This window comes from Kribbella sp. NPDC002412, assembly GCF_053592935.1.
The window spans coordinates 55,285-109,315 of record NZ_JBSFBL010000026.1; the positions used below are offsets into that span (position 1 = coordinate 55,285).

At 69.1% G+C, this 54,031-nt stretch carries 56 protein-coding genes (1 of these 56 cut by a window edge); 25 read left to right on the forward strand and 31 right to left on the reverse strand.

All coding sequences use genetic code 11. From position 1 onward, the window contains the following. From ACWCOV_RS21620 to ACWCOV_RS21635, 4 genes are all read left to right on the forward strand, one after another. A protein-coding gene (locus ACWCOV_RS21620; protein WP_449831081.1) for an alpha/beta fold hydrolase crosses the window boundary here: on the forward strand, positions 1-256 show its 3' end. Its footprint begins 608 nt before the window's first position; the window shows 256 of its 864 coding nt (coding positions 609-864); its start codon lies beyond the left edge, outside the window; the stop codon is at positions 254-256. Between the two features lie 233 nt (positions 257-489). Beyond that, positions 490-1,287, forward strand: a complete 798-nt coding sequence (locus ACWCOV_RS21625) for an ABC transporter permease (protein WP_449831082.1) — start codon at positions 490-492, stop codon at positions 1,285-1,287. Next, on the forward strand, positions 1,280-2,095 hold the full coding sequence (locus ACWCOV_RS21630; RefSeq protein WP_449831083.1) for an ABC transporter permease: 816 nt from the start codon (positions 1,280-1,282) through the stop codon (positions 2,093-2,095). Before ACWCOV_RS21625 ends, ACWCOV_RS21630 begins: the two co-directional genes overlap by 8 nt. A gap of 3 nt (positions 2,096-2,098) precedes the next feature. Next, positions 2,099-3,055 carry an ABC transporter ATP-binding protein gene (locus tag ACWCOV_RS21635; RefSeq protein WP_449831084.1) on the forward strand — a complete coding sequence of 319 codons (957 nt, stop codon included), beginning with the start codon at positions 2,099-2,101 and terminating at the stop codon, positions 3,053-3,055. Here ACWCOV_RS21635 and ACWCOV_RS21640 read toward each other — a convergent pair. The 5 genes from ACWCOV_RS21640 to ACWCOV_RS21660 all read right to left on the reverse strand — a co-directional run bounded on the left by ACWCOV_RS21640 (position 3,045) and on the right by ACWCOV_RS21660 (position 5,703). Further along, complete coding sequence (locus tag ACWCOV_RS21640; RefSeq protein WP_449831085.1) at positions 3,045-3,356, reverse strand: hypothetical protein; 312 nt, start codon at positions 3,354-3,356, stop codon at positions 3,045-3,047. The genes ACWCOV_RS21635 and ACWCOV_RS21640 overlap by 11 nt on opposite strands. After that, positions 3,353-4,102 (reverse strand): hypothetical protein, encoded by a 750-nt coding sequence (locus tag ACWCOV_RS21645; RefSeq protein ID WP_449831086.1) that lies wholly within the window; start codon positions 4,100-4,102, stop codon positions 3,353-3,355. The genes ACWCOV_RS21640 and ACWCOV_RS21645 overlap by 4 nt, the downstream gene beginning before the upstream one ends. Before the next feature lie 163 nt (positions 4,103-4,265). Continuing rightward, the gene (locus ACWCOV_RS21650) at positions 4,266-4,577 is read right to left on the reverse strand and encodes a hypothetical protein (RefSeq protein ID WP_449831087.1); all 312 of its coding nucleotides are present in this window, start codon (positions 4,575-4,577) and stop codon (positions 4,266-4,268) included. Next, positions 4,574-4,885, reverse strand: a complete 312-nt coding sequence (locus tag ACWCOV_RS21655; RefSeq protein WP_449831088.1) for a hypothetical protein — start codon at positions 4,883-4,885, stop codon at positions 4,574-4,576. Before ACWCOV_RS21655 ends, ACWCOV_RS21650 begins: the two co-directional genes overlap by 4 nt. Next, complete coding sequence (locus tag ACWCOV_RS21660; protein ID WP_449831089.1) at positions 4,882-5,703, reverse strand: hypothetical protein; 822 nt, start codon at positions 5,701-5,703, stop codon at positions 4,882-4,884. The genes ACWCOV_RS21655 and ACWCOV_RS21660 overlap by 4 nt, the downstream gene beginning before the upstream one ends. 197 nt (positions 5,704-5,900) lie before the next feature. Here ACWCOV_RS21660 and ACWCOV_RS21665 point away from each other — a divergent pair, with 197 nt between their 5' ends. Together ACWCOV_RS21665 and ACWCOV_RS21670 are read left to right on the forward strand one after the other, a co-directional pair. Then, a complete protein-coding gene (locus ACWCOV_RS21665; protein WP_449831090.1) occupies positions 5,901-6,407 on the forward strand; it encodes an RNA polymerase sigma factor in 507 nt (168 codons plus the stop codon). Then, complete coding sequence (locus tag ACWCOV_RS21670; RefSeq protein ID WP_449831091.1) at positions 6,404-7,453, forward strand: hypothetical protein; 1,050 nt, start codon at positions 6,404-6,406, stop codon at positions 7,451-7,453. The genes ACWCOV_RS21665 and ACWCOV_RS21670 overlap by 4 nt, the downstream gene beginning before the upstream one ends. Here the strand turns inward: ACWCOV_RS21670 and ACWCOV_RS21675 are convergent. Together ACWCOV_RS21675 and ACWCOV_RS21680 are read right to left on the reverse strand one after the other, a co-directional pair. Next, on the reverse strand, positions 7,437-8,315 hold the full coding sequence (locus tag ACWCOV_RS21675) for an alpha/beta fold hydrolase (RefSeq protein WP_449831092.1): 879 nt from the start codon (positions 8,313-8,315) through the stop codon (positions 7,437-7,439). The two genes, ACWCOV_RS21670 and ACWCOV_RS21675, sit on opposite strands and share 17 nt — an antisense overlap. 19 nt (positions 8,316-8,334) lie before the next feature. Beyond that, the gene (locus ACWCOV_RS21680; protein WP_449831093.1) at positions 8,335-9,807 is read right to left on the reverse strand and encodes an MFS transporter; all 1,473 of its coding nucleotides are present in this window, start codon (positions 9,805-9,807) and stop codon (positions 8,335-8,337) included. Between the two features lie 94 nt (positions 9,808-9,901). Here ACWCOV_RS21680 and ACWCOV_RS21685 point away from each other — a divergent pair, with 94 nt between their 5' ends. Further along, a complete protein-coding gene (locus ACWCOV_RS21685; protein WP_449831094.1) occupies positions 9,902-10,651 on the forward strand; it encodes a ParA family protein in 750 nt (249 codons plus the stop codon). Between the two features lie 33 nt (positions 10,652-10,684). Here ACWCOV_RS21685 and ACWCOV_RS21690 read toward each other — a convergent pair whose 3' ends face one another. Then, positions 10,685-11,593 carry a DUF4349 domain-containing protein gene (locus ACWCOV_RS21690; RefSeq protein ID WP_449831095.1) on the reverse strand — a complete coding sequence of 303 codons (909 nt, stop codon included), beginning with the start codon at positions 11,591-11,593 and terminating at the stop codon, positions 10,685-10,687. Between the two features lie 101 nt (positions 11,594-11,694). Beyond that, a complete protein-coding gene (locus ACWCOV_RS21695; protein WP_449831096.1) occupies positions 11,695-13,293 on the reverse strand; it encodes a DEAD/DEAH box helicase in 1,599 nt (532 codons plus the stop codon). Between the two features lie 418 nt (positions 13,294-13,711). On the opposite strand from ACWCOV_RS21695, the gene ACWCOV_RS21700 reads away from it, so the two are divergent. Then, positions 13,712-14,392 (forward strand): ferritin-like fold-containing protein, encoded by a 681-nt coding sequence (locus ACWCOV_RS21700; protein ID WP_449831097.1) that lies wholly within the window; start codon positions 13,712-13,714, stop codon positions 14,390-14,392. Between the two features lie 59 nt (positions 14,393-14,451). Here ACWCOV_RS21700 and ACWCOV_RS21705 read toward each other — a convergent pair whose 3' ends face one another. The 5 genes from ACWCOV_RS21705 to ligD all read right to left on the reverse strand — a co-directional run bounded on the left by ACWCOV_RS21705 (position 14,452) and on the right by ligD (position 17,172). Further along, positions 14,452-14,721, reverse strand: coding sequence for a GlsB/YeaQ/YmgE family stress response membrane protein (locus ACWCOV_RS21705; RefSeq protein WP_449831098.1), 270 nt, complete (start codon positions 14,719-14,721; stop codon positions 14,452-14,454). A 145-nt stretch (positions 14,722-14,866) separates the two neighbouring features. Then, the gene (locus ACWCOV_RS21710; protein ID WP_132326680.1) at positions 14,867-15,094 is read right to left on the reverse strand and encodes a DUF3107 domain-containing protein; all 228 of its coding nucleotides are present in this window, start codon (positions 15,092-15,094) and stop codon (positions 14,867-14,869) included. Between the two features lie 120 nt (positions 15,095-15,214). After that, positions 15,215-15,844 (reverse strand): TetR/AcrR family transcriptional regulator, encoded by a 630-nt coding sequence (locus tag ACWCOV_RS21715; RefSeq protein ID WP_449831099.1) that lies wholly within the window; start codon positions 15,842-15,844, stop codon positions 15,215-15,217. Between the two features lie 153 nt (positions 15,845-15,997). Further along, positions 15,998-16,204, reverse strand: a complete 207-nt coding sequence (locus ACWCOV_RS21720) for a hypothetical protein (RefSeq protein ID WP_449831100.1) — start codon at positions 16,202-16,204, stop codon at positions 15,998-16,000. A 41-nt stretch (positions 16,205-16,245) separates the two neighbouring features. Then, a complete protein-coding gene (gene ligD, locus ACWCOV_RS21725) occupies positions 16,246-17,172 on the reverse strand; it encodes a non-homologous end-joining DNA ligase (protein WP_449831101.1) in 927 nt (308 codons plus the stop codon). A 146-nt stretch (positions 17,173-17,318) separates the two neighbouring features. On the opposite strand from ligD, the gene ACWCOV_RS21730 reads away from it, so the two are divergent. From ACWCOV_RS21730 to moeZ, 3 genes are all read left to right on the forward strand, one after another. After that, complete coding sequence (locus ACWCOV_RS21730; protein WP_449831102.1) at positions 17,319-18,236, forward strand: alpha/beta fold hydrolase; 918 nt, start codon at positions 17,319-17,321, stop codon at positions 18,234-18,236. Between the two features lie 233 nt (positions 18,237-18,469). Further along, a complete protein-coding gene (locus ACWCOV_RS21735) occupies positions 18,470-21,100 on the forward strand; it encodes a Calx-beta domain-containing protein (protein WP_449831103.1) in 2,631 nt (876 codons plus the stop codon). Between the two features lie 235 nt (positions 21,101-21,335). After that, positions 21,336-22,526 (forward strand): adenylyltransferase/sulfurtransferase MoeZ, encoded by a 1,191-nt coding sequence (gene moeZ / locus ACWCOV_RS21740; protein ID WP_449831104.1) that lies wholly within the window; start codon positions 21,336-21,338, stop codon positions 22,524-22,526. A gap of 1 nt (position 22,527) precedes the next feature. Here moeZ and ACWCOV_RS21745 read toward each other — a convergent pair whose 3' ends face one another. Together ACWCOV_RS21745 and ACWCOV_RS21750 are read right to left on the reverse strand one after the other, a co-directional pair. Then, positions 22,528-23,307, reverse strand: a complete 780-nt coding sequence (locus ACWCOV_RS21745) for a maleylpyruvate isomerase family mycothiol-dependent enzyme (protein WP_449831105.1) — start codon at positions 23,305-23,307, stop codon at positions 22,528-22,530. Between the two features lie 2 nt (positions 23,308-23,309). Then, positions 23,310-23,948, reverse strand: coding sequence for a TetR/AcrR family transcriptional regulator (locus ACWCOV_RS21750; RefSeq protein WP_449831106.1), 639 nt, complete (start codon positions 23,946-23,948; stop codon positions 23,310-23,312). Positions 23,949-24,032: 84 nt separating this feature from the next. On the opposite strand from ACWCOV_RS21750, the gene ACWCOV_RS21755 reads away from it, so the two are divergent. From ACWCOV_RS21755 to ACWCOV_RS21780, 6 genes are all read left to right on the forward strand, one after another. After that, positions 24,033-24,299, forward strand: a complete 267-nt coding sequence (locus ACWCOV_RS21755; RefSeq protein WP_360523065.1) for a DUF2277 domain-containing protein — start codon at positions 24,033-24,035, stop codon at positions 24,297-24,299. 21 nt (positions 24,300-24,320) lie between these two features. Then, the gene (locus ACWCOV_RS21760; RefSeq protein ID WP_449831107.1) at positions 24,321-24,677 is read left to right on the forward strand and encodes a hypothetical protein; all 357 of its coding nucleotides are present in this window, start codon (positions 24,321-24,323) and stop codon (positions 24,675-24,677) included. A 173-nt stretch (positions 24,678-24,850) separates the two neighbouring features. Then, a complete protein-coding gene (locus ACWCOV_RS21765) occupies positions 24,851-25,690 on the forward strand; it encodes a TIGR03560 family F420-dependent LLM class oxidoreductase (protein ID WP_449831108.1) in 840 nt (279 codons plus the stop codon). A gap of 30 nt (positions 25,691-25,720) precedes the next feature. Next, positions 25,721-26,017, forward strand: a complete 297-nt coding sequence (locus tag ACWCOV_RS21770) for an MGMT family protein (RefSeq protein WP_449831109.1) — start codon at positions 25,721-25,723, stop codon at positions 26,015-26,017. 296 nt (positions 26,018-26,313) lie between these two features. Further along, a complete protein-coding gene (locus ACWCOV_RS21775) occupies positions 26,314-29,436 on the forward strand; it encodes an ATP-dependent helicase (protein WP_449831110.1) in 3,123 nt (1,040 codons plus the stop codon). Further along, the gene (locus ACWCOV_RS21780) at positions 29,436-32,660 is read left to right on the forward strand and encodes a UvrD-helicase domain-containing protein (RefSeq protein ID WP_449831111.1); all 3,225 of its coding nucleotides are present in this window, start codon (positions 29,436-29,438) and stop codon (positions 32,658-32,660) included. Before ACWCOV_RS21775 ends, ACWCOV_RS21780 begins: the two co-directional genes overlap by 1 nt. 15 nt (positions 32,661-32,675) lie before the next feature. Here ACWCOV_RS21780 and ACWCOV_RS21785 read toward each other — a convergent pair whose 3' ends face one another. The 4 genes from ACWCOV_RS21785 to ACWCOV_RS21800 form a co-directional block, all read right to left on the reverse strand. Beyond that, on the reverse strand, positions 32,676-33,245 hold the full coding sequence (locus tag ACWCOV_RS21785; RefSeq protein ID WP_449831112.1) for a Uma2 family endonuclease: 570 nt from the start codon (positions 33,243-33,245) through the stop codon (positions 32,676-32,678). Between the two features lie 101 nt (positions 33,246-33,346). Beyond that, positions 33,347-33,859 (reverse strand): Uma2 family endonuclease, encoded by a 513-nt coding sequence (locus tag ACWCOV_RS21790; protein ID WP_449831113.1) that lies wholly within the window; start codon positions 33,857-33,859, stop codon positions 33,347-33,349. Positions 33,860-33,991: 132 nt separating this feature from the next. Further along, a complete protein-coding gene (locus ACWCOV_RS21795; protein WP_449831114.1) occupies positions 33,992-34,825 on the reverse strand; it encodes an SAM-dependent methyltransferase in 834 nt (277 codons plus the stop codon). A gap of 112 nt (positions 34,826-34,937) precedes the next feature. Then, entirely contained in the window at positions 34,938-35,570 is a 633-nt protein-coding gene (locus ACWCOV_RS21800) for a DsbA family protein (protein ID WP_449831115.1), read from the reverse strand. 60 nt (positions 35,571-35,630) lie between these two features. On the opposite strand from ACWCOV_RS21800, the gene ACWCOV_RS21805 reads away from it, so the two are divergent. Then, positions 35,631-36,218, forward strand: coding sequence for a TetR/AcrR family transcriptional regulator (locus ACWCOV_RS21805; protein WP_449831116.1), 588 nt, complete (start codon positions 35,631-35,633; stop codon positions 36,216-36,218). Here the strand turns inward: ACWCOV_RS21805 and ACWCOV_RS21810 are convergent. Both ACWCOV_RS21810 and ACWCOV_RS21815 read right to left on the reverse strand, forming a co-directional pair. Beyond that, positions 36,199-37,950: an IucA/IucC family protein gene (locus ACWCOV_RS21810; protein ID WP_449831117.1), complete on the reverse strand. Its 1,752-nt coding sequence runs from the start codon at positions 37,948-37,950 to the stop codon at positions 36,199-36,201. The two genes, ACWCOV_RS21805 and ACWCOV_RS21810, sit on opposite strands and share 20 nt — an antisense overlap. A gap of 2 nt (positions 37,951-37,952) precedes the next feature. Beyond that, positions 37,953-38,540, reverse strand: coding sequence for a GNAT family N-acetyltransferase (locus tag ACWCOV_RS21815; protein WP_449831118.1), 588 nt, complete (start codon positions 38,538-38,540; stop codon positions 37,953-37,955). Between the two features lie 174 nt (positions 38,541-38,714). On the opposite strand from ACWCOV_RS21815, the gene ACWCOV_RS21820 reads away from it, so the two are divergent. Further along, on the forward strand, positions 38,715-39,260 hold the full coding sequence (locus ACWCOV_RS21820) for a GOLPH3/VPS74 family protein (RefSeq protein WP_449831119.1): 546 nt from the start codon (positions 38,715-38,717) through the stop codon (positions 39,258-39,260). On the opposite strand, the gene ACWCOV_RS21825 is transcribed toward ACWCOV_RS21820, so the two are convergent. From ACWCOV_RS21825 to ACWCOV_RS21835, 3 genes are read right to left on the reverse strand one after another with little or no spacing between them, the layout of a single operon-like run. Further along, positions 39,257-40,810 carry an AMP-binding protein gene (locus ACWCOV_RS21825; RefSeq protein ID WP_449831120.1) on the reverse strand — a complete coding sequence of 518 codons (1,554 nt, stop codon included), beginning with the start codon at positions 40,808-40,810 and terminating at the stop codon, positions 39,257-39,259. The two genes, ACWCOV_RS21820 and ACWCOV_RS21825, sit on opposite strands and share 4 nt — an antisense overlap. A 10-nt stretch (positions 40,811-40,820) precedes the next feature. After that, the gene (locus ACWCOV_RS21830) at positions 40,821-41,945 is read right to left on the reverse strand and encodes a DUF5938 domain-containing protein (protein ID WP_449831121.1); all 1,125 of its coding nucleotides are present in this window, start codon (positions 41,943-41,945) and stop codon (positions 40,821-40,823) included. Positions 41,946-41,951: 6 nt separating this feature from the next. Continuing rightward, positions 41,952-42,758, reverse strand: coding sequence for an SDR family NAD(P)-dependent oxidoreductase (locus ACWCOV_RS21835; protein ID WP_449831122.1), 807 nt, complete (start codon positions 42,756-42,758; stop codon positions 41,952-41,954). 167 nt (positions 42,759-42,925) lie between these two features. Here ACWCOV_RS21835 and ACWCOV_RS21840 point away from each other — a divergent pair, with 167 nt between their 5' ends. Beyond that, on the forward strand, positions 42,926-43,567 hold the full coding sequence (locus tag ACWCOV_RS21840) for a TetR/AcrR family transcriptional regulator (protein WP_449831123.1): 642 nt from the start codon (positions 42,926-42,928) through the stop codon (positions 43,565-43,567). 10 nt (positions 43,568-43,577) lie between these two features. Here ACWCOV_RS21840 and ACWCOV_RS21845 read toward each other — a convergent pair whose 3' ends face one another. Together ACWCOV_RS21845 and deoD are read right to left on the reverse strand one after the other, a co-directional pair. Further along, positions 43,578-43,982 carry a hypothetical protein gene (locus ACWCOV_RS21845; protein ID WP_449831124.1) on the reverse strand — a complete coding sequence of 135 codons (405 nt, stop codon included), beginning with the start codon at positions 43,980-43,982 and terminating at the stop codon, positions 43,578-43,580. A 104-nt stretch (positions 43,983-44,086) separates the two neighbouring features. Next, on the reverse strand, positions 44,087-44,800 hold the full coding sequence (deoD, locus tag ACWCOV_RS21850; protein ID WP_449831125.1) for a purine-nucleoside phosphorylase: 714 nt from the start codon (positions 44,798-44,800) through the stop codon (positions 44,087-44,089). A gap of 27 nt (positions 44,801-44,827) precedes the next feature. On the opposite strand from deoD, the gene nudC reads away from it, so the two are divergent. Continuing rightward, complete coding sequence (gene nudC / locus ACWCOV_RS21855; protein WP_449831126.1) at positions 44,828-45,763, forward strand: NAD(+) diphosphatase; 936 nt, start codon at positions 44,828-44,830, stop codon at positions 45,761-45,763. Between the two features lie 29 nt (positions 45,764-45,792). Here the strand turns inward: nudC and ACWCOV_RS21860 are convergent, their stop codons facing one another. Together ACWCOV_RS21860 and ACWCOV_RS21865 are read right to left on the reverse strand one after the other, a co-directional pair. After that, entirely contained in the window at positions 45,793-48,165 is a 2,373-nt protein-coding gene (locus ACWCOV_RS21860; RefSeq protein WP_449831127.1) for a hypothetical protein, read from the reverse strand. Positions 48,166-48,305: 140 nt separating this feature from the next. Then, positions 48,306-48,545: a mycoredoxin gene (locus ACWCOV_RS21865; RefSeq protein WP_449831128.1), complete on the reverse strand. Its 240-nt coding sequence runs from the start codon at positions 48,543-48,545 to the stop codon at positions 48,306-48,308. 100 nt (positions 48,546-48,645) lie between these two features. Between ACWCOV_RS21865 and ACWCOV_RS21870 the strand changes: the two genes are divergently transcribed. Next, positions 48,646-50,748 (forward strand): ATP-dependent DNA helicase UvrD2, encoded by a 2,103-nt coding sequence (locus tag ACWCOV_RS21870; RefSeq protein ID WP_449831129.1) that lies wholly within the window; start codon positions 48,646-48,648, stop codon positions 50,746-50,748. A gap of 1 nt (position 50,749) precedes the next feature. Here ACWCOV_RS21870 and ACWCOV_RS21875 read toward each other — a convergent pair whose 3' ends face one another. Together ACWCOV_RS21875 and ACWCOV_RS21880 are read right to left on the reverse strand one after the other, a co-directional pair. Beyond that, positions 50,750-51,634: an AraC family transcriptional regulator gene (locus ACWCOV_RS21875; protein ID WP_449831130.1), complete on the reverse strand. Its 885-nt coding sequence runs from the start codon at positions 51,632-51,634 to the stop codon at positions 50,750-50,752. A gap of 9 nt (positions 51,635-51,643) precedes the next feature. Beyond that, positions 51,644-52,594, reverse strand: coding sequence for a YihY/virulence factor BrkB family protein (locus tag ACWCOV_RS21880; RefSeq protein ID WP_449831131.1), 951 nt, complete (start codon positions 52,592-52,594; stop codon positions 51,644-51,646). A 430-nt stretch (positions 52,595-53,024) separates the two neighbouring features. Here ACWCOV_RS21880 and ACWCOV_RS21885 point away from each other — a divergent pair, with 430 nt between their 5' ends. From ACWCOV_RS21885 to ACWCOV_RS21895, 3 genes are all read left to right on the forward strand, one after another. After that, positions 53,025-53,222, forward strand: coding sequence for a hypothetical protein (locus tag ACWCOV_RS21885; protein WP_449831132.1), 198 nt, complete (start codon positions 53,025-53,027; stop codon positions 53,220-53,222). A gap of 162 nt (positions 53,223-53,384) precedes the next feature. Further along, on the forward strand, positions 53,385-53,672 hold the full coding sequence (locus ACWCOV_RS21890; RefSeq protein WP_132151798.1) for a WhiB family transcriptional regulator: 288 nt from the start codon (positions 53,385-53,387) through the stop codon (positions 53,670-53,672). A gap of 112 nt (positions 53,673-53,784) precedes the next feature. After that, on the forward strand, positions 53,785-53,922 hold the full coding sequence (locus tag ACWCOV_RS21895) for a hypothetical protein (RefSeq protein ID WP_449831133.1): 138 nt from the start codon (positions 53,785-53,787) through the stop codon (positions 53,920-53,922). Positions 53,923-54,031: the final 109 nt, after the last annotated feature.

Genomic DNA, 54,031 nt, shown 5'->3' on the forward strand with positions numbered 1-54,031 from the left:
CTTCTACGAGCACCAACTGCTCCCGTTCACGCGCTACCAGCCCGACCTGGACGCTCTCAAGCAGGTGACCCACAAGATCGTCCCCGCCGCCGGCCACGACTCCGCCGAGTACCTCCCCGGCCGCCCCATCCAAACCATCGCCGACCACCTCGGCTGGCCCGTAGTGACCTTCCCCGGCCCCCACACCGGCTACACCACCCACCCAGCCCCCTTCGCCACCCTCCTCTCCCGAGTCCTGGAAGCCGAACTCACCTGAACCCCGGCCGGGCGAGGTCTGAGGGGCCCTCGCCCGGCCGGTGCCCGGGACGGAAATCCAGTTGACTCCCAGCGACCAACCGGCGTAGCGTCACGAGCCTTTCCTTGACAACGGTGTGGATTGCCATGCCGTCACAGTGGTGTCCGAACCCCCCGGGTCTTTCCAGATTCGGGGCAGTTCTGCGTGCCGCTGGATCGATCGGACACCACCTCGAGTACTGAGAGGAGGTTGCCGTGGGCGTCTACTGGGCGATCGGCGTCCGGTCGTTCCGCCGGTTCTCGACGTACCGGATCGCCACCGCGTCCGGCGCGTTCACGAACACCGTGTTCGGGTTCATCCTGTGCGGTGTCTACCTGACCCTGTGGCACGAGCGGCCCGGCCTCGGCGGGTACGACGTCTCCGACGCGCTGACGTTCGTGTGGTTGCAGCAGGGGTTGCTGATGCCGATCGGGATCTTCGGCGCGACCACCACGGTCGAGCTCGGCGCGCGGGTGCGCAGCGGGGAGATCGCGGTCGACCTGTACCGGCCGACGCACCTGATGATGTGGTGGCTGTCGGTGGATCTCGGCCGGGCGATGTTCCAGTTGATCGTCCGCGGTGGTGCGCCGCTGCTGGTCGGCGCGCTGGTGTTCGACCTCAAGTTCCCGTCCGGTGCGCTCTCCTGGCTGGCGGTCGCGCTCGGCCTGGTGCTCGGCATCCTGGTGAGCTTCGGCATCCGGTACCTGGTCGCACTGTCCGGGTTCTGGATCACTGACTCGCGCGGTATGGAGGCGCTGGCGCTGGTCCTGTCACTGTTCTTCTCCGGCACGATCCTGCCGCTGGTGGTGTTCCCCGGCTGGATCGGCGAGTTCGCCCGGGCGACGCCGTGGGCCGCGACCCTGCAGGTGCCGATCGACATCTGGCTCGGCCGCAACCCCGGCGGGACCGGGTCCGCGCTGCTGTTCCAGTGCGGCTGGTTCCTGGTGCTGCTGCTGGCCGGTCAGCTCGTCACCTTGTTCGCGACCCGGAAGGTGGTGATCCAGGGTGGTTGAGCGGCTCCGCCGGGCGCCGGCGCAGTACTGGATGCTCGTGCTGATGTGGATCCGGTCCGCGCTGGCCTATCCGGCGTCGTTCGTGCTGATGCTGGTCAGCACGATGCTGATCACGGCGACGGACTTCGCGGCGGTCGTGCTGATGTTCAGCCACATCGACGCGTTCGGCGGGTTCAGTCTCGGGGAGATGGCGTTGCTCTACGCAACGGCCTCGATGACGCTCGGGCTGGCCGACCTGGTCACCGGTTCGATCGAACGGGTCGGCCAGCGGATCCGCTCCGGCTCGCTGGACGTGTACCTGATCCGGCCGGTGCCGGCGTTCATCCAGACCGCCGCGGACGAGTTCGCCCTCCGCCGGATCGGCCGGCCGCTGCAGGCCACCGTCGTCCTGGTCTTCGCGCTGAACAACCTCGACGTCGACTGGACCGTTGCCAAGGGCATCATGCTGCCGTTGTCGATGATCTTCGGATCGGTCATCTTCGCCGCGATCTTCGTCCTCGGCGCGGCGTTCCAGTTCCTGGCGATCGACTCCGCCGAGGTCGCGAGCGCGTTCACGTACGGCGGCCAGACGCTGACGCAGTACCCGTTGAGCGCGTTCGGCAAGGACATCGTCCGGGCTGTCACGTTCGTCGTACCGCTTGCCTTCGTCAACTACTACCCGGTGCTCTTCGTGCTGGGCAAGCCGGCCCCGTTGGGCCTGCCGTCCTGGATCGGCCTGCTGTCGCCGATGGTCGCCGTCGTGATGGTCGCGCTGGCGTCGTTGGCGTGGCGGGGCGGTCTCCGTCGTTACCGCAGTACAGGGAGTTGAGCAGTGGCAGTCATCGAGTTGGAGAACGTGTCCCGCGCCTTCACCGTGACGTCGCGGGCCGGGTTCCGCCGTACCCGCCGGGTCGTGAACGCCGTGGACGACCTGTCGTTCACCGTCGAGCCGGGGGAGGTGGTCGGCTACATCGGGCCGAACGGCGCGGGGAAGTCGACCACGATCAAGATGCTCACCGGCATCCTGGTCCCGAGCGGCGGCACGATCCGGGTCGCGGGCGTCGACCCGTCGCGCCACCGGCTCAAGCTGGCGAAGCGGATCGGCGTCGTCTTCGGCCAGCGCACGACCTTGTGGTGGGACCTACCGTTGAAGGACTCGTTCGCCGTACTGCAGAAGATGTACGGCGTCCCGCTCGCCCGGCACCGGGAGAACCTGGCGACCTTCGTCGAACTGCTCGACCTCGAGGACCTGCTCGACGTACCGGTCCGCCAACTGTCGCTGGGCCAGCGCATGCGGGGCGACATCGCAGCCGCGCTGCTGCACGACCCGGAGATCGTCTACCTGGACGAGCCGACGATCGGCCTGGACGTGATCAGCAAGGCCCGGTTGCGCGAGTTCCTGGCCCAGGTGAACGCGGAACGCCGTACCACCGTCATCCTCACCACCCACGACCTCGACGACATCGAGGCCCTCTGCTCCCGCGTCATGGTCATCGACCACGGCCGCCAGATCTTCGACGGCACCCTGCCCCACCTCAAAGCCAGCCAGACAGCCCCCCGAACCCTGGTCGTGGACCTGGCCACCTCCCTCCCGCCCATCACCGTCCCCGGCGCCACCGTCGTCAAGGTCGACGGCCCCCGCCAGCACCTGACCTTCCCCACCACCACCAAAGCGGCCCCCCTCCTGGCCGAGATCGCCGCCAACTACCCCCTCGTCGACCTGACCATCGCCGAACCCACCATCGAGTCCGTCATAACCCAGCTCTACACCCAACCCCTCAGGGGTTGACCCCAGCCGCAATAGACAACACATCCGCAGCCTCAAGCGGCTTGGGATCGGCCCGCCACCGGGCAAGGGCGTCCGGATGGTCGTCATCGTTGAGGGTGCCGACGCCGTCGTCGATCAGCCGCCGAGCCTCGGCACAACCGATCTCCTCGTACGTGAACCAACGCTCCATGTAGTAGTCGTTGCGCAGGGCATTGTTGTCATGAAACTTCCCCGTGTTGGCGACATACGAGTACATCCGCTCATGCGCCAACGCCGCAACCCAGACCAGCCGCTCGTCCTCTTTCACCAGGTAGAGCCTCATCGCGCGATCCCACCGTTCTTGTCGCAAGCTGTCGTAGGTTGTTCGTACGGCGTCGCCGTACCGGATCGGACTCGTTCCGAAGCCTTCATCCCGTGCCTGGAGTCACTGTAGTTCTTGACCGCGACGGTCCTTCCTCCCAGAGTCGTCAGCTCGCTGATGCCCGGTGGTGGGCTCAAACGCGCCGACGCCTCCATGCATCGCTGCCGGGCTACCTCACGGTCGGCGTCGGTTGCGGTGGCGCTGCGCTCGATCTCGTACCACGGAGTCGTGAGCTCCTTGACCTTCATCGACGCCACGGAGTGGAACTGGACCTCGATCCGTTCGACGCCGGGCGCTCTGAAGTAGGCGTGAATGCCTTTGTAGCGTGATCCTTCCGAGTACGAGTGCACCGCGTACTTCACTCGCCACCTGTGTCCTGTGAGCTGGTCGGCGGTATGCCGTGCGGCGGCGACGAGGTCCTCGGGTGTTTCGGTGAGCATCGTGTACCGGAGCAGGTCATCGACCGGACGGCGTACGTCGGAGCCCTGCCAGTTCCTGAGCTTGCGGGCGAGCGACTCTGGAGACTTCACCCGGCGGTCGAGATGGTACGGCGACGCCGTGGGCGGGAGCGAGGCCAGGAACTCGGCAGTCCGGTCGGGCTCCACCGCGAGAGCCGCGCCGAGGAGGTGAAGACTCTTCAACGTCGCCTTCGAGCCGTGCAACTCGGTGATAGCGGCGCCTGAGAGCAAACTCTCGCCCCAGTCCACCCGACCGCTGACCGAAAAGCCTGCGTGCAGCGCGGATGGCTCGGGTGGACGGGCGGGTGGCATCTGATCTCCCCAGGTCGATTGATACTTCGACCGTAGTAACTCGGAGACCACCCATGGGCCAACTTCCCAAATCTGTGGATAACTGCCCCGTCCCCTGGGCTCAGCGGTGGTAGCCGGCGGCTATGGAGAGGACGTCGGTGGCGTCGAGGGGTTTGGGGTCGGACTGCCAGACGGCGAGGTCTTCGGCTTCCTCGACTTCGTCGAGGCGTCCGAGGCCGGCGTCGATCAGGCGCCTGGCCTCAGCCGGCCCGATCTCCTCGTAGCTGAAGTCGCGTTCCATGTAGTAGTCGTTGCGCAAGGCATTGTTGTCGTGGAACTTCCCCGTGTTCGCCACATACGCATACATCGTCTCGTGCGCCAAAGCCGCCACCCACAACGGCTCGCCCGCTTCCTTCACCAGATAGAGCTTCATCGGAGGTCCGCGACGACGGTGGCGAACATCTGCTCGGGGACGAAGGCCTTGGGGTCGGCCTGCCATTCGGTCAGGTGGTCTGCCATCACTTCGGGGTCGAGTGGGTCGAGGCCGGCGTCGATCAGCGCCTTGGCCCTCGACACCGTGATCTGCTCGTACTGGAGCTCCTGCTCCACGAAGAAGTCATCCCGCAGCCCCTCGTTGCGGTGAAACTTCCCCGTGTCCGGCACAAAGCCAAAGACGTCCTCGCCCACCACGGCCGCCACCCACAGAAGACGCTCCCCGTCCCTCACGACGTACAGACTCACAGTTCCAGTTCCTTCCTGACGTCGGGTGCTGCATCGAATGCGCGGCGACCGTCCGTCGCGGGCGCCGCTCCGTTGCGCGGTGGTCTCCGGGCGTCTCGGCCAAGACCATAGCCGCGAACCGTCACCGGGCAACCGCCGAGCTCGGTCAGGTCGTCGAGGCCGCGTGGCATCGGCAGGCCGGCCGACAGCCGGATGCACTCGGCTCGGGCCAGTTCGGGTTCTGCCCTCGGCCGGTTGGCGTCCCGCTCGATCACGTACGGCGCGGTGGTCGCCTCCTTCACCCAGATCGAGGCGGACGAGTGCAATTGCACCTCGATCCGTCGCCCGCGTCGATCGACGGTGTCCAGATGGACGCCCTTGTAGCGGCTTCCCTCGACGTAGGAGTTACGTACGGCGGCAAGTTGCCAACCGAGATCCTGAAGGCCGGCCGCCGCCCGCCGCGCCAGCTCGGCCAGCCGGTCATGTACCGGCGTCATCACGGTGTAGCGCTGGACGTCCTCGATCGCCGGCGACCGCTGTCTCTTCCCAGTGTGCTTCTTGATCTTCCGAGCAAGCGACTGCGGCGACTTCACCCGCTTGTCCAACTGGTACAACTCGACTCCCGGCCGGGTCAGAGCGAGCAAGTCCCCGGTCGCGGCTTCGTCTTCCCAACTGATCGCCTGGAGCCGGGTCAGCGCCTCCCGGGTCGCGAGCACGCCGGACTCCGCCGCGATCTCGGCCTTGCTCGGCAGCGGCTCTCCCCAGCTCAGGCGATGGTTACGGCTGAACCGGGCATGCAGGTCGGTGGGTTCGGGGAGGTGGTGGAGGGGTGTTGGCATGGTGTCCCCAGGTCGATTTGTTTTCTCGACGGTAGGCAGTGGGGAGGGGGTTGTGGGGGTGGAAATCGGGATCTGTGGATAAGTCGGGGTGGTTACGGATGGGGGTGGGGGTGTGACTTGGGGTGGGTGGGGTCGTTGGAAATCGGGTAGGGACCCAACCGGAAGTGGGATTCGGGGGTAGACGAGGTATGCCGACGATGACGGAAGAGCCGGCTGTGGTGGTGGGGCCGCCTTCGGACGGGGCCGGGTTTGCGGAGTGGGTGCGGCCGCACCTGCCGGCCATGGCCCGGTTGGCGGCTCGGCTTGCCGTGGGCGCGGACCGGGACGACATCGTGCAGGAGGCGCTCGCGCGCGCCTGGGCGAAGCGAGGGCAGTACGACGCGAGTCGTGGGACCGCCTCGGCCTGGCTGCTCGCGATCACCGCGGACCAGGCCCGGAAGGCGGCCCGGCGGCTGCGGCCGGCCGGGGAGCTGGACGAGAACGACGGGCCGGTGTCGCGGCCCGACCTGGACGCCCGGATGGACGTGGACCACGCGCTCACGTCGCTGTCGGCACGGCAACGCCTCGCGGTGGACTGTTACTACTTCGCGGACCTGTCGATCGCCGACACGGCCGCGGTGATGGGCTGCTCCGAAGGCACCGTCAAGTCCACCTTGTCCGATGCGCGGGCCCGCCTGCGCACCCTGCTGGAGGTCAGCGAATGAACCCGACCGACGAGGTCGACGACCTGCTGACGCGGGCCGGCGCGCGGTGGCGCGCGGACCAGCCGTCAGCTCCCGAACCCGACCTGGACCGGATCATGGGCGGTCGCCGCCGCCCCCGCGCCTGGGTCCCGGCCCTGGCGGCCGCCAGCGTCGCCGCGATCGCCGCCGCCGCACTCACCGTCCTGCCGGGAGGCGAGCAGGGCCCGGCCACCACCGGCGAGACCCCGCAGTCCGTTGCTAAAGGCAACCAAGCACCGAACGACGACCTGCTGGTCCGCGACGGTGGCCGGGTCCGGGCCGGCGGCCAGGTGATCGCCGTACCCGGGAAGGAGCCGGTGTTCTGCCCGCCGCTGCCGCAGCCCGCGATCGGCTGGGCGAAGGGCAACGAGCCGGCGCCGTCCTGCCCGGCGCAGTACGCCGTGACGCTGAAGAACTTCGACCTCGCCAAGTTGGCGCAGGCCGAGACGATCAAGGGCGTGCGGACCGGTCACGCCATCGTGACCGGTGTGTGGGCCGGCCGGACGATCGACGTCCAGGACCAGGAAGTGCCGGAGACGCGGTCGACCACCGCGGAGCTGCAGCTCCCGCCGGACGAGGTGCCGTGCCCGGCGCCCGCGGGCGGCTGGAAGACCGTTCCGAACACCATCGACAAGGTCGCCGTCGCCGACTTCCTCGCCGCCCGCGAGAACCAGGCCACGGATCCCCGCCTGCTGTACCCGAAGGGCCATGTGCCCGGCGCGCCGGAGGTGTACACGATCGGCGTCGCGCATGTCGATCCCGCCGCCTTCCGGACCGCGTTCGAGAAGGTGTACGACGGCAACCTCTGCGTCCACCAGGTGAAGTACAGCAAGGCCGACCTGGCCAGGATCGGCGCGTCGGTCGGCGAGCTGATCGGTAAAGGGCTCGGCGTCTACGCGTACGGTGCCGGCAGCGTCGACAAGTTCGGGATCTCAGCTCTCGTGTACGACGAGAAGCTGAAGGCCGCGCTCACCCCGGCCGGCCTGGAGAACTTCGAGCTCGAGGTGTCCGTCAAGCCGGTGCGGTGAACCGGTCCCGGTCGTGGAAGAACCGCACCAGCAGCTTGGCGGTCGCGGCCGGCTGCTCGATGGCGGGGGAGTGCAGGGCGTCCGGGATGACCTCGGCCTCGACGCCCAGTCCCTCGGCCATCGCGCGCTGGACCGGGAGCGGCCAGCCGTCGTCGCCCTCGCCGTACAGGACCTGCGCGCGTACGCCGGACTTCGCGAGCTGATCGGTCTTGTCCTGCGCGTCCATCAGCCGCCGGGTGATCTCGGCGAGGCTGACCGGGACGTTGCCGGTGAACCGCTTCCGCAGGAAAGCTGCGATCTCCTCGGGCGGCGCGATGTAGCCCGCGGCCAGGCTGTCGTGCTGCAGCTTCAGGTCGTACACCTGCTCGATCGGAAGGTTGTCCAGCCCGTACGCCAGCATCTGCAGGCCCTGCAGCTTCGCCTCGTCGGTGAACGCCGCCGGGCCGGAGCACAGCAGGCTGATGGTCGAGAACACCGACGGATCGGTGAGCACGGCCTCACGCGCGACCAGCCCGCCGAACGAGTGCCCGACGAGCTGGCTGTAGCCGCCGAGCGCCTTGCTCATCGCGACCACGTCCGCGCCGAGCTCGGCCAGCGAGTACGCCGAGGGGTCGGCCGGGCCGGGCGTCTCGTACTGACCGCGCTGGTCGACCGCGACCGTGCGCCAGCCGTAGCGGCACAGGTGATCCACCAGCGGGGTGAAGTCCTCCTTGCTGCCCGTCCACCCCGGCACGAGCAACACTGTGCCCAGCGGCGTGCCGATGTCCGGCACCGCCATCAAGGTCGCGAAGGACCCACGGTCGGTCTCGAGGGTCGCGGGATGAACCCCGTCGGGCAACGTCAGCGAACGCGGCGTACTCACAAGTAAAGAGGGTATCCGCTCAGTCCGTCCGAACCAGCGTGGCCGTGGCCACGCCGAGCAGAATCACGATGACGGCGCTGACGACGACCGCCAGCTGTACGCCGTCCGTGTAGGCCTCACGGGCGAGCGACAGCAGCTGCTCGGCAACCGGACCAGGTAGGCGGTCGGCAGCCGCAATCGCACCACTCAGCGTGTCGCGTGCAGCCTCCGGGGCGTCGGCGGGGACTCCAGCCCGGTAGACGGCCGTGACCAGGCTGCCTGCGATGGCGATCCCGAGCGCCATGCCGAGCTCAGTGCCCGTCTCACCCATGCCAGATGCGACACCGGCCCGCTCAGGCGGCGCACTGCTCACGATGACGTCGTACGTGAGGGCCAGCACCACCTGGATGCCCAGGCTGGCCACCGCGAGGCCGATCACCACCGGCAAGCGGTCCGCCAGAGCCATCAGAGCCAGTCCTGGTACGGCGGCCGCGAAGCCGAGCGTCATCGCCGTACCGGCCCGCAGGTGACGCACGACCCACGGCGCGCCGAGCGTGCCGACGATTCCGGTCACCATCATCGGCAACATCCACAGCCCGGCCTCGAGCGGCGACATGCCGAGCACCAGCTGGAAGTACTGAACCGTCAGGAACTGCATCGCCGCAAGCACGTACAGCCCGAACGTCTGCGCCCCTAGCGATGCACTGAACGCTGCCCGGCGGAACAGCCGCAGGTCGATCAGCGGCTCCGCGAGCCTCAGCTGCCGTCGCGCGAACACCCATCCGAGGAGTACGCCGGCCGCGGCGATCCCGAGGCTGCTCAGGTGGAACCCGTCCTTCGCGGTCTCCTTGATCGCGTACACGACCGGGAGGATCGCGCCCGTCAGCAGCGCGACGCTGGCCAGGTCGATCCGCCCGGCGTGCACGTGGCGGAACTCCGGCAGCAGGATCGGCGCGGCCACCAGCAGCACGATCAGCGGCGGCACGCCGATCAGGAACACCGACCCCCACCAGAAGTGGTCGAGCAGGACGCCGCCGACCAGCGGACCGGCCATGCCGCCGATCATGAAGTTGGTCATCCAGATCGCGATCGCCAGCCGCCGCTCACCGGGGTCGCGGAACATGTTGCTGAGCAGCGACAACGTCGACGGCATCAGCGTCGCGCCGGCCAGGCCGAGCAGCGCCCGGGCCGCGATCAGCAGCTCGGCGCTGGTGGCGAACGCGGCCAGGATCGAGGCGGCCAGGAACCCGGCGGCGCCGATCATCAGCAGCCGGCGGCGGCCGATCCGGTCGCCGACCGTCCCCATGGTGACGAGCAGACCGGCCACCACGAAGCCGTACACGTCGATGATCCAGAGCAGCTGGGAGGAGCTGGGCGCCAGGTCGGAGCTGAGTGCCGGCGCCGCGAGGTGCAGCACCGTGCCGTCCATGCCGATCAGGATGGTGGGCAGCGCGAGTACGGCGAGCCCCAGCCACTCCCGCCGCCCCGCCTTGACCTCCGTGGTCACTGTCATCTGGTCCATGCCAACCGATGGTGGGAGTTAAAGCAGGGTTGAGGTCAACCCCCGGGGTGCGATCCGGCGTTCCGGGGTGCGGCACAATGGCCGGGTGCCTCGCACCATGGCGGTAGCCAACCAGAAAGGCGGCGTGGCCAAAACGACCACTGTCGCGACGCTCGGCGCTGCCTTGGCCGAGCGTGGTCAACGGGTGTTGCTGGTCGACCTGGACCCGCAGGCCTGCCTGACGTTCTCGATAGGTATCGATCCCGAGGACCTGGACAAGTCGATCCACCACGTGCTGCTCGGCGGCGTGAAGGCGCGCGACGTGCTGGTCGAGTTCGAGGACGGGCCGGACCTGCTGCCGGCGACGATCGAGCTCGCGACCGCCGAGGTACGGCTTGCCCGCGAGAGCGGCCCGGAACAGGTGCTGCGGACCGCGTTGCGTCCACTGCGAGCGTCGTACGACTGGATCATCGTGGACTGCCCGCCGACGCTCGGGCTGCTGACGGTGAACGGGCTGTCGGCGGCGTCCGACGTACTGATCCCCTTGCAGTGCGAGACGCTGGCGCATCGTGGCGTCGGGCAACTACTTGACACGATCCACGACGTGCAGCGACTGACAAACCCCGGTCTGAACGTGCTCGGCGTGCTGCCGACCCTGTACGACGGCCGGACGACGCACGCCCGTGCCGTGCTCGAGACGATCGCCGACACCTACTCGCTGGACGTGCTGGAACCGGCGATCCCGAAGTCGATCCGGTTCGCGGAGGCGCCGGCGATCGGTGAGACCGTGCTGAGCACGTCGCCGGCCTCGCCCGGTGCGAAGGCCTACCGGGCGCTGGCCGGCGCGTTGCTCTGACCTACGGCCCGCTGACCTTACGCCCCGCTGACCTTACGGCCCGCTGACCGACGGCCCGCTGTCCGGAGCCGGCTGCCGCCGGACCCGGTGCCGGAACTTCCACAGCGGTACGGCGATCAGCGCGATCAGCACCAGGAACGGCAGCAGCGCGCCGAGTGCCGTCGCCAGGAAGGCGAACGTCGCGGCGAACGCGTCCCAACCGCCCTGCAGCCCGGCCACGAAGCCACGGTCCGGGTCGGTCGGCACCGGCGGCTCGCCCTTGGCGGTGAGCGTGAGCGCGAGCGTGGCGAGCTCGGTCTGCAGCGCGAGGTTCTTCTGCTTGGCCAGCAGGGACTCGAGGTCGGCCTCACGCCGGGTCAATTCGGTCTCCACCGAGACGATCTCGCCGATCGTGTTCGCCTTGGTGAGCAGGGTGCGCATCCGCTCCAGGCTGGCGCGCTGGGAGGCGATCCGGCTCTCCACGTCGACCACCTGCTCGGTGACGTCGCTGGACTCCTGGTGGATCTGCATCCGCTTGCCGAGCTCGGACAGCCGCTGGATCGCGGTCTCGTACGACGCGGTCGGCACCTTCAGGACCAGGTTCGCCCGGGTGATCTTGCCGTCGTCGTCGCTGCCGGTGTCCTCGGAGGCGACCTGGCCTTTGAGCCCGGAGATCACCGTGATCGCCTTCTGCCGCTGGGCGTCGACGTCCTCGGCCTCGATGGTCAGCGACCCGGTCTTGATGATCGCCCGGGTCAGCGTCGGCTGAGCGGCCGCCTTGTCCTGCCCCTGCGGCGCGCTCCCGGACGCGTTGCCGTTGGCCGACTCGTTGGAGTCGGTGCCCTGCCGGTCAGCGGGTGCAGCCGTTCCGGCCTCGCTGTTACCGCTCTCGCCGGAGCACCCTGCCAGCAGCACCATCCCCAGCAACGCCACCCCGGCCGCGGCAGTCTTGATCCGCCTCATCACCCATGCCCCTCTCTCGTGGTTACCGCTAGGACGGCCACCGAGGGGCAGGGTGTTGCAGGCTCAGATCACCGTTCAGCCACGGTCGGGCGACGGGCAGGTCACTCCGGAGCGGTGAAGGTCGGCAGGGTCGGGCTGGTCCCCGGAGCCGGCGGCTCAGCAGCCGGCGCTTCCGCGGTTGGGGCCTCGGCCTTGGGTTCCGCCGTCTTGCGCGTGCGGGTCCGGGCGCGCTTGACCGGCTTCTCGGCCGGCTCGTCCGCAACCACCTCGGCCGCGACCTCAGCAGCCGGAGCAGCCTCGGTGGAGGCCTCGGCCGGAGCCTCCGCGGACTTCCGGGTCCGGGTGCGCTTGCGGGCCTTGCGCTCGCGCGGCGCCTCCGCGGCCTCGGTCGACGACTCCTCCGTCGGCGGCACCTGGGTCTTGCTGGTGACGTCGGTCTCGGACTTCTCGTCGCCCTCGACCGGCTGCCCCGACCGGGTGCGCTTGCGAGTCCGGGACCGCTTCCGCGCCTCCCGCTCGCCACTCTCCTCGGTACGGCGCCGCGGCTTGTCCTCCCGCACCTCGCGCGTCTCGCGAGCCTGCCGGATCCGGCCCTTCGCCTCGTGCGGGATGCCCAGGTCGTGGTAGAGCTCCGGCGACGTCGAGTAGATCTCCTGCGGCTCGTCGTACGGCAGGTCGAGCGCCTTGTTGATCGTCTTCCACCGGGTCACGTCGGGCCAGTCGACGAAGGTCACCGCGATCCCGCTCGCACCCGCCCGCCCGGTCCGGCCGATCCGGTGGATGTAGGCCTTCTCGTCCTCGGGGCAGGTGTTGTTGATGACGTGCGTGACGCCCTCGACGTCGATGCCACGGGCCGCGACGTCGGTGCAGATCAGTACGTCGATCTTGTCGCCGCGGAACCGCATCAGCGCCCGCTCCCGGGCCTGCTGGTTCAGGTCGCCGTGGATCGCGGCGGCCTTGAAGCCGCGGTCCTGCAGGTCGTCGGTCAGCCGGGACGCCTCGCGTTTGGTCTTGCAGAAGATCATCACCCGGCCGCGGTCCTCGGCCTGCAGGATCCGGGCCACCACCTCGGGCTTGTCCAGGTCGTGCGCGCGGTAGACGAACTGGGCCGTGGTCGGCACCATCTGGGTGTCCTCGTGCGACTCCGCCCGGATGTTCAGCGGGTGCCGCATGTGGGTGCGCGCCAGGCCGATCACGGCCGACGGCATCGTTGCCGAGAACAACATCGTCTGGCGCAGCTCGGGAGTCTTGCGCAGAATGCGTTCCACGTCGGGCAGGAAGCCGAGGTCGAGCATCTCGTCGGCCTCGTCCAGCACCAGCACCTTGATGTGGCTCAGGTCGAGCACACCACGGTTCGCCAGGTCCAGCAGCCGGCCCGGGGTGCCGACGACGACGTCGACGCCCGTCTTCAGCGCGTCCAGCTGCGGTTCGTAGGCCACCCCGCCGTACACGGTCAGCACCCGGACGGTGCGGACGGTCGACGCGGTGGTCAGGTCCTTGGCGACCTGGATGGTCAGCTCGCGGGTCGGGGTGACGACCAGCGCCTGCGGCTTGCCGGGCGCGGCGAGCTCCTCGTAGTCGGGTTCGCCGGGGGAGATGGTGCGCTGCAGCAGCGGGATGCCGAAGCCGAGCGTCTTGCCGGTCCCGGTCCGGGCCTGGCCGATCAGGTCGGTGCCCATCAGGGCGACAGGGAGCGTCATTTCCTGGATCGGAAACGGCTCCACGATGTTGACGCGGTCGAGCGCGTCGCAGATCTCGGGCAGCACCCCGAGCTCTCGGAAGGTGGTCAGGCTGATCGCCTCTCACATGCTTGTGCGGACAGTTGCATCAGTGGCCGGGCGCCTGGGGCTCTGCAGCCCCTACGTGAGGCGCGGGGACACTGTGCAAGCACCTCGCACCAGCTTGCCCATCTGGGCGCGTCACCGGCGAATCGCCCACCAGTGTAGCCGCTGGAGCTGTCAACGCCGCTTCGTGTGGTTTCCGCCACTCCCGCCCACGCCCTCCGGGCGGAGAACAGATGGAGGGAGGGACGGGTTTCCGCCACTCCTGCCGACGCCCCTCGGAGCGCGGGAGTGTGGTTTGCGCCACTCGTGCCGGTGGGCAGATAAGGTGCCGGGCATGGAGCAGACGGCCTTTGATGATCCCGCCTACCGGGCCGCGGCGGTGGATCTGCTGGGAGTGCTCGCGTACGGCGAGCTGACCGCTTTCGAACGGATGGCCGAGGACGCCAAACTGGCCCCGACGCTGAACGACAAGGCGGAGCTCGCCGCGCTGGCGACGACCGAGTTCCAGCACTTCCAGCAACTGCGGGACAGGCTGGTCGCGCTCGGAGTGGACCCGATGGAGGCGATGCAGCCGTTCGTCACCCCGCTGACCGCGTTCCACGACCACACCGCCCCGTCGGACTGGCTCGAGGGCCTGGTCAAGGCGTACGTCGGGGACGGCCTGGCGAACGACTTCTACCGCGAGATCGCGTCGTTCGTGGACGCGGAGACCCGGTCCCTGGTGCTCGAGGTGTTCGCCGACTCCGGGCAGGCCGAGTTCGTGGTGGACCGGGTCCGCGCCGCGATCGAGGAGGACCCGAAGCTCGGTGGCCGGCTGGCGCTGTGGGGACGCCGGCTGGTGGGCGAGGCGCTGAGCCAGGCGCAGCGGATCGCCGCCGACCGCGACTCGCTGGCCGCGCTGCTGGCCGGCAGCGTCGACCGCCCGGGGCTGGACCTGGCCGCGATCGGCCGGATGTTCACCCGCCTCACCGAGGCCCACACGGCCCGCATGACCGCCCTGGGCCTGCAGGCTTAGGCCCAGAAACGACAGTCGGCCGCCACCAGAGGTGACGGCCGACTCGGGGGAAGCGTCGGTCAGGTGCTGACCTTGCCTCGTCCGGTGACTGCGGCGGCGATGACGACGAGTACCGCGGCGACGCCGATGCTGACGAGCCAGCGGATCCAGTCGATCCCGCTGGTGGCTTCGACGCCGAGCGCGGCGGCCACGTAGTAACCGATCAGGACGCCACCGATGCCGCACAGCACGGTGAGCCACAACGGGATGTTGTCCCTGTCGCCGGGGGCGACGAACTTGCCGAGCAGACCGATGATGATGCCGGCCACGATCACACCGATGATTTCCATGACGCTGGCTCCTCCTTGTGACGACCGCGTCGACACGGCGTGACGATTGTCTCGCCGCACTGAGACGGTTGCCGGTCGACGGCACGCCCAAACGTGGCTGCGGTCAGCGTCGCCGGATTGCAACTTCAGCGTCAGGAGACTTCGATCAGATCGCGCCGAACCCGACCTTGCGGATCGACACCTCACCGATCTCGACGTACGCGAGCCGGTCGGCGGGCACGATCACCCGGCGGCCCTTGTCGTCGGTCAGCTGCAACAGACCGGACTTGCCGCTGAGCGCGTCGGCGACGGCCTGCTGCACCTCGTCCGGGCTCTGCTCGCTCTCCAGCACCAATTCACGATTGGCGTGCTGCACGCCGATCTTGACCTCCACGAAACCCTCCGGGCACGTTCCGACCGGCGGCTCTCGCCGGTGACTGTTCGAGCCTATCCGCTGCGCGCCGTCCGCTCTCACCCGTCCGCCAAGAGCAGAACAGGTACGGCGGACGCGCGGTCAGCTCTCGGTGCGCGGGAAACCGCCGATACCGCGCCAGGCCAGGGATGCGACCAGGTCGGCGGCGTTGTCCTGGGTCAGCGACGGGGTGTCCGCCGCCAGCCAGTAGCGGGCGCTCACCTGGGCCATGCCGACCAGGCTGACGGCCAGCACCATCGACTGCTCCCGGTTCAGGCCGGCGTCCGCGCTGATCACCTCGGACACCGCCTCGGCGCAGGTGTGGGTGACCCGGTCGACCCGCTCCCGCACGGCCGGCTCGTTGGTCAGGTCCGACTCGAACACCAGCCGGAAGGCGCCCTGCGCGTTCGCCACGTACTCGTAGAACGCGTGCATGGTGGCCGCGACCCGCTGCTTGTTGTCGTCGGTCGACTTCAGCGCGTCCCGGACCGAGGCGACGATCGCGTCACAGGACGTGTCCAGCAGCGCCAGGTACAGCTCCAGCTTGCCGGGGAAGTGCTGGTAGAGCACCGGCTTGGAGACGCCGGCGCGGTCTGCGATGTCGTCCATCGCGGCGGCGTGGTAGCCGTTGGCGACGAAGACTTCCTGGGCGGCCTCGAGCAGCTGCGCACGGCGGGCCAGCCGCGGCAGGCGGCTACCGCGCTTCGGCGCGGTCTCGGGTGTCGTCGACACGTCGGCTCCTTCGGTGGTGCGGCACCGGCAGCTCGGGCTCGACCGCCGGGTCGTTCCCCGAATCCTACCCAGCGGTCCTTCCGGCCAGTAGCTTCCCCGCCGCTGGGTGTTCCATCGTGGTACTGCGCGTCGTTCCGGCGTACTGATCCACGCTCAGCGGTAGTCGTCCTCGTCCACGTCGCCGATCTCCCGGCGCTGCTCGTCCACATCGGCCGGATCGGCCTCGATCGGCGTCCCGGATTCCCCGGAGTGGTCGTCCACCACGGTCGAGCTCTGCTGTTGCTCCAGCACGTCGGCCTCGGGCGCGTCGTCGGGGACGCTGTCGAAGCCGGGACCCTCGTAGTCGGTCTCGCTGGTCATGCGACTCACTCTCCTCTCGGTGGAACGGCGGTCACGAACAGTTACTGCGGGAGTGGCTTCGGGTCGTCGTACATGCCGTCCAGGACGTCGCCGTACTCCTCGATCCGGGCCAGCACCTCGTGCGGCAGGAACCTGAGCTCCTCCGGGCTGGTCGCCGAGGCCACCTCGTCCCAGTCGATCGGGGTGGACACCCGCGGCTCGTCGGAGCCGCGCAGCGAGTACGGCGCCAGGGTGGTCTTGGCGCTGGCGTTCTGGCTCCAGTCGATGAACACCTTGCCGGGGCGGAGCGCCTTGGTCATGTTGGCGGTCACGCTCTCCGGCAACGCCTCGGCCAGCTGCTCCGCGAGCTGCTTGGCGAACGCGCTGGTCCGCTTCGACGACGCCGGCTCGATCGGCACGTACAGGTGCATGCCCTTGTTGCCCGACGTCTTCGGCCAGCCCTCCAGCCCGAAGTGGCTGAGCAGCTCCCGCAGGGCGAGCGCCACGTCGCAGCACTCGACAATGGTGGCTCCCGGCCCCGGGTCGAGGTCGAACACGATCAGGTCGGCCTGCGGGTCCTTGCCGTGGTCCGACAGGCCGATCCGCCACTGCGGCACGTGCAGCTCGAGTGCCGCGAGGTTGGCCAGCCACACCACCGTCTGCACGTCGTCCGCCACCACGAAGTCGGCGTCGTCGCGTCCGGTCGAGCTGCCGGGCGTCGGCAGCGTCACGGTGCGCACCCAGGACGGCGTGCCGCGGGGAGCGTTCTTCTCGAAGAAGTACGCCGCCTCGGTGCCGTCAGGCCACCGCTTGCGGGTCAGTGGACGGTCCGACAGGTGTGGCAGCAGCAGCGTGGCGACCTGGTGGTAGTAGTCGATCACCTCGGCCTTGGTGAAGCCGGTCTGCGGGTACAGCACCTTTCCGAGGTTGGTGAGCTTCATCGTCTGCCCATCGACCTCGGTCGTGAGTTGCTGCGGTGCGGCTGCCATGCCTCCCAGTCTCCACCCGCCACCCGTCCTAACGTGTGACCTCGGCTCAGGGGATGTGTGAGCAGCGCGCCATGAAGCCGGTCGCCCTTCCCTCGGAGTCGAGCTGGCCTGGAGTGTCCCAGGCTCAGGGGTCTTACCATGGACTCGTGGAGAGTTACGCGTCGGTAACCGGCGGCAGCGTGCCGCTCGGTGCGCAGGAATGGCCGGCCCGGCAGGTGCCGGTCGCAGGGGTGGATCTCCTGGTCAGAGAGGTCCCGGGCGTCGCGGCGGATCTCCCGCCCGCGCTGTTCGTGCACGGCCTCGGCGGGTCGTCGCTGAACTGGACCGAGCTGGGTCTGCGGCTCAGAGACACCGTGCGCGGTATCGCGCCGGACCTTCCCGGGTTCGGCCGTACGCCGCTCGCCGGTGCGGCCGGGATCCACGAGCAGGTCGAAGTACTGATCGAGCTGATCGAGCGTGAGTGCGGCCAACCGGTGCACCTGTTCGGCAACTCGATGGGTGGAGCCTCGTCGGTGGCGCTGGCCGCGCGTCGGCCCGACCTGGTCTCCTCACTCACCCTGATCTCGCCCGCGCTGCCGCACCCGCGGGTCTCCGCCAGTGCGCTGTGGTTCACCGCGGTCGCGACACCACGGCTCGGCCGGGTCGTGCTGGAGCGGACCCGACGGCTGCCGTTCGATCGGCGGTTCCGGGCGTCTCTGGCTATGGTGTTCGGCGAGCCGCGGCTGCTGCCGGCCGAAGTGCGGGCGGCGTACGAGGCGGAGTTGCGCCGCCGCGACAGCGACCCGTGGGGGATGCAGGCGACGGTCGACGGCGCCCGGAGCATCCTGCGGTCCTCGGTCGCCCTGCCGCACCGGTCGCTGTGGGCCGTCGCGGCCCGGGTCGAGTGCCCGGTGCTGCTGGTGTACGGCGGCAAGGACCGGCTGGTCGACCCGCGGATCCGGATGAAGGCCCAGCGCACCTTCCGGAACGCGCGATCGCTCTACATCCCGCAGTCCGGGCACGTCGCCCAGATGGAGCATGCCCCTCAGGTCGAGCGAGCCTTCCGCCAGTTGATCGAGTCCTAGCTGTGGTCGTACTGAGACACGGTTGAGCGCCCGGTCGGATCAACTTTCCTCTCGCCCATGAAGTCGGACGAACATCGAGTTCGTCGAACGAGAGGACCACTGTGCGGGTAACGGGCAGACTCATCAGAAGCCTGTCGCTGGGGATGGTCGCACTACTGGGTGTGGGGACGCTGCAGGCGAACGCCACACCGCAACTTCCGCCATCATCAGTTGCTAATGGCAATAATTGGGACGTGCGGCCGGCGGCCGGGGGCTACCAGCTGACCTTGCGCCTCGAAGCGCCGGCGCCGATGCGCGCATCGCTGCCGCTGCTGGCTGTGAACGGCACACCGATCGGGGTGGCGAGGCAGTCGCCGGACCAGCGGACGCTGACCCTGGTCACCACCGATCCGGCTGTGCTCAGGGCGCGCGACGTACGCCTGGTCTGGTCGGGCGACCTCGGCAAGAGCGCCGGCCGGAACCGGGGCCAGGCCGCCGGGCCGACCGACGCCGACTGGCTGAAAGCGAGGCAGGGACCACTGCTGAAGGACGATCCCGGTGCTTCGGGCAAGTATCAGGTGGACACGGCCGAGTACGACCTCGGCGACGAGGCCGTCTACCTGCCGGGGATCAAGCAGCGGGCCGAGGTGCGCGGGAAGGTGTACTCGCCGCGCGGTGCGGTCGGGCCGCGGCCGCTGGTGATCTTTCTGCACGGCAGGCACCAGTACTGCTACGGCGAGGACGTCGAGCAGCCGGAGAAGCCGTGGCCGTGCCCGGCCGGCCTGAAGCCGGTGCCGAGCTTCCGCGGGTACGACGCTCCGGCCGAGGCGCTCGCGAGCAACGGCTACCAGGTCGTGTCGATCAGCGCGAACGCCGTGAACGCGTACGACGGAGACGTCTACGACTCGGGTGCGCAGGCGCGGGCCGAGCTGATCCTGGATCACCTGGCCTTGTGGAAGAAGTGGTCGACGACCGGCGGTGGGCCGTTCGGGCGCCAGTTCGCCGGGAAGGTGAACCTGCAGAACGTCGGTCTGATGGGCCACTCGCGCGGTGGCGAGGGCGTTGCCCGGGCCGCCGTACTCAATGCTGATCGGGGTGGGCAGTACGGCATTCGTGCTGTGTTGCCGCTCGCGCCGACCGACTTCGCGCGTGCCACCGTGCCGGGTGTCGCGATGAGTGTGCTGCTGCCGTACTGCGACGGTGATGTCGCCGATCTGCAGGGGCAGAAGTTCTACGACGACACCCGCTACTCCGTCAGCGGTGACACGGCACCCCGGTCGACCGTGACCGTGCTGGGCGCCAACCACAACTTCTTCAACACGGAGTGGACTCCGGGGCAGTCCGAGGCGCCGTCGGGAGACGACTGGTTCGGCGAGGAGAAGGAGTCGCCGTGCGGAGCGAAGTACGCGGGCCGGTTGACGGCCAAGGAGCAGCAGGCCGTCGGTACGGCGTACATCGCGGGCTTCTTCCGGTTGCAGCTCGGCCACGAGAAGCAGTTCCTGCCGCAGTTCGACGGGTCTGACTCGCGGGCTGCGTCGGCAGGGCGGGCCGTCGTACGGGTGGTGTCGCAGGCGCCGCTGGTGTCGCGGCGGGACGTGAATGCGCTGGACAAGGCGCTGCCGGCTGGTGCGGTCACTGGTAAGGCGTCGGCTGAGGTGTGTGCGGGGCTGAGCGAGCCGTCCGGTCGGGCGGCTGCGACGGCGACGTGCATGACGACCGACGACTGGGCCAACGCGCCGCACTGGGTCACTTCCTGGTACGCCGCCCGCACACCGACCACTGCGGTGACCAGGCTGAAGTGGACCGGGAAGGACGGGGTCCTGCGACTCAGCCTGCCTGCTTGGCAGCGCGACGTACGGCGCTTTGCCGCACTGTCGTTCCGTGCGGCGCCGGACCCGGTTGGCGCGCCCCGGACCGATCTCAGTGTGCGTGTGGTCGACGGGAAGGGACGGGCGGCCGTCGTACCGGTGTCCAGTGTGAGTGATGCGCTGGTGCGGATGCCGGGGAGTGCCGGCAGCGGGCTGCCGAAGAACCTGCTGCGAACCGTGCGGATCCCGGTGGGGTTGCTGAAGGGCGTGGACCTGCGGGACGTGCGTGCGGTCGAGCTGCGGACCGATCGGGTGGCCAGCGGGTCGGCGTACGTGTCTGATGTCGCGTTCTCGTCGCCTGGGATCGGGCTGTCGGGTCCGGCGCGGTTGCTGCCGCAGCTGTCCGCGTCGAACGTGACGGTGAAGGAGGGCGACAAGGGCACGAAGTCGATGGACTTCTGGGTGACGATGTCGCGGCCGAGCATCCGTCCGGTCAGCGTGTACGTCGAGACGAACGGGGACCTGGGGACGACTGTCGGGGATGTCGCCCGGCAGTTGGTGTTCAAGCCGGGGCAGGTGCGGCAGAAGGTCAGCGTGCCGGTCGCCGGGAACACGCGGGACAGCTACGACCTGCCGTTCAGCCTGGTGCTGTCGGCGCCTCGGGAAGGGTTGCTGAACCAGTCGTTCGGTCACGGGCTGGTGCTCGACGACGACGCCACGCCGACCCTGACGATCGGCAACGGGACGGCGTCGGAGAAGGCGGGCGCCGTGCGGTTCCCGGTCAAGCTGTCCGCGCCGAGTGACAAGATCGTCAACGTCATGGGGCAGCTGAAGGACGGCACGGCGGTGATCCGGAAGGACTACATCGGCGAGTACGACCACGGCGAAAACCCACCCGACCGTGGCGTCGACGGCTACGTAGAACCCGGCCGAACCACCGGCGAACTCCTCGTCCGCCTGGTAGACGACAAGCTGAAGGAACCCACGGAGACCTTCGGCGTCGGCATCACCGCGGTAGACGGGGCCGAGATCGAGCTGCCGCTGACCGTCAAGGGGACTGTCACCGACGACGACTGAGGGCGCTGCGGACCTCCAGGCCACATCAATCGGACCCGCGAGTGCCCGCCGAGCGTGGCGCCGCTCACTCCGGGCGCGTTGTGATGGCCTGGCGGTCCGCACTCCCACATTGAGACACCGATCCCGCGATACGGACTCAGCAGAGGCCGCTTGGGCATGTGCGGGAACATGGAGGTGGGAAGGATGGTTGAAAACCGGAGAGCCTGACTCACACCGTTCACGAGGAGCCGACAACGTGTCATTGCCACCGCTGGTCGAACCGGCTGACGAGCTGACCATCGACGAGGTTCGCCGGTACTCGCGGCACCTGATCATCCCCGAGGTGGGGATGGCCGGGCAGAAGCGGCTGAAGAACGCCAAGGTGCTGGTGATCGGCGCCGGCGGCCTGGGCAGCCCGGCGCTGCTCTACCTGGCCGCGGCCGGGGTCGGCACGCTGGGCATCGTCGAGTTCGACACCGTCGACGAGTCGAACCTGCAGCGCCAGATCATCCACGGCCAGTCCGACGTCGGGAAGTCCAAGGCCCAGTCGGCCAAGGAGTCGATTCTCGAGGCCAACCCGTACACGAACGTCGTCCTGCACGAGGAGCGCCTGGACAACGACAACGTGTTCGGGATCTTCGAGCAGTACGACCTGATCGTCGACGGCACCGACAACTTCGCCACCCGGTACCTGGTGAACGACGCCGCGGTGCTGCTCGGCAAGCCGTACGTCTGGGGCTCGATCTTCCGCTTCGACGGCCAGGTCAGCGTCTTCTGGGCCGAGCACGGCCCGTGCTACCGCTGCCTCTACCCCGAGCCGCCGCCACCGGGCATGGTCCCGTCCTGCGCCGAGGGCGGCGTGCTGGGCGTGCTGTGCGCGTCCGTCGGCGCCGCGCAGGTGACCGAGGCGATCAAGCTGCTCACCGGCATCGGCGACCCGTCGCTGGGCCGGCTGAACATCTACGAGGCGCTCGACCTGAACTGGCGCGCCCTGAAGGTCCGCAAGGACCCGAACTGCGCCATCTGCGGTGAGAACCCGACCGTCACCGAGCTGATCGACTACGAGAGCTTCTGCGGCGCGCTGACCGAGGAGGCGGCCGACGCGGCCGTCGGCTCGACCATCTCCGTCAAGCAGCTGAGCGAGTGGATCAAGCTGAAGGACAACGGCGAGAAGGACTTCGTCCTGATCGACGTCCGGGAGCCGAACGAGTACGAGATCAACAAGATCCCGGGCTCGGTGCTGATCCCGAAGGCGGAGTTCCAGACCGGTGTCGCGCTGGAGAAGCTGCCGCAGGACAAGCAGCTGGTCTTCCACTGCAAGTCCGGCGTCCGCTCTGCCGAGGTCCTCGCCATCGCGAAGGGCGCCGGCTTCGCCGACGCCGTCCACGTCGGTGGCGGTGTGGTCGCGTGGGTCGACCAGATCGACCCAAGCCAGCCCGCCTACTGATCTAGAACGGCATGCGGCAGGTCGCGACGGCTTCGACGGCCAGTGGGTCGCCGGAGACGACCGGGTCGTCGTCGCGGCCTGACAGCGTTCGCATGTAGCTCACCGCGTCCACGGCGGCGCGACCGACCGGCTCGTCCCTCCCCAGCCGGTAGGTCCCGCCGCCCTGGCCGGTGAGCTCCAGCACGACACTCGGCCGCTCACCCCAGAACGGCAGCGTGTCCACGTCGTACACGACCTGCGCGATCACCTCGTCGGCGTACGGCCCGGCGTCGAACGGCCGCCCGAGTGCCTGGCACATGTCGTCGCGGTGCATCCACAGGTCCCGCGCCAGCAGGATGTCCTGGATGTACCCGAGGGCCATCGGCAGGCCCTCCACGTTCATGGTGATCCGCCGGAACAGCTCCGGACTGCGGGAGATCCGCCGGGTCGCCTTCGCCCACACCTTGTCGAACAACGCCCGCAGTTCGGCCGGCGGCGTACCCCGGTGCTCGTCGGCCTGCACCATCATGTGCGCGTCGAACCGCGGCTTGTCCGGGTACACCCGCTTCGCCTTGCGGAACCGGCGCGGGAACGACCACGGCGTGTTCACGTCCTCCGCCTGGCCGATCAGGTGACCGGCGATGTCCGCGACGTCCCACTCGTCACACACCGTACGGCGGTGCCAGTCGGAACCCTCGATCGACGCCAGCAGCTCGTGCCACGCCTCGAGCTCGGCGTCCCGGTGCACTCGGCACCGCTCCCGGCCGGCGCGGCCGATCTCCCCCGCGAGTACTGCAGTCATGACTACCCCCTGGTCGGTGCATACCGCTGATAGAACATCTCTAGTACGACGGGCAGCAGCCGGATGAACCGTCCGTCCTCGAAGGACGCGTCCGGCTGGTTCGCGATCTGCTGCGAGAGCAGGCCGGCCAGCATCGAGGTGTAGAGCGCGACCCCCTCCTCACTCGCCACCTCGGGCCGGAGCAGGCCGGCGTCCACCATCAGCTGCAAGTAGTCCCGCAGGTCCTGGATCGACTCCTGGGCCGGCGCGAACGCCTCCGGGCTCGGCTCGAAGCCGGGGATCGTGCGCCAGAACAGCAGCTGGGCGTACACCTGGTGGTCCAGGCACCAGCGGCAGAACGCGGTGGCGGTGACCAGTCCGACCTCGAGCGGGTCGTCGGTGCGCGCGGACGCGTAGGCCGCCCGGTAGGCGTCCCGCAGCAGCTCGTTGCCGCGCTGGAAGAGCGCGTCGTAGATCGCCATCTTGGACGGGAAGTACTGGTACAGCGACGGCGGCTGCATGCCGAGCTGCCGGGCCACCGCGGACAGGCTGAGCGCCGCGACGCCCTCGGTCTCCATCAGCGTGATGGCGACCGCCAGGATCTCCTCGATGGTCTCCTGGCGGCGGCGGGTCCGGCGGTCCAGTCCGGAAGTGGTGCTCATGCATTGAGGAAAACCTAAAGGTATTAGGGAAGTCAATAGCCTGTAGGACACCGTTTGGTCCGCGCGGCCACGTACTGTCGTGACATGTGCAGAAACATCACCGTTCTCCGGGGACTCGAGCCGGCCGCGACCTCTGAGGAGATCTACGCGGCCGCGTTGCAGTACGTGCGCAAGGTGACCGGCGTCGGCTCGCTGAGCGGGGCCACCCGGGAGCCGATCGAGCGCGCCGCGACCGAGGTCGCGCGGATCACCGAGCAACTGCTGGCCGAGATGCCACAGCGCCGGAACCCGCCGCAGACCGTGCCGCCGTTGCGCCGGCCCGAGGTGCGGGCCCGGCTCGGGCTCGACTGAGCCCGACCGGGGGGCGGACTCATGGGGGAGGCGCCGCCGGCCGGTAGGCACCGGCAGGCGGTGGTGTTCGGGTTGCTGGTCGCCGGCGTGCTGCTGTCGACGATCAACACCAACGCGCAGGCCGAGCTGATCCGGCGGCGGCAGGACAGCTGCGACGGCACGATCCCGTTGCCGACGTCGGCGTACGTCCTGGGCTTTGCCGGCCTGGTCGTCGGCGCGGTCGCGCTCTTCCTCCTCGTGCGCTGGTTCCGGCACAACCGCCAGTTGCTTGTGCTCATCCTGTTCGGCACTGCGACCGCCGCCGTGATCTTCGAGGCGTTCGCCGTCGTCACCGCCTTCCAGGAAGGCCGCCCGGTCGTGCCGATGTGCGGTGGCTAGCCGGCCAGCTGCGGCAGGAACGCGGCTAGCGCAGACCTGTTCCGAGTCTTCCGGTCAGCGGCTCACCACGCCGGGTGATCCCGGCGTGCCCTGTCTTTTCGGGTAGCTCGTGCCGGTTCGGCCGACGGGGTAAGGTCGGTCGCGGCGTGCAAACGGTTACCTAGGAGGCTGGCATGCGGTTCGCGATCAAGACGAGGCCGGAGCACACCACCTGGCAGCAGCTGCGGGACGTGTGGATCGCCGCGGACGACTTCGAGATCTTCGAGTCCGCGTGGCACTGGGACCACTTCTACCCGCTCAGCGGCGACATGGCCGGCCCGAACCTGGAGGCGTGGACCATGCTGGCCGCGCTCGCCCAGGCGACCCACCGGATCCGGATCGGGTGCCAGGTGAACGGCATGATCTACCGCCATCCCGCTGTCACGGCGAACATGGCCGCGACCACCGACATCATCTCCGGTGGCCGGCTCGAGCTCGGCCTCGGCGCCGGCTGGAACGAGATGGAGACCGCGGCGTACGGCATCGACCTGTACGGGCTGAAGGAGCGCTTCGACCGGTTCGACGAGGGCGTGCAGGCGATCATCGCGCTGCTCACCGAGAAGGTCGCGAACTTCGACGGCCAGTACATCAAGCTCACGGACGCGTACTGCGAGCCGAAGGGCGTGCAAACCCCGCACCCGCCGATCGCCATCGGCGGCAAGGGCCCGAAGCGCACGCTGCGCGCGGTCGCCCGCTGGGCCCAGCACTGGAACGTCATCGTGCCGAACCCGGAGGAGTGGAAGCCGCTCAAGGACATCCTCGTCCAGCACTGCGCCGATGTCGGCCGCGACGTCAATGAGATCACCTGCTCGGTCAACGTCCGGATCGAACCCGACCAGCCCCTCGACACCGCGGTCGCGCAGGCGGCGGCGTACGGCGAGGCAGGTGTCGACCTGGTCGTGATGAACCTCCCGCTCGACGCGCCGCCGTCGGTCGTGGAGCCGCTCGCGAAGGCGCTCGCGCCACTGGCCTGAGCTGTCCGCCGTTGCCGCTAAGTTGGGGCCGTGGACAGGGAGGAGTACGTCGAGGCGGTGCTGCGTGCCGTGGAGTCGATCCCGCCGGGCAGCGTCGCGACGTACGGCGACATCGCCGAGTACGTCGGCCAGGGCGGACCACGTCAGGTCGGCGCGATCATGCGCGAGTACGGCGGCAGCGTGCCGTGGTGGCGGGTGATCCGGGCCAGCGGCGTACCGGCCGACGAGGTCGGTGACGAGCAACTGCACCGGCTGCGCTCGGACGGCGTCCGCGTCACGAACGGCCGGGTGAACCTGCGCCAGGTGCGCTGGGACCCCAAGGAATAACGGCACCGGCGCTGCGGCGGCCCCGCCCCGGACCTCCGCACCGCCGATGCCCGAACCGGCCGTTGAGGGTGCCGGTCTTTCGAACCACTTGATGCCGCGAACGGGCCAGAAGTTGTCCGCAGTCCGGCGAGGTTCGTCGTGCGCGGTGTGTGCCGGCGCGGATTGTCGGTGGGCTCTGATGGGATGTGGCGGTGGTCAGCAGACAGGCGTCCCGGAATCCAACGCGGTACCGGTTGGTCCGGGCGGAGGGGCGCAGCGCGGATGCTCCTGTCCTGGACGCCGATCAGCAGGCGGTGGTGGATCATCCGGGCGGGCCGTTGCTGGTGCTGGCCGGGCCGGGGACCGGGAAGACGACGACACTGGTCGAGGGAGTCGTCGACCGGGTGTGCAATCGCGGGCTGAGTCCCGACCAGGTGCTGGTGCTGACGTTCGGGCGTAAGGCCGCGACCGAGTTGCGCGACCGCATCACCGGCCGGCTCGGGCGGACCACGCGAGTGATGCCGTCGATGACGTTCCATTCCTTTTGCTACGCGTTGTTGCGCCGGTTCACGCCGGCTGACGCGTTCGACGTACCGCTGCGACTTCCGTCGGGGCCGGAGCAGTCGCTGCGGTTGAGTGAGGCTTTGTCGGGCAGTCGTGAGGTCGGTGCGGTGCGCTGGCCGAGCAGCCTGCATCCGGCATTGAAGACGCGTGGCTTCACCGACGAGGTGCAGGCGGTGATCGGCAAGGCCCGGCAGCTCGGGCTCGACCCCGAGGACCTGTCCGCGATCGGACGGTCCGCCGAACGCGCCGAGTGGGTCGCGGTCGGCGACTTTTTCGAGGAGTACCTGCAGATCCTCGATCACGAGCAGGTGCTCGACTACTCCGAGCTGATCCATCGAGCGGTGATCCTGGCGCAGCAGCCGCAGGTGAAGGCCAAGCTGCGCAGCGAGTTCAAGGCCGTCTTCGTCGACGAGTACCAGGACACCGATCCCGGTCAGACCCAGCTGCTGCAGGCGATTGCGGGCGACGGCGGCGACCTGGTCGTGGTCGGCGACCCGGACCAGTCCATCTACACCTTCCGCGGCGCCGACGTCCGCGGTCTGCTCCGCTTCACCGACGAGTTCCGTACGGCGGCCGGCGCGGAAGCGGGCCAGATCGCGCTCGGCACGACTCGACGCTTCGGGACGACGCTGCAGCGAGTGTCGCGCAACGTCGTCAGCCGGCTGGGTGTCCCCGGGTCGCTGGACCGCGACACGTTCGAGCGGTTCCGGAACCCGGATGCGAGCGGTTGTGTCTACGGCTCCGGCAAGGTCGAGGCCAACCTGTACTCGACCAGCGGGGCCGAGCTCGAGCACATCGCGGACCTGCTGCGGCGTGCGCATGTACAGGACGGTGTCGGCTGGCACGAGATGGCGGTGCTGGTGCGGTCCGGCAGTCGTTCGATCCCGCCGTTGCGCCGCGCGCTGGCGGCCGCCGGGATCCCGGTCGACGTGGCCGGTGACGAGCTGCCGCTGTCGCGCGAGCCCGCCGTACGTCCGATGTTGCTGGCGTTGCGGGCCGTTGCGGATCCGTCGACGCTGACGGTGGACGTCGTGCGGGCGCTGGCGTTGTCGCCGTTGGGGGCGATGGACGCGGGGCAGCTGCGGCGGTTGGCCCGGGTGCTGCGGCGGCGGGATCGGGAGGCCGCGGGCGGTCAGCGGTTGCCGCGGTCGTCGGACGAGCTGTTGCGGGACGCGTTGCTGAACCCGTTGCTGCTCGACGAGCAGGCGTCGCCGGCCGAGGCGCGGTTCGTGGCCCTCGGCGAACGGTTGCTCAAGGCAAGGAACATCGTGACCGCGGGCGCCGCGCCGGACGAGGTGATGTGGTCGCTGTGGTCGGAGTCGCCGTGGTTGCGGCGGCTGCGCGGGCAGGCGAACTCAGGCGGTGAGCAGGCCCGGACGGCGAACCGGGACCTCGACTCGTTGTGCGCGTTGTTCGACGCGGCCGGCCGGGCCGAGGAGCAGGTCGGGTTCAAGGGTGTGTCCGCGTTCCTCTCGGAGCTCGAGTCGCTGGACATCGCCGCGGACCACCGGTTCGACGCGACGTACCGCGAGGCCGGCGTCCAGCTGATGACTGCGCACCGCTCGAAGGGGTTGCAGTGGCGGCTCGTCGTGGTGGCGAGTGTGCAGGAAGGGCAGTGGCCGGATCTGCGCCGGCGCGGTTCGCTCCTGGAGCCGGACCGGCTCGGACCGGACGGTCTGGTGGACCGGCTGTCGGCGGGCGCGATGCTGGCGGAGGAGCGGCGGCTGTTCTACGTCGCGATCACGCGGGCGCGGGAGCGGCTGATCGTGACGGCGGTGCAGGCGCCGGAGGCGGACGGCGATCAACCGTCGCGATTCCTGGCCGAGCTGGACATTCCTTTGAAGCTGGTCGCCGGGCGGCCACGGCGGCCGCTGTCGTTGCACGGTCTGGTCGCGGATCTGCGGTGTGTGCTGGCGGATCCGTCCTCGTCGCCTGCGCTGCGTCGTGTCGCGGCCGACCGGTTGGCGCAGCTGGCGGATGCGGTGGACGAGCGCGAGCAACCCCTGGTGCCGACGGCGGATCCGGCGCGCTGGTGGGGTGTGCGCGAGCGGACTCGCTCCGAGCAGCCGATCGCCGACCCCGACCAGCCGGTGCCGTTGTCTGGGAGTGCGCTGACGACGATCGTGGACTGTCCGCTGCGGTGGTTCCTGCAGCGACGGGCCGGCGGAGAGACGCCCAGTACGTCGGCCATCGGCTTCGGCATGGTGTTGCACACGCTGGCGGACGCCGTCGCGACGGGGACGCTGCCGCCGGACGTGGACGAGCTGAACGGCTGGCTCGACAAGGTGTGGACGCAGCTCGAGTTCGAGTCGACGTGGATCTCCGACCGCGAGCGGGTCGAGGCCGAGGACGCTTTGCGGCGGTTCGTCGCCTGGCACAAGGGCCGCCCGGACCGGCGGCTGGTGGGGACCGAGGTCGACTTCGACGTCCTGCTGCCGGACACGGACAAGCCGGCCGTCCGGGTGAAGGGCCGGATGGACCGGATCGAGGAGGACTCCGAGGGCACGATCCGGGTGGTCGACCTGAAGACCGGTCGCACGATCCCGACCAAGCCGGCGCTGGCGCGGCACGTACAGCTGGCGATCTACCAGCGCGCGATCGCCTCCCGGCAGCTGCAGAAGCTCGGCGAGAATCCGGTCGCGGGCGGCGCCGAGCTCGTTCAGCTGCGCCACGACGACAGCGGCTTCCCCAAGGTGCAGCACCAAGGGCCGCTGGAGTCCGACGAGGACGGCCGCACCTGGCTCGACGAGGCCGTCGACGACGCCGAGGCGATGGTCCGGTCCGAGGAGTTCGTCGCCAAACGCAACGACGGCTGCAGCCGTTGCGAAGCCCGCCCGCTCTGCCCGATCCAACCCGAAGGTCGAGAGATCGTCTGATGCGCGCTCACCTGAACACCACGGCTGAGTTGTGCGACCTGTTGGGAATTCCGTTCAGCGATCAGCAGTTGGCGGCGATCACGGCTCCGCTGGCGCCGGGGGTGATCGTGGCGGGCGCCGGGTCCGGGAAGACGACGGCGATGGCGGCTCGGGTGGTGTGGCTGATCTGCACCGGGCAGGTGAAGCCGGAGGAAGTGCTCGGGCTGACGTTCACGAAGAAGGCCGCCAACGAGCTGGACGTGCGTATCCGCGACGACCTGACGAAGGCCGGCGTGCTCGGGTCGACCCTGCCGAAGGACCAGCACCCGATCCTCGCCGCGCACCTGCGCAGCAACGTCCCGAACTGGGAGCCGGAGGAGCCCGGTGAGCCGGTCGTGTCGACGTACCACGCGTTCGCCGGCACGTTGATCGCCGAGCACGGGCTGCGGCTCGGGCTCGAGCCGGACGCCCGCGTGCTGGCCGACGCGACCAGGTTCCAGCTTGCGGGTCGCGTCGTACGGCGGTCCGCTGGGCCGATCCGGCACGCGTCACATCACGTGCCGACGCTGGTCAACAGCCTGCTCGCGCTGGACGGTGAGCTCGCGGACCACCTGCTGCGCGCGGACGACGTACGCGAGCACGACGAGGCGGTGCGGCGGGAGGTCGCGGCCGCGCGGAAGCAGACCGTCGAGGTGCGCAAGCTCGCGGAGACCGCGTTGAAGCGGGGCGAGATCCTGCAGTTGGTCGAGGAGTACCAGGCGTACAAGGCCGAGCGTGGGGTCGTGGACTTCGCGGACCAGATGGCGCTCGGTGCGCGGCTTGCGGAGGAGTGCCCGGAGGTCGCGGTCGCCGAGCGGTCGCGGTACAAGGTCGTGCTGCTCGACGAGTACCAGGACACCTCGGTGTCGCAGCGCCGGATGCTGACCGCGCTGTTCGCCGGCCCGGAGGGTCGCGGTCACCCGGTGACGGCGGTCGGTGACCCGTGCCAGGCGATCTATGGTTGGCGCGGAGCGTCGGTTGCCAATCTGGACGAGTTCCCCGAGCACTTCCCGCAGGCTGATGGCGCTCCAGCTCAGCGCTACGTGTTGAGTGTCAACCGGCGGTGCGGCAGCCGGATCCTCGCCGCCGCCAACCAGCACGCGGCCGAGCTCTACGAGCAGCACCCGGGCGTGATCCCGCTCGAGGCGCCCGAGAACGCGCCCGAGGGTGCGATCACGGTCGGCCTGTTCGAGACCCGCTCGCAGGAGATCGAGTGGGTCGCGGACGCGATCGTCGCCGCGCACCGGACGCCGAACCGCCGGTGGAAGGACATCGGCATCCTGATGCGGACGAACGTCGACCTCAGCGCAGTCCACGAAGCCCTGATCGCCCGCAAGGTCCCGGTCGAGGTGGTCGGCCTCGGCGGACTCCTCGCGCTACCCGAGGTCGTCGACGTCGTCGCCACCCTGCAAGCCGTGAACGATCTGACCGCCAACGCCGCGATGCTCCGGATCCTCACCGGTCCGCGGTACCGGATCGGCCACCGCGATCTCGCCTTGCTCGCGAACCGGGCCCGCGCGCTCGCCGACTCCGGCGACCGGCCGGACGCGGACGACCTCGTCGCCGCGCTCGATGCCGCGGTCGCCGGGATGGACTCGACCGAGGTGATCTCGCTGGCCGAGGCGGTCGACGACCCCGGTCCGCTGCCGTATGCACCGGAGGCGCTGGTCCGGTTCAAGGAGCTGTCCACCGAGCTCCGCGAGCTGCGTGCGCACGCGGCGGAGCCGCTGCTCGACCTGGTCCGCCGGGTGATCAGCACGATCGGCCTGGACGTCGAGCTCACCGCGACACCCGACCACGTCGACTCCGGCCGCCGCGACCACCTGGCCGCGTTCTTGGATGCCGTCGGCAACTTCGTGTCGACGGAGTCGGACGGGTCCCTCGACGGCCTGCTGGCGTACCTGGCGGCCGAGGAGGAGTACGCCGCCGGTCTCGACCTCGCCGTACCGAGTGAAGCCGACTCGGTGAAGTTGCTGACCACGCACCGGTCGAAGGGCCTGGAGTGGCCGATCGTGTTCGTGCCGACGCTGGTGCAGAAGGTGTTCCCGTCCGATCGCGGCCGGGACAAGTGGACGACGAACGCGAAGGTGCTGCCGTGGCCGTTGCGCGGTGACGCGGACACGTTGCCCGACTTCCACGACCTGTCCAACGCCGGGCTGAAGGCGTTCGCGGACGAGTGCAAGGACGTCAACGCGCTGGAGGAACGCCGGCTCGGGTACGTCGCTTTCACCCGCGCCAAGGAGATCCTGGTCGCGACCGGGCACTGGTGGGGGCCGACGCAGAAGCGGCCGCGCGGCCCGTCGTCGTACCTCGAACTGCTGAAGAAGCATGCGGGGGAGCGGGTCGTCGCGTGGGCCGAGCAGCCGGAGCTGACCGAGGAGAACCCGGAGCTCGCCGAGCAGACGCAGGCGCCGTGGCCGGCGCCGTACGACACCGAGGGGTACCAGCGCAGGCTGGACGCGGTGGCCCTGGTGCAGCAGGCGCGCTCGGAGGGGCCGTCGCTGGAGGCCGAGGAGTCGTTGTTGCTGGACGAGCAGGCGACGGTCGCGCGCTGGGACTCCGAGATCGAGCGATTGTTGTCTGAGGCAAGGGAAAGCCGGAGCCGGAAGGCGTACGACGTGGAGCTGCCGGCCGCGCTGTCCGCGACCCAGGTGATGCGGCTGGCGAAGGACCCGGACGGGCTCGCCTCCGAGCTGGCCCGGCCGATGCCGCGCAAACCCAACCGGGCGGCGCGGTTCGGAACCCGCTTCCACGCGTGGGTGGAGAGCTACTTCGGCCAGCAGCTGCTACTCGATCCCGACGACCTGCCGGGCGCCGCGGACGAGGACATCGTCGACGACACCGACCTCACCGACCTGATGGACGCCTTCCGCACCGGCCCGTTCGGCGAGACCACGCCGTACGAGATCGAGGCCCCGTTCGCCCTCGCCATCGCCGGCCGCGTCGTCCGCGGCCGCATCGACGCCGTCTACCAGGTCGTCCGCCCCGACGGCTCCCGCGGCTACGAAGTCATCGACTGGAAAACCACCCGCACCGAAACCGCCGACCCCCTCCAGCTGGCCATCTACCGAGTCGCCTGGTCCGAACTCCACAACATCCCCCTCCACCACGTAACCGCCGCCTTCTACTACGTCCGAACCGGCGACATCATCCGCCCCGAAACCCTCCCCGACAAACAAGCCTTGGCAACCCTCCTCAACGGCTAGCTCGCCGTTCCGGAGTCAGTGGGAGCGCAACAGCTCGGCGGGAACGATCTGCACGGGGAACGGAAGCGTCGCGTCGAAGACCTTCTCGCCGCTGACCACATCGCGCTCGACGTACGCCCCGTCCACCAGCTCCAGCACGGTCAGCGTTTCCTTCTCCGGGTCCAGGATCCAGTAGGAACGCACGCCGGCCTGCTCATACCCCCCGCGCTTCAGGAGCAGGTCGAGCATCTTGGTGCTGGGCGAAATGATCTCGACCGCAAGAAGCAGGGGCTTCACCGCATGCTTCGCATCGTGATCGTCGGGGTGGCAGACGAGTACATCGGGTTGAAGCAGCCGCTCCGGTGTTGGCCGGTAGTCGACTGGTGCCACCAGGACCTCGATCCCCGAGGGACAGGCCGAGTCCAGCTTCGCGATCAGGCGGACGACGGCCCGCTGGTGACTCCGCGAGGGCGCCGGCGACACGCACAGGGCACCGTCGACGATCTCGCACCGCCTCCCGGCGTACGGTGCCGCGTCGGGAAAGTCCATCGCCGCCGGCCCCGGCGCATCGGATTCAACGGAGAACTCGGCTCTTTTCTCAGTCACTCGACCAGCATGGTGGGGCGCGGTGGGTGGTTGCTGCCGAATCGGCGATCTGCCCTGGGTTGCCCGGGTATCTGCCCCGGGATTCCCGGGGATGGCCTGAGTCAGCGGGTGAGTTCGGCTGGGGTGAGGGTGAGGGGGAAGGGGGTTGTGGTGTGGAAGGGTTCGTCGGCTTGGACGACTGTTTGGCAGGTGTAGCCGGTGGGGGTGAGGTGGAGGGCTGTCAGTTCTTGGTGGGTGGGGTCTAGGAGCCAGTAGGTGGGGACGGCGTGGTGTTCGTAGAGGGCGCGTTTGAGGACCACGTCGGTGGTTCGGGTGGAGGGGGAGAGGACCTCGACGGTGAGGAGGGGTGGGGCGGTCAGCAGGTGGGAGCCTGCGTCGGTTCGGTGGCAGACGAGGAGGTCGGGGCGGAGGGAGAGGCCGCGGGTGGGGCGGAAGTCGAGGGAGCCTACGGAGACGAGCAGGTGGGGTGGGCAGGCTTGTTTCAGGCGGATCATCAGGGCGATGACGGCTGCGTGGTGGGCCGGTGGTTGGACGCCGGTGACCAGCAGCCGGCCGTCCACGATCTCGTAGCGGCGGCCGTCCCTGGGTACGTCGATCGTCTGTTCGCTGCTCACCGCACCAGCTTGACCGAGATCGCCGGAGCGCGGCCGAAGTTATCCACAGCCACCCGCGACCAACGCCGTGGCCGCACGACAAAGAGCCGGTGACTCGCCAAGGAGTCACCGGCTCTCAGTCGAAGCGCTGTGTCAGGGCTTGCGGGCCACGCCTACCCAGAGGCTGCACATGACGTCGGTGAACTCGCCCTTCTCGACCAGCTGGTTCGTCTCGGCGTCGGGGTGCCAGCGGAACGGCGCGGAGACGCCGGGCTCGATCAGCTCGAGGCCGTCGAAGAAGCGGGCGACCTCTTCCTTGCTGCGGACCTGGGCGTCGCCGCCGTCGGCCTTGTAGACCTGGATCGCCCGCTCCCACAGCTCCGGCGCGAAGTCCGGCGTGCAGTGCGAGAAGATCAGGTACGACCCCGACGCCAGCGGCTCGAGCAGCTGCTTCACCAGGTCGTACGGCTTGAGCGCGTCGGGCAGGTAGTGGAAGACCCCGACGAGGCTGAGCGCGACCGGCTTGCTCAGGTCCAGCGTGTCCTTGACCTCCTGCGAGCCGATGATCGACCCCGGGTCGGTCACGTCCGCCTCGAGGTACGCCGTCCTGCCCTCGGGCCGGCTGGTCAGCAGCGCGCGCGAGTGCGCGAGCACGATCGGGTCGTTGTCGACGTAGACGACCCGGGCCTCGGGCACGACCTCCTGCACCACCTCGTGCAGGTTCGGGCTGGTCGGGATGCCGGTGCCGACGTCGAGGAACTGGGTGACGCCCTGCTCGGCGACGTACCGGGCCGAGCGGTGCATCCACATCCGGTTCGACAACGCGGCGGTGCGGAACCCGGGGAACGCCTGCAGCAGGTGCTCGGCCGCCTGCCGGTCGATCTCGAAGTTGTCCTTGCCGCCGAGGAAGTAGTCGTAGACCCGCGCGCCGTGCGGCCGGTCCAGCTTGAGTCGCTCGTACATGGCAGGTACTTCGTTGTCGGCCATCGGTGGCTGCTCCCTACTCCGTGCTGTCGGACGCGGCAGGGTGATCGTAGCTGATCTGCGACAGTACGTGACCAGCCCGGGACAACCTTTGCCTGAATCGAAGGTGCGCCGATCACTGAGCGAAACGAGGCATCGGCAGACCCGTAGCCGAAAGGCCCACGAACGACGGCTCCGACGTGAGAATCTCCAGCGCGTCCCACACCTCCAGCCCATGCGCCGCCGACACCGGAGCGGACAGTACGGCGCCGGCGAACAGCACCCGTGAACCGTCGACCAGCGTCGGCACCACCGGCGCGCCGGAAGTCAACGCAGACAGCGCAGCGTTGGAACTCTCGAGAGCGGCATCCCACCGTGGCTCGTCGGCGGCATCCGCCCAGGACGCATCCAACCCGGCCGCGGCAAGAGCTTCGAGCAGTACGGCGGGCGCCGGCGCCTGAGGTGGACCGGGAACGAACACCCGCGAACCCCACTCCAGGTAGAGCCGCTCGACCGCAGCCGCACGGCCGGCGTCACGCAAGGCTTCGAAGACGCGCTGCACCCGCACAGATTCCTTGCTCGCGGCAACAGCCACCGCGCGGACGAACTCGGGCACGCCTGGTGCCTGATCCGAGCCGTCGCGCATCCAGAGGCTGAACGAGCGGAACGTCAACTGCAGGTCCCGCTCCGGCGCCACCGCCGTGAGCCAGCGGACCGCCAGCCAGCTCCACGGGCAGGCCGGATCGGCGTAGAGCTCCAGTGTCTTCATCAGATCCCCCATCTGTTCATCAGAGTAAGACTATGATGAACAGAGTGATAGATTCATGACGTGGCTGTCAAGCAGGAATCCCACCGCGCCCGGCAGGCGCAGGCGACCAAGGAGCAGGTGGCGCGGGCGGCCCGCGAGCTGTTCGCGGATCAGGGGTACGTCGCCACGACGATCGCGGCGATCTCCGAGGCGGCCCGGATCCCGGCGCAGACCATCTACTCGGCGTTCGGCAACAAGGCCGCGATCCTCAAGGAGATCTCCCGGATCTGGATCGTCGAGGCGGAGACCCGGCGGCTGGCGCAGGAGTCGCTCGCCATCGCGGACGCCGGAGCGCGGTTGCGCGCCGCCGCGCACTGGCAGACCCGGCAGTTCGAGACCGGCGTCGACGTGATCCGGATCTACCAGGAAGCGGCCCGCGTCGACCAGCAGATCGCCGAGCAGTTCCAGCGCATGCTGAAGGCCCGCGAGCAAGAGCTCGAGATCTTCCTGAACTCCTTCAATGGCCGGCTCAAGCCCAAGGCGCTGGACCTCTTCATCGCCTGCACGGCGGCGGAGATCTACCGCACGCTGGTCCTCGACCGGCACTGGCCGGTCGAGGACTACGAGCGCTGGCTGGCCGACACGCTGGTCAGTCAGTTACTTCGGTGACCAGCGGGTTGTCGAGCGTCCCGACGAATTGCAGCGATCCGGCGATGTCCGTCAGGTCCACCATCTGCTGGTTGTTCTTCAGCTGCAGCCGGTTCAGGCACGACAACGCGAACGACGGCGCGAAGACGTCGTACTTGGCGAACGCGTCGGCGAGCTCCGGCGTCGCCGCCTGGTAGTCCCGCACCGCGGCCGCGACGACCGACCAGAACTCGGACGGCGTCAGCAGCCCCTCCCGGTCCAGCATCGGTGAGAGGAACCGGAAGATGCAGTCGAAGATGTCGGTGAAGACGCACAGCAGCTTCTCGTCGTCCGGTACGTCGGCCCGCACCCGCTCGGCGTCGGCCGGCAGCGGCGTGTCCGGGCTCATCACCGCGATCTCCTCGGCGATGTCCTTCATGATCACCCGGATCGGCACGGCGTCCCGCAGTACCAGGATCAGGTTCTCGCCGTGCGGCATGTACACGAGCTCGTAGGCGTAGAAGCAGTGCAGCAGCGGGATCAGGTACGCATCGATGTACGACCGCAGCCAGTCCGCCGGCGCCAGCCCGGACGCGCGGATCAGCTCGGCGGCGAGTGACGTCCCGTCCCGGTCGACGTGCAGCAGGCTCGCCATCGTCGCAAGCCGCTCACCCGGCTCGAGCGTCGGCACCGGGCTCTCCCGCCACAGCGCCGACAGCATCTTCCGGTACGGCGACGTCTTCTCGGTGGCGGCCTCGTAGTACCGGTTGTGGTACCCGGCAGCTGCGATCTCCCGCAGCACCGAGAAGCCGTACCGCTTCAGCACCAGGTCGTTCGAGACCAGGCCGAACACCCAGTCGTTGATCGCCGGCGTCGCGGACATGTACGTCGGCGACAGTCCACGCATGAACCCCATGTTCAGCACCGACAGCGCCGTCTTGACGTAGTGCCGCGACGGCTCCGACCGGTTGAAGAACGTCCGGATCGACTGCTGCGGCTGGTAGTCGTCGTCACTGGACCCGAGGTGGATGATGTGCCGCTGCGCGATGTCGGCCGCGAACGTGATCGACGTCTTGTTCTCCCACTGCCACGGGTGCACCGGCAGGTACACGTACTCCGCCGGATCGGCGCCCACGGCAACGATCCGCTGGCCGAACCGGCGCAGTACGTCGTCGCCCAGCTCGGAGCGCAGCAGGTCGTCGTACGTGATCGTCGTGCTGTGGGAGATCGTCGCGCGGTCCTTGCGGGCGGCGATCCAGGTCAACCGGACCGGCTGCCCGGTCTCCGGCGCGAAGGCGCGGTAGTCGGTGACGCCGAAGCCGAGCCGCCCGTTGTTCGCGACGAAGCACGGGTGTCCCTCGGTCATCGCGGACTCGATCACCTGGAAGTCCGCGCCGACCAGGTCGCCGGCGGTCAGCGCGGGCTTGGACAGCTTGTACGCCGTACTCGCGAGCGTGCTGCTGATCTCCTCGAGGTACACCGGCAGCATCGTGGCGCCGATGCCGAGCTGCTCGTGGAACTCGGTGATGAAGTCGAGTGCGTCGACCGGCCGGTCCCCGTCCCGCTGGATGGACTCGGCGTCCACCTCCCAGTGGTTCAACGGGTACAACCGGGCCGCGAAGGTGTACCGGCTGCGCGCGCTCGCCACTTCGTACAAGTTGCCGATGGCAACCGGCTCGAGGATCCGCTCGTGGCTGAACTCGGCCAGCGCCTTGCGGACCAGCGCGCGGTTCGCGACGGCCCACGCTTCCGGGGTGAGATGTTCGGTGGTCATGGTCAGCCGGCCTCGTTCATCCTGGTCGCCTCGGCGTACTGGTCGCGGGTGCAGAAGCTCAGCCAGGCCTGCTTGTCCGGGAGGTCCACGATGCTGTGCTTGCGGAATCCCATCCGCTCGTTCAGCGCCTGGATCTTGGCGTTGCGGACGTCCGGCTCGACCACGACCCGGTCGACCAGCGGGTCGCTGAACAGGCTGTCCAGGATGGTCTCGAAGATCGCGCCAGTGAAGCCCGGGATCCGGACCTGCGGCGGCGCGACCAGGACGTGCATCCCGATGTCGCCGGGTGCGACGTCGTACACCTTGCCGACCGCGTCGTACGACGGTTCGTAGCGCTCCATCAGGAACGCCGCGCGGCCGTTGTGCTCGCCGAGGAAGGCACGGTGGTGGCCGGTGCTCTCGATCCGGCGGTACTCCGCGCGCACGTCGTCGACTGAGGCGTTCAGCAGGCCCCAGTACCGCGCGTAGGGCTGCGTGACCCAGTCGTGCAGGGTGGGCACATCCTCGGTCAGGTCGAACGGCCGGAGGCTGAGGGCGCCGATGCCGGCGAAGAAGCGCCGGTACATCGGCTCGGGCAGTGCTCTGGTCATGGCGGTCTGCTTTCGAGGTGGGCGAACCTGTTAGCTAAGGCTTACCTTACTAGATAGTCAACGAGTCAGATTTCGGGGGTCCGCATCCCGGGCCTACTGAAGTCGTAGCCGGCAGGTAGTCCGCGAGGCTGATGTGCGCCCAACGCGCGTTTGCCTACGTTGGCCGCATGTTGATTGCCGAAGATCTCGGGTGAGGAGGTCAAGCAGGGCCGCCTCAAGGTGCTGGACGCCACCCCGACCGGTGACGCGATCCTGGACGAGCGGCTGGCCTACGTGGCCGACAAGCCCGGCAAACGACCCAAGGACCAGCTCGGCCGGCTGTCGAAGAAGCTCCGCGACCAGGTGCTTGCCAGGCTGGCGGAGCGCGGCGTGCTGGAGGCGGACCAGAACAAGGTGCTCGGCCTGTTCCCGGTGACCCGCTGGCCGGCCAAGGACGCACGGCACGAGGCAGAGGTGCGTACGGCGCTCGAGAGCGTGCTGAAGGTGGGTACGACGCCGGACGAGCGCACCGGTGCGCTGGTCGCGATGCTGAGCGCGCTGAACGTCGTACGGAAGATCGTCACCGACGGGGTCGACAAGCGGGCGCTCAAGCAGCGCGCGAAGGAGATCGCCGAATCGGACTGGGCTGCCGACGCTGTGAAGAAAGCCGTCTCGGAGATGCAGGCTGCGGTGACCACGGCGGTCGTCGTGAGTGCTGGGGCGGTGGCGGCCGGCAGCTAGGCCAGGCGCTCCTTGATCTCGGACTTGAGCACCTTTCCGACCTTGGACCGTGGCAGGTCGGGCCAGACCAGGACCTCCTTGGGTGCCTTCACGCTGCCGATGCGAGCCTTGACGAACGCGATCAGCTCGCCGGGGTCGACGTCGCCGCCGGCCAGCGGCTGGACGACCGCGACCACCCGCTCGCCCCACTTGTCGTCCGGGCGGCCGATCACCGCGCAGTCCTGGACGGCGGCGTGTGCCAGCACAGCCTGCTCGACCTCGGTGGAGTACACGTTGAAGCCGCCGGTGATGATCATGTCCTTGGCGCGGTCGACGATGTAGAGGTAGTTGTCAGCGTCCAGGAAGCCGATGTCGCCGGTGTGGTGCCAGCCGTGCCGTGACGCCTCCGCGGTGGCCTCGGGGTTGCGGTAGTACCCCTGCATCACCAGCGATCCGCGGACGACGATCTCACCACGGTCGCCGGGCGGCAGGAGGGATCCGTCCGGCGCCATGATCGCGGTGGTGACGAGTGGTGACGGGCGGCCGGCCGATGACAGCCGCGACCGCGCGATGTTGCCTTCAGCATCGAAATGGTCGGCCGGCGCCATGGTCGAGATCATCATCGGCGCCTCGGTCTGGCCGAACAGCTGGGCCATCACCGGGCCGATCCGGACCAGGGCCTCCTCGAGCCGGGCGACCGACATGGGCGCGGCGCCGTACCAGAAACAGCGCAGGGACGAGAGGTCGGTGCTGTCGAGCTCCTCGGCCGCGAGCACCATGTAGATCAGCGTCGGCGGCAGGAACGTGTGCGTGACGTGGTGCCGTGGGATGAGCTCCAGGAACGCGTGCACGTCCGGCGTTCGCATGATGACGATCTCGCCGCCGCAGGACAGCACGGGGAAGCACAGCACGCCGGCCGCGTGGGTCAGCGGCGCGAGCGCGAGGTAGACGGGCCGGTCGCCGAACGGGTAGCCGATCAGCGTCAGCGCCGTCATCGTCTCCAGGTTGCGGTTGCTGAGCATCACGCCCTTCGGGCGTCCTGTGGTCCCACCGGTACCGACGATCAACGCCAGATCGTCGGTACCGGTGAGATCGACGGCCGGCTGGGACACGCCCCCGCAGAACGCGCCCCAGCCGACCCTCCGGCCACGGAGGTGGGGGTCTCGGCCGGAGTCGGGATCGGCATCCAGGCAGACGAAGGTGTGGACCTTCGGCAAGGCCTCCCGGATCCGATCCACCAGGGGCGCGAAGGCCGCCTGGTAGATCAGCACTTCACAGTCGAACTGGTCGAGCAGCTCGCGGTTCTCGGTCGCCTCGTTGCGCGGGTTGATCGGGCACCAGACCGCGCCGGCCCGGCTGATGCCGAACACGCAGCTGAACGCGATCGGGTCGTTCGCCGACAGGATCGCGACCTTGCCACCCGGTCGTACGCCGGTCGCCGCGAGACCGGCCGCGATCCGGTACGACAGTTGCTGCACCTCGCCGTACGTGAGCGTCTCGCCGTCGGTGGTCAGGCACGGTGCGTCCGGACCGAGCGAGGCGCCCTTGTCGAGGTAGTCGACCAGTCTCACCGCAACCCCTTCAGTGCAGCACGGTCAGTTGCGGCTCGGAGACCAGCCCGAAGCTGCGCAGTACGCCGAGCAGCTCGCGATGACCGAACGCCTGGCAGCCGCTAGCGAACCCGACCCGCTTCGGCGCGGTCTGCAGCAGCGAGTACGCCGCATAGGCCTGCAGCAAGCCGGTCTGCTGGTAGTTGCTGTTGCCGTGGATGACACAGTGCGCCCGGCCGAGTGGACCGGAGGCGTGCACGGAGTCCAGCGTCTTGTTCACGCGTGGGTTCTCCCGGGGCGGCATCTGGTTCATCACCTGCCGGGCGGTCTCGGTGAGCGCCTCGTTGCGCTCGTCGGGAGCCATGTCCTTGGTGGCTTCCAGTGCAGCGGCGACGATCTGCGGCACGCCGTTCATCAGGGCGGCGTTGAAGACACCGCCCTGTGCCTTGCAGTTGGCCACGCGCGGGTCGCGCTTGAACCAGACCGGGTGCGACATGCCGCCCCAGGGCAGGGACAGTGCCAGTTCATGGTGACCGGGAACCACCAGTGGCACCAGTCCCTGCTCTGGGAACTCGGTGTACTCGTTGTGCTCGAGGTAGTGGGCCTTGGAGGTGGCCGCGTTGACCAAAATGGTGCGGGTCGAAGCGATGGTCGGGCTGCCGCCCCAGAAGACCGCGATGTCCAGCGTGTCCAGGCCGGGCTGCTCGAGACACAGCTGTGCCGCGATCTCGCTGGTCGTGTACATCTGCGCGATCCCGGGCGCGAGGAGCAGGCCGGCTGCGGCGAAGTCGGCGCCGTACTTCTCGTCGCAGGTCATCAGCCAGTCCTGCTCACCGGTCGTGTCGGTGTAGTGCGCACCCGCGGCGAGCGCCGCCTCCACGGCTGCGGGACCGAGCTCACTGAACGGACCGACGGTGTTGAGTACGACGGACGCGCCCTTGAACAGGTCCGTCAGCGCAGCCACGTCGTGGTCGACGACGGCGACCTCGTAGTCGGCCGTCTCGATGCCCGCCACGTGGGAGTCCATCGACTCCTTCAGCTTCTCCTCGCTGCGGCCGGCGGCCACGAACGGGACGTGGTACTGGCGGAGGTACTCACAGACCAGGCGGCCGGTGTAGCCGGAGGCGCCGTACACGACGACGGGTTTCGTGGCCATCTGCGCTCACATCCCCATGCCGCCGTCGACCGGCAGGCCGACGCCGGTGATGAACTTGGCCTCGTCGGAGGCGAGGAAGACGACCGCGTCGGCCACGTCGGTGACCTCACCGAGCCGGCCGGCCGGGGTCAGCCCGACCACTGCGGCAACGGCCGCCTCGGGGGACTCGAACAGTCCGAGCCGGGCCACGTCGTTGGCCAGTCCGGCGCCCATCGCGGTCGGCACCAGCCCGGGGTAGATGCAGTTGACGCGGACGCCGTACCCGAGCTTGCCGGACTCCATCGCGGCGACCCGGGTCAGCCGGTCGACCGCGGACTTGGTCGCCGAGTAGACCGCGATGCCGGGGAACGCGATGGTCGCGGCGACGGACGCGACGTTGATGATCGCGCCGCCCTGGCCGGCCAGTCCTTCCGGCCGCATCGTGCGCAGGCCCCACTTGATGCCGATCGTGGTGCCGAGGATGTTCACGTCGAGCATCCGGCGGATCTCGTCGGCGGTGACCTCGGTGAGCAGGCTGGTGATCTCGATCCCGGCGTTGTTCACCAGGATGTCCAGGCCGCCGAGGATGTCGGTGGCCGCGACCACCGCGTTCTCCCAGCTGCCCTCGTCGGTGACGTCGTGGGCGACGAAGCCGTGGCCGGCGCCGTACTCGCTGTCGAGGGCGTCGGCGACCGCCTCGCCGGTGTCCTTCTGGATGTCGCTGATCACCACTTTGGCGCCGGCCGCCGCGAGCGCCTTCGCCATCCCTTCGCCGAGCCCCTGGGCTCCGCCGGTGACGAGGGCCTTGCGGCCGGAGAGGTCGAGTCCGCCCATCTGAAGCTCCTTTGCTCGAAGCGTCCGCTTGCTTTTCACTCTGGAGATTTCTTTGACAGTCGTCAAGACTTTGTTTGACACTTGTCAAGAAATCTCCCACCGCGGACCGCGCCTGGGTCCGCGGCGGGTAGATTGACGCCCACGAACCCGAGCCAAGGGAGGTGCGCATGGCGTCGGCCTCGGTGGACCCCGTGGAGCCGGTCCGGCCCGCCCGCGTGTCAGGGATCGACAAGATCGAGCGCCGCCGGGTCGCGCTGGCCGAGTCGGCGCTGAAGACGCTCGGCGAGCTCGGGTACGCGCGGACCAGCCTGCGGGAGATCGCGAACAACTCCGAGTTCACCCACGGCGTCGTGCACTACTACTTCCGCGACAAGATCGACCTGATCAGCTACTGCGTGCGGCACTACAAGACCAAGTGCGCGCAGCGGTACGACGAGGTCGTCGAGACCGCGGAGTCGGCCGACGAGCTCGCGACCGGCTTCCTCGCCAAGATGACGCAGACGCTGGTCGAGGAGACCCCGATGCACCGGCTCTGGTACGACCTGCGGGCGCAGAGCATGTTCGAGGAGCAACTGCGCGACGACGTCACCGCGATCGACCAACTGCTCGAGCAGATGATCTGGCGCATCCTGACGAGGTACGCCGACCTGGTCGACGGCACGCCGACGGTCGACGCCCCCACCGCCTACGCCCTGATCGACGGCCTCTTCGAACAAGCGGTCGTCGCCTACGCCACCGCCCCCGACCGGGTCCCGGCCCAACTCACCGACCGGGTCACCCAAGTCCTCCCCAAACTGATCACGACCTGACCAGGCTGGGCTACTCGGCCTGACAGTTGGTCTTGCAGAGCTTGTCGGTGAGGGTGAGGTGTACGCCCGGTTCCTCGGTGTCGACCTCGGCTGAGACATCGACCAGCCAGTCGCCGAAGGACTGCTGGGCGACCGGCTTGCCCTTCTGCTGGTTGAACCAGGTGGCGATCTCCGGCTGGTTGATGTGGGCGAGCTCCAGGATTCGCGGCAGCGAGTTGGAGATCTCGGCCCACGCGACGTCGACCTGACCGGATGCCTGCACCGACACCACGGGTGGCCGCGGATGGTCTCCGGTGAGGACTCCGATCGAGGTCGCTCCCATCCGGCAGACGGCGTACGCCACGTCCGTCGAGCAGTTGTAACCATCGGTCTTCAGCGCGCTGACCACCTGGGTGGCAGTGAGGTCCGGCAACACGGTCGGCGTCGGTGTGGAGCTCGGAGACTCGGTTGCCGCCGGCTCGTCATTGCCGGAGCAGGCGGTCAGGAGCAGCAGGGCGGCCAGGGCGGTGGCTACCCGGTTCAGACCGGCACCTCGATCGCGGCGTCGAGGGCGATGGTGATCATCTCGGAGAAGGTCGTCTGCCGCTCCTCGGCGGTCGTCTCCTCCTTGGTGATCAGGTGGTCCGACACCGTCATGATGCCGAGCGCCCGGCGGCCGAACTTCGCCGCCAGCGTGTACAGCGCGGCGGCCTCCATCTCGATGCCCAGCACGCCGTACGCCGCCGTCTGCGAGACCAGCTCGGGGCGGTCGTTGTAGAACAGGTCGCCGGAGAACACCTGGCCGACGTGCACGTTCAGTCCGCCTGCCTCGGCGGCGTCCACCGCGGCCCGCAGCAGCTGGTAGTCGGCTGTCGGCGCGTAGTCGATGCCGTGGAAGCGCAGCCGGTTCATCTGCGAGTCGGTGCTCGCGGACATCGCCACGATCACGTCGCGGACCCGGACCGCCTCGGTCAGCGCGCCGCAGGTGCCGACCCGGATCAGGGTCTGGACGTCGTACTCCGCGAACAGCTCGTGCGCGTAGATGGAGGCGGACGCCTGGCCCATGCCGGAGCCCTGGACGGAGATCTGCTCACCCTTGTAGGTGCCGGTGAACCCGAACATGTTCCGGATCTCGGTGTAGCAGATCACGTCCGACAGGTAGGTCTCCGCGATCCACTTGGCTCGCAGTGGGTCCCCGGGGAACAGCACCCGCGGTGCGATCTGCCCCTTCTGGGCGGCGATGTGAATACTCATGCCGGGATGCTCTCACGGTGCCGGGATATGTTGAGGCATGTGGCCTACTCCATCGCTCGTGGTTCGCTAGCCCTGTCCCGGTCCGTGCTGGACCGCGCCGCCGATCGCAGGCGCGACCTCGACTGGCTGGAGAAGGCCTGGGGCGCTCCCGACACCCAGGTGGCGCTCGTCGCGGGTGACAAGCTCCAGGTGACCGCCGACCGGTCTGCGCTCAACCTGGTGCATCCGTCCGAAGCGCCGGAGGGTGTGCGGGTCTTCCTGGGCATCGACCGGGAGTCCGGTGCGGGCCAGACCGCAGAGGGTCGCGCTGTGTTCGCCGTACTGGTCGGGACCGAGGCGGATGAGTCGTACGGCGGGCTGCGCGAGATCGGCGCCGTACTGAACGATCGTGAGGCCGGTATGGCGGTCCACGTGGTCGGCCTGTCCAACTGGCACGGCGTGCACACGCACTGCGCGAACTGCGGTGAGCACACCGAGGTCGTCGAGGCAGGGCACGTCCGGCAGTGCCCGGCGTGCGGCCTGTCGCACTTCCCGCGCAGCGACCCGGCGATCATCGTGCTCGTCACCGACGACCAGGACCGGGCGCTGCTCGGCCGCAACGAGGCCTGGCCGGAGGGCCGCTACTCGACCCTCGCCGGCTTCGTCGAACCGGGTGAGTCGCTCGAGGCCGCCGTACGGCGGGAGGTGCTCGAGGAGACCGGTGTGCTGGTCGGCGACGAGATCGAGTACGCCGGCAGCCAGCCGTGGCCGCTGCCGTCCAGCCTGATGCTCGGCTTCTACGCCAAGGCGGTGAGCACCGACATCGAGGTGGACGCCGACGAGATCGCCGAGGCCCGCTGGTTCACCCGGGAGGACCTTCGTGCGCTGGTCGAAGCCGGCACGATGGCCCTCCCCGGCAACATCTCCATCTCCCGCCGCCTGATCGAAGGCTGGTACGGCGAGGAGCTCACCGGCAGCTGGTGATCAGGCAGCTGGGATGATGCGGCTGGTGATCAGCGGCCGACGTCGGAGCGGGCGGCGGCGATCCGGATCAGGAGTCCCTCCCAGCGTTCGATCGTCCCGGCGTTCTCCAGTTCCTTGGCCTTCTTGTCGACCGCGATGACGTAGGCGGCGTGGCTGGGCCAGTCGGCCTTGGCGTCCGGCAGTACGTCGGTCAGCGTGCAGCCGTACTGCACGTGCCGGTTCGTCACGTGGCTGTTGACGTTTCCGGTCCACACGGTCGCCCGGAGGTCCGACTGCGGACACGGGTCCGCCGGTGGCGTGTAGGAGGCCAGGTTGGTCGGGTTGGTCCAGCCGTCCGGTCGCAGCAGCGTGTAGTACGCGCCGTCCGGGGTCTGGGTCAGCCGGTTGAGGCCGTGGTCGCGCAGCATGGTCGCTGCACCACCGAGGCTGTCCACGACGAACAGTCGCCCGGCGGTGACGCCGTACAGGTAGCCGTCACGCCACTTCAGGGCTCCGTCGTTCGCTCCGGCCCGGCCGCTGAAGACCGGGATCTGCCGCAGTACGGCGCCCGTCGTCGGGTTGGCGACGAACACGATGCCGTCCGCCAGGCCCCACAGGTTGCCGTCCGGACCAATGGTCAGCTCGTTGATGCTGGCCGCACCGGGCACGGGCACGACGTCCGTGAGTACGGCGCCTGTCGATGGGTCGACCTTGACCAGGTGGGCCTCAGTGGCGATCGGCTCAGTACCCTGGCCGCCCTCGATGCCGGACCCGGCCCACACCGTGGCGCCGACTGGCAGCAGCGAGGAGATGGTCTGGTCGGCCACCAGGTTGCGGTAGACGGTGAACGCTCCGGTCGGGACGTCGTACACCGTGAGGGCTCCGCCGTACTCGCCGTACGCCGGTGTGGTGCCGACGTAGACCTTGTCGCCCGCAGGGACTACAGCGACAGGCCGGTTCTGGTGGTGGCTGTCGACGAGGCTGAAGAGTTCCTTCGGGTTCGTCGGCGTGGCGGGTGCGTTCGGGTCCCACAGCGACAACCTGCCGTAGGGGTAGATGCCGACGTACATCTTGCCGTTGCCGTCCCAGGCCCAGTCCTCGACCTGGCCCTGGCGCGTCGTGACCGTGGACTTGCCGGTGGCCGGGTCGTAGACCGACGTCGACCCGTTCAGGTACGCGTTGACGAAGACCTTCCCGTTCGCCGGGTCCGCGAGCGCGTGCATGAGCGCCACCGGGACGTACTGGAACGGTGAGCTCCACTGGGCAAGCGTGCCGTCCTGCGGGTTGTACCGGAACGTTCCGCCGGAGTAGTTGCCCGCCAAGCCGTACAGCACCTGGCTGCCGTTCTCGGTGACCCAGCCGTAGCCGATCGAGGCGCCACGGGTCACCGTGCGAGGCGGTGACACCGGACCGACGGTGTTCGTGTCCAGGTCGTAGTGGGTGAGGGCGAGTGTGTTGTTGGTGAAGTACACGCCACCCGGACCGGCCGCGGACACACCACGTGCCGCGATCGGGTAGTCCATGACTTGGGTGCCCGTAGCGGCATCCGTGAACTTGACCTGCTCGCCGGTGACCGCGTCGACCACGACCAGCCGGCTGCTGGCGTTGGCGAAGACCCGTCCGCCCGCGTAGTCGAGGTCGATGAAGTCCTTGGCCGTCGTACCGGGCGGAGTGATGTCCTCGACCTGCCGGGTCTCCACGTCGATCCGGAGCAGCCTGGCGTTCGGGGTCGAGATGCCGACGAACAGCTTGTTGTGGTCCGGGTCGTAGACCGTCGACCGCGCGTACTGCTGCACCGGGTCGAGTGAGCCGTAGTCGGTCACCTGGCTGGTCGACGGGTCGTACTTGAAGGCGTGGGCCGTCGGGTACGTGCCTGCGTACACGTTGCCGTCCTGGTCGGCGGTGAGGCCGTAGATGACTGACTCACCTGGGATCGGCTGGCCCAGGTCGGTCACCGTGCCGGTGCCCGGGTCGTAGCGGTACAGGTGCGCGTTGGGGTAGGTGCCGACGTACAGCCGGCCGTCTGGCGCGACCACGATCGCCCACGCACCCGCCGCACCGGCAAGTGGCAGCGCATGGATCAACTGGCGGCTGTGCAGGTCGACGACGTTGAGCTGGGCGTTCTCACCGGCGGGTACGGCGTACACGACGTCGCGGCCGTCCGGCGTCCGGCCGACGGCGCCCTCCATCACGGTGAGCGAGCTGATCGGGGCGCCGAGATCGCGGACCGGGTCCTCGGCGGCGATGCCGATCCGGCTGTCGTCCTTGCGGATCGGGCCGGTCTCGGACGGGAACGGGTCAGGCCGCTTCGGGTCCGGGCCGGCGGAGGCGGAGAGGCCGCCGGCGGCGAGCAGGCCCAGCATCAGGGCGAAGGCCAGAGCGGCACGAATGAACACATGACGGACATGACGGCGCGGAATCATGGGCGGGCTCCCTGCGGCGTTGTTCCGAGGAAGGTATAACGGTCATGACCGTAATGTCCATAACTCGTGCCCTATGAGTGTGCGGGCAGCACGAAACGGCGCCACGCGGTTCCTGCGTGGCGCCGTCGGTGTGGCGTGAGCTAGGCGGCGAGCTTCTCGGCGACCTGGGCGAGCGACGGGTTCGTCATCGCGGTGCCGTCCGCGAAGACCACGGTCGGCACCGTCTGGTTGCCGTTGTTCAGCTTCTCGACGATCTTCGCGGCCTCCGGGACCTGCTCGATGTCGACCTCGGTGAACTCGATCCCGGCTCGCTTGAGCTGGCCCTTGAGGCGGTGGCAGTAGCCACACCAGGGGGTCGAGTACATCGTGAAAGCCGCCATCGGCTGACTCCTTCTGCGAGGGGCGAGGTTTCTGTCCGGCAGCCCGTCTAGGGTTGCTCTCGACGTATCCGAACCCAGGCGTTGGTGGTGCTGTTCCCGAATGTCCCCGTCCGTGAGCGATCTCACACGTTCCGCATCTGCGGATGACCTTCTCGAGGCGCTCGATCCTGAGCAGCGGGCGGTCGCGACCGCGCTGAACGGGCCGGTCGTGGTGATGGCGGGGGCGGGCACCGGCAAGACGCGGGCGATCACCCACCGGATCGCGTACGGCGTGCGCACCGCGACGTTCGACCCGCTCCGGGTGCTCGCGGTGACGTTCACCCAGCGGGCGGCGGGGGAGATGCGCGGCCGGCTCGCCCAGCTCGGCGTCGAGGGCGTGCAGGCGCGCACGTTCCACTCGGCCGCGCTGCGGCAGGCGAAGTGGTTCTGGCCGAAGGTGTACGGCGGGGAGCTGCCACCGATCGCGGACCGCAAGTTCCCGCTGCTGACCGAGGCGGCCTCGCGCTGCCGGGTCCGCGTGGACACGCCTGCGCTGCGTGACCTGGCCGGCGAGGTCGAGTGGGCCAAGGTCAGCAACGTCCGGCCGGACGACTACGCGAAGCTGGCGCCGCGCTCGGGCCGGACGCTGGCCGCGTTCGACCCGGCCACGATCGCCCGGGTGTTCGCGGCGTACGAGGACGTGAAGCTGGAGCGCGGCCGGATCGACCTGGAGGACGTGCTGCTCTGCGCGGTCGCGCTGCTCGCCGAGGACGAGCGGGTGGCGGCGGAGATCCGGCGGCAGTACCGGACGTTCGTCGTCGACGAGTACCAGGACGTCAGCCCGCTGCAGCAGAGCCTGCTCGACCTGTGGCTCGGCGGGCGGGAGGACGTCTGCGTGGTCGGCGACCCGGCGCAGACCATCTACTCCTGGGCCGGCGCCGAGCCGGAGAACCTGGTCCGCTTCGCGGCCCGGCATCCGTCCGCGACGGTGATCAAGCTGGTGCGTGACTACCGGTCCACCCCGCAGATCGTCGACGTGGCGAACAAGATCCTCGACGCGACCGGTCCGGCCGGGCTGCCAGGCCGGGTCACGCTCCGGTCGCAGCGTGAGGCGGGCCCGGCGCCGGTCTACCGCGAGTACTCCGACGAGGTCGCCGAGGCCGATGCGGTGGCACGGGCGGTCACGCGACTGCGGGACGAAGGCGTGCAGCTGCGGGACATCGCCGTACTGTTCCGGACGAACGCGCAGTCGGAGAACTTCGAGCAGGCGCTGGCCGAGCGGAAGATCCCGACCGTGCTGAAGGGGGCCGAGCGGTTCTTCGAGCGGGCCGAGATCCGGCAGGCCGCCGTACTGCTGCGGGGTCAGGCGAAGGCCGGTGACGTGTCCGACGACCTGGTCGAGGTGGTGACCGGGGTGCTGGGCGGAGCAGGCTGGACTCCGGAGCCGCCGACGGGCACGGGCGCTGTGCGGGATCGGTGGGAGTCGCTGAGCGCGCTGGTGACGATGACGTCCGACTTCGCCGCCGCCAACCCGTCTGCTCGGTTGCCGGACCTGATGGCGGAGCTGGACCGGCGGGCGTCGATCCAGCACGCGCCGCTGGCCGAGGGCGTCACGCTCGCGACGCTGCACGCGGCCAAGGGGTTGGAGTGGGACTGTGTCTTCATCGTGGGCGCGCACGAGGGGACGCTGCCGATCAGCTACGCCCAGACCCCTGCGCAGGTCGAGGAGGAGCGGCGGCTGTTCTACGTCGGCGTGACCCGGGCGAAGCAGCAGCTCTTCATCAGCTGGTCCACGTCACGCTCCCCGGGCGGCCGCGGTCAGCGCGGTCCGACGCGCTTCCTGGACCCGATCGGAGTGCGTACGCCGTCCCGGCCGACCACCTGGGAGCCGTCGGGCGAGCGGTCGTCCCGGGCCGCCAAGCCGATCCCGAAGTGCCGGGTCTGCGGGCGCGGCCTGCTCGATCCGGGCGCGCGGAAGCTCGGCCGCTGCGAGGACTGCCCGTCCTCGATCGACCAGGAGCTGTACGACGCCTTGGTCGCCTGGCGGACCGAGCAGGCGGCGAGCGAGCGCATGCCCGCCTTCGTCATCCTGACCGACGCCACGCTGACCGCGATCGCCGAGACCCGGCCCACCGACGAGCAGGCGCTGCGCCGGATCCCGGGCATCGGCCACACCAAGCTCACCAAGTACGGCGAGCGGATCCTGCTGCTCTGCACGCGCTGACTCAGGGCGCGGGCGCGAGCAGGCGGCCGGCGTCCTCGCTCGGCGGGACGCCGTACTGGCGGCGGTACTCACGGCTGAACTGGGACGGGCTGTCGTAGCCGACCTCGTGAGCGACGGTGGTGATGTCGCGCGGGTGGGACGCGAGCAGCAGGCGCGCCTGCTGCAGCCGGATCTGCTTCTGGAACTGGATCGGGCTCAGCGCGGTGACGGTCTGGAAGTGCCGGTAGAACCCGGACGGGCTCATGCCGGTGAGCCGGGCCAGGTCCTCGACGCGGAACGGCTCGGCGTAGTGGTCGCGGATCCAGCGGGCGGCGCGGGTGATGTGGCTGAGGTTACTGTCGGCCAGACCGAGCTGGCGGACGGCGGCGCCCTGCTCGCCGGTGATCAGTCGCCAGAGGATCTCCCGCTTGACCATCGGCGCCAGCACGGCCTGGTCCCGCGGGTGATCCAGGAGGCGGACGAGCCGGACCAGGCAGTCGACGAGGTCGTCGGTCAGCCCACCGACGGCGATGGCCGGTACGGCGCCCGCGCGCGGGCGGGGGAGGTCACCTGGAGCGGCGTGCAGGAGCAGGTCGGCGATCAGCGCCGGCTCGAGGGTGAGCGCGAGGCCCAGCGCCGGGTCCTGCGGGGTGGCGTCGACGAAGTGGCCGGTGACGGGCAGGTCGACCGACGCGACCAGGTAGTCGCCCGGCCGGTACAGGTGCACGCGATCGCCGACGACCAGGCGCTTCGCACCCTGGACCAGGACTGCGAGGACCACACCTGACATCGACGGGGCCGGTGGCCCCGACCGCTCGACCTGCGCGATGTAGAAGCCGTCGATGGCGGTGGTCTCGTGCGGCCGGACATGCCGGGCCAGCAGGCCGCGGAGCTCGTCGAGTGCCACCTGTGCAGGTTACTCGGGGACCGAGTCGGCCTTCACCGCGTTGCGCCGGCCGAGCGGCATCGGTTCACCTCTGGTGGTGTCGCGGGCCGTCTGCTGCTCGGCTTCCGCGTTGATCTCGGCTCCGAAGAGGACGGCGTACGCGGTCAGCCACAGCCAGAGCATCAGGATCACGACGGCGGCCAGGCTGCCGTAGGTCTTGGCGTAGTTGCCGAACGTCTCGACGTAGATCGAGAACCCGACCGAGGCGGCCAGCCAGATCACCATCGCCACGGCCGCGCCGATGGACACCCAGCGCATCCGCGGCGCGTCCCGCGACGGCGCGACCCGGTAGACGACCGCCAGCACGACGACGATCAGCACCACGGCCAGCGCGAACCGGGCGACCTGCAGGCCGATCCGGACCGGGCCCGGGACGTCGTCGCCGATCGCAGCGCCGGCGGCGAACAGCGCGACGGCCAGCAGGACGAAGACGATCGCTCCCAGGGTCATGCCGAGCGCAAGCAGTTTCCGGCGGACGAACCCCCGCGACTCCTCCTCGTCGTACGCCATGTTCACCGCGGTGACCAGGTAGCCGACGCCGCCGGAGGCGCTCCACAAGGCGATGAGGACCGCGACGGCCACGCCGATGCCGAGGCTCCGGCTGGGTGCCGCGGTCAGCGCGTCGATCTGCTGGAGGAGCAGGTCGCGGCCGGACGCAGGCATCGCCTTGCTCAGGTCCTCCGCCTGGGTGCGGATCTGGGCCGGGTCGGCGACCAGCCCGTAGGCGAGCACCGCGGCGACGATGGCCGGGAACAGCGACAGGAATCCGAAGAACGCCACTCCCGCCGCCAGCAACGGGACCTGATCGGCCTTGGCTTCCTTCCAGGCCCGCCTGATCACCTGCCACCAGCCTGCCGCCGGAATCTGTCCCGGGGTCTCCGCCTCGGCCCCCGGCACCGCGGCTGCTCGTCGTTCCGGCACGATCCCCGCCCTTCTCCCCAGGTCGTCCTGCAGGTATCCGCGCGGCTGCCGTGGAAACCTGCGGGACCGGCCTGCCCCTTCGGGCAGGTCGCGGGGAAATGTGTTGCCAGACCGGGTGGGTGACGCGCATGGTGGAGGACGTGCCGCGTTCTGCTCACGGCAGACGTGGCATTTAGGTGACAGAGGCAACGATCCCGGAGCGTGCGGATGGCGTCCCGGAGCGTGCTGGAAGTCTGTCGTGGCAGCCAGTTTCGGCCATCGCCGCGGCAACTTCCGGCCAACTTCGCGAACTGGCGTTAAATAGTTTGCGGGCTCCGCTGGGGACGGCGTACTGTTCTTTCTGCGGTCGAAGCCTGGCCGAAAACTTCAAACCACCATAGCGATCGAGCTAACCGCCCGCTTCGCCACAACGAGAGGAGGTGCCCTGGAAATGATCACCAACACGGTCAAGAAGCCGTTCAGCGACGCTGCCGCGCTGCCGTGCGCCCACATCCCGGGTGCCTCCGCGCGCCTGCACGTCGCGACCGTTGTGCTCATGGCTTCCGGCGCTGTCCAGATCAAGGGCGGAGCTGTCGGCGATGTGAAGTACGGCGGTTCGGGTTCTCGAGCATGGAGTCCACCGGTCTGACAGACGTCAGAGCCGGCACCTCCAAGGCCGCGGAACCCGAAAAAGGGTCCCGCGGCCCTTTTGTTTGTCAGCACAGTGTTTGTCCCTGATTTTGGCGGCCATCGACCGAAGGTCGTCACCGACGACAAGAGATCAGCACCAAGTCACTGGGAGGTGACCGGAATGAGCGTGAGCTTCCTCGATGTCTTCACCGAGGTGGCCTCGTCGCAGGACCTGCCCTGTCGGTCCTACGCGCCAGAACTCTTCTTCGCCGAATCGCCGGCGGACGTCGAGTACGCAAAGTCTCTTTGCACCACCTGCCCGCTGAAGGCCGAGTGCCTGGCCGGAGCGCTCGAGCGTTCCGAGCCGTGGGGAGTGTGGGGCGGCGAGCTGTTCGTCCAGGGAGTGGTGGTTCCGCGCAAGCGGCCCCGTGGGCGTCCCCGTAAGAGTGACACCGTGACCGCTGCCTGACGATCCCAGATCCGAATCGAGACTCCAGACCATGACGAACCAGACTTCACGCAGGAGAACTGAGATGCATTTACTCAATGAAGATCTAGCTCGTGCTCATTGTCGTTCCAAATTGAACGACGCAGAGCAGAACCGGCGCTTCTACCTCGCGCTCTCGATGGAGCGCGCGCAGAAGCGGGCCGAGCGGGCCAGCCGGCGAGCGGAGAGGGCCAGCGCACGCGCGCGCCTCGCGCTTGCCCGCCTGGTCTGATCCACCAGCACAACTGAACGCCGGCGGGCGGTCCGAAAGGGAGGACCGCCCAGCGGGCACCCAGCCTGACCAGCTGAACCACCGAGGGGCGGCATCCACTGGATGCCGC

What these genes read in the sequence shown, in the direction of transcription:
- ligD (WP_449831101.1), bottom strand. Translation starts at nt 17,172, where the DNA reads ATGGCAGCCGCACCGCAGCAACTCACGACCGAGGTCGATGGGCAGACG.
- ACWCOV_RS21695 (WP_449831096.1), bottom strand. Translation starts at nt 13,293, where the DNA reads ATGACGCTCCCTGTCGCCCTGATGGGCACCGACCTGATCGGCCAGGCC.
- ACWCOV_RS21840 (WP_449831123.1), top strand. Translation starts at nt 42,926, where the DNA reads ATGGCGTCGGCCTCGGTGGACCCCGTGGAGCCGGTCCGGCCCGCCCGC.
- ACWCOV_RS21810 (WP_449831117.1), bottom strand. Translation starts at nt 37,950, where the DNA reads ATGACCACCGAACATCTCACCCCGGAAGCGTGGGCCGTCGCGAACCGC.
- ACWCOV_RS21640 (WP_449831085.1), bottom strand. Translation starts at nt 3,356, where the DNA reads ATGAGGCTCTACCTGGTGAAAGAGGACGAGCGGCTGGTCTGGGTTGCG.
- ACWCOV_RS21815 (WP_449831118.1), bottom strand. Translation starts at nt 38,540, where the DNA reads ATGACCAGAGCACTGCCCGAGCCGATGTACCGGCGCTTCTTCGCCGGC.
- ACWCOV_RS21830 (WP_449831121.1), bottom strand. Translation starts at nt 41,945, where the DNA reads ATGGCCACGAAACCCGTCGTCGTGTACGGCGCCTCCGGCTACACCGGC.
- ACWCOV_RS21665 (WP_449831090.1), top strand. Translation starts at nt 5,901, where the DNA reads ATGACGGAAGAGCCGGCTGTGGTGGTGGGGCCGCCTTCGGACGGGGCC.
- ACWCOV_RS21705 (WP_449831098.1), bottom strand. Translation starts at nt 14,721, where the DNA reads ATGGAAATCATCGGTGTGATCGTGGCCGGCATCATCATCGGTCTGCTC.
- ACWCOV_RS21670 (WP_449831091.1), top strand. Translation starts at nt 6,404, where the DNA reads ATGAACCCGACCGACGAGGTCGACGACCTGCTGACGCGGGCCGGCGCG.
- ACWCOV_RS21750 (WP_449831106.1), bottom strand. Translation starts at nt 23,948, where the DNA reads ATGAGCACCACTTCCGGACTGGACCGCCGGACCCGCCGCCGCCAGGAG.
- ACWCOV_RS21870 (WP_449831129.1), top strand. Translation starts at nt 48,646, where the DNA reads ATGTCCCCGTCCGTGAGCGATCTCACACGTTCCGCATCTGCGGATGAC.
- deoD (WP_449831125.1), bottom strand. Translation starts at nt 44,800, where the DNA reads ATGAGTATTCACATCGCCGCCCAGAAGGGGCAGATCGCACCGCGGGTG.
- ACWCOV_RS21680 (WP_449831093.1), bottom strand. Translation starts at nt 9,807, where the DNA reads ATGACAGTGACCACGGAGGTCAAGGCGGGGCGGCGGGAGTGGCTGGGG.
- ACWCOV_RS21885 (WP_449831132.1), top strand. Translation starts at nt 53,025, where the DNA reads ATGATCACCAACACGGTCAAGAAGCCGTTCAGCGACGCTGCCGCGCTG.
- nudC (WP_449831126.1), top strand. Translation starts at nt 44,828, where the DNA reads ATGTTGAGGCATGTGGCCTACTCCATCGCTCGTGGTTCGCTAGCCCTG.
- ACWCOV_RS21860 (WP_449831127.1), bottom strand. Translation starts at nt 48,165, where the DNA reads ATGATTCCGCGCCGTCATGTCCGTCATGTGTTCATTCGTGCCGCTCTG.
- ACWCOV_RS21865 (WP_449831128.1), bottom strand. Translation starts at nt 48,545, where the DNA reads ATGGCGGCTTTCACGATGTACTCGACCCCCTGGTGTGGCTACTGCCAC.
- ACWCOV_RS21800 (WP_449831115.1), bottom strand. Translation starts at nt 35,570, where the DNA reads ATGAAGACACTGGAGCTCTACGCCGATCCGGCCTGCCCGTGGAGCTGG.
- ACWCOV_RS21650 (WP_449831087.1), bottom strand. Translation starts at nt 4,577, where the DNA reads ATGAAGCTCTATCTGGTGAAGGAAGCGGGCGAGCCGTTGTGGGTGGCG.
- ACWCOV_RS21780 (WP_449831111.1), top strand. Translation starts at nt 29,436, where the DNA reads ATGCGCGCTCACCTGAACACCACGGCTGAGTTGTGCGACCTGTTGGGA.
- ACWCOV_RS21745 (WP_449831105.1), bottom strand. Translation starts at nt 23,307, where the DNA reads ATGACTGCAGTACTCGCGGGGGAGATCGGCCGCGCCGGCCGGGAGCGG.
- ACWCOV_RS21835 (WP_449831122.1), bottom strand. Translation starts at nt 42,758, where the DNA reads ATGGGCGGACTCGACCTCTCCGGCCGCAAGGCCCTCGTCACCGGCGGA.
- ACWCOV_RS21760 (WP_449831107.1), top strand. Translation starts at nt 24,321, where the DNA reads ATGGGGGAGGCGCCGCCGGCCGGTAGGCACCGGCAGGCGGTGGTGTTC.
- ACWCOV_RS21795 (WP_449831114.1), bottom strand. Translation starts at nt 34,825, where the DNA reads ATGGCCGACAACGAAGTACCTGCCATGTACGAGCGACTCAAGCTGGAC.
- ACWCOV_RS21690 (WP_449831095.1), bottom strand. Translation starts at nt 11,593, where the DNA reads ATGAGGCGGATCAAGACTGCCGCGGCCGGGGTGGCGTTGCTGGGGATG.
- ACWCOV_RS21720 (WP_449831100.1), bottom strand. Translation starts at nt 16,204, where the DNA reads ATGACCAGCGAGACCGACTACGAGGGTCCCGGCTTCGACAGCGTCCCC.
- ACWCOV_RS21700 (WP_449831097.1), top strand. Translation starts at nt 13,712, where the DNA reads ATGGAGCAGACGGCCTTTGATGATCCCGCCTACCGGGCCGCGGCGGTG.
- ACWCOV_RS21660 (WP_449831089.1), bottom strand. Translation starts at nt 5,703, where the DNA reads ATGCCAACACCCCTCCACCACCTCCCCGAACCCACCGACCTGCATGCC.
- ACWCOV_RS21890 (WP_132151798.1), top strand. Translation starts at nt 53,385, where the DNA reads ATGAGCGTGAGCTTCCTCGATGTCTTCACCGAGGTGGCCTCGTCGCAG.
- ACWCOV_RS21755 (WP_360523065.1), top strand. Translation starts at nt 24,033, where the DNA reads ATGTGCAGAAACATCACCGTTCTCCGGGGACTCGAGCCGGCCGCGACC.
- ACWCOV_RS21765 (WP_449831108.1), top strand. Translation starts at nt 24,851, where the DNA reads ATGCGGTTCGCGATCAAGACGAGGCCGGAGCACACCACCTGGCAGCAG.